Source organism: Streptomyces sp. NPDC042371, assembly GCF_056437465.1.
Genome location: NZ_JBWKAP010000007.1, coordinates 1 through 56,951 on the forward strand (window position 1 = coordinate 1; position 56,951 = coordinate 56,951).

51 protein-coding genes and 1 pseudogene (1 of these 52 running past the window's edge) are annotated in these 56,951 nt (G+C 70.7%); 20 read left to right on the plus strand and 32 right to left on the minus strand.

The genetic code is table 11. The features are described from left to right. Positions 1-273 precede the first annotated feature (273 nt). Positions 274-662 (minus strand): annotated as a pseudogene (locus AC068B_RS21620) (cupin domain-containing protein). A 410-nt stretch (positions 663-1,072) separates the two neighbouring features. Here AC068B_RS21620 and AC068B_RS21625 point away from each other — a divergent pair. Further along, complete coding sequence (locus AC068B_RS21625; protein ID WP_478673299.1) at positions 1,073-1,642, plus strand: zinc metalloprotease; 570 nt, start codon at positions 1,073-1,075, stop codon at positions 1,640-1,642. Positions 1,643-1,717: 75 nt separating this feature from the next. Further along, on the plus strand, positions 1,718-2,284 hold the full coding sequence (locus tag AC068B_RS21630) for a hypothetical protein (protein ID WP_478673300.1): 567 nt from the start codon (positions 1,718-1,720) through the stop codon (positions 2,282-2,284). Between the two features lie 126 nt (positions 2,285-2,410). Here the strand turns inward: AC068B_RS21630 and AC068B_RS21635 are convergent, their stop codons facing one another. Together AC068B_RS21635 and AC068B_RS21640 are read right to left on the minus strand one after the other, a co-directional pair. Then, positions 2,411-3,016 (minus strand): GNAT family N-acetyltransferase, encoded by a 606-nt coding sequence (locus tag AC068B_RS21635; RefSeq protein ID WP_478673301.1) that lies wholly within the window; start codon positions 3,014-3,016, stop codon positions 2,411-2,413. Between the two features lie 145 nt (positions 3,017-3,161). Next, the gene (locus AC068B_RS21640) at positions 3,162-3,737 is read right to left on the minus strand and encodes a CGNR zinc finger domain-containing protein (RefSeq protein WP_478673745.1); all 576 of its coding nucleotides are present in this window, start codon (positions 3,735-3,737) and stop codon (positions 3,162-3,164) included. 102 nt (positions 3,738-3,839) lie between these two features. On the opposite strand from AC068B_RS21640, the gene AC068B_RS21645 reads away from it, so the two are divergent. Further along, positions 3,840-5,099, plus strand: coding sequence for an MFS transporter (locus tag AC068B_RS21645; RefSeq protein ID WP_478673302.1), 1,260 nt, complete (start codon positions 3,840-3,842; stop codon positions 5,097-5,099). Here the strand turns inward: AC068B_RS21645 and AC068B_RS21650 are convergent. Next, the gene (locus tag AC068B_RS21650; RefSeq protein ID WP_478673303.1) at positions 5,096-6,016 is read right to left on the minus strand and encodes a 2-phosphosulfolactate phosphatase; all 921 of its coding nucleotides are present in this window, start codon (positions 6,014-6,016) and stop codon (positions 5,096-5,098) included. The genes AC068B_RS21645 and AC068B_RS21650 overlap by 4 nt on opposite strands. Positions 6,017-6,107: 91 nt before the next feature. Here AC068B_RS21650 and AC068B_RS21655 point away from each other — a divergent pair, with 91 nt between their 5' ends. From AC068B_RS21655 to AC068B_RS21670, 4 genes are all read left to right on the plus strand, one after another. Continuing rightward, the gene (locus AC068B_RS21655) at positions 6,108-6,524 is read left to right on the plus strand and encodes a VOC family protein (RefSeq protein WP_478673304.1); all 417 of its coding nucleotides are present in this window, start codon (positions 6,108-6,110) and stop codon (positions 6,522-6,524) included. Positions 6,525-6,714: 190 nt separating this feature from the next. Beyond that, positions 6,715-7,869, plus strand: coding sequence for a hypothetical protein (locus tag AC068B_RS21660; protein WP_478673305.1), 1,155 nt, complete (start codon positions 6,715-6,717; stop codon positions 7,867-7,869). Positions 7,870-7,876: 7 nt separating this feature from the next. Then, positions 7,877-8,644, plus strand: coding sequence for a serine/threonine-protein kinase (locus AC068B_RS21665; RefSeq protein WP_478673306.1), 768 nt, complete (start codon positions 7,877-7,879; stop codon positions 8,642-8,644). A gap of 84 nt (positions 8,645-8,728) precedes the next feature. Further along, positions 8,729-9,199, plus strand: a complete 471-nt coding sequence (locus AC068B_RS21670) for a DIP1984 family protein (RefSeq protein WP_478673307.1) — start codon at positions 8,729-8,731, stop codon at positions 9,197-9,199. A 284-nt stretch (positions 9,200-9,483) separates the two neighbouring features. Here the strand turns inward: AC068B_RS21670 and AC068B_RS21675 are convergent, their stop codons facing one another. After that, positions 9,484-10,071 (minus strand): MarR family winged helix-turn-helix transcriptional regulator, encoded by a 588-nt coding sequence (locus tag AC068B_RS21675; RefSeq protein ID WP_478673308.1) that lies wholly within the window; start codon positions 10,069-10,071, stop codon positions 9,484-9,486. Positions 10,072-10,212: 141 nt separating this feature from the next. Here AC068B_RS21675 and AC068B_RS21680 point away from each other — a divergent pair, with 141 nt between their 5' ends. From AC068B_RS21680 to AC068B_RS21690, 3 genes are all read left to right on the plus strand, one after another. Beyond that, a complete protein-coding gene (locus AC068B_RS21680; protein WP_478673309.1) occupies positions 10,213-10,962 on the plus strand; it encodes an SDR family NAD(P)-dependent oxidoreductase in 750 nt (249 codons plus the stop codon). A 24-nt stretch (positions 10,963-10,986) separates the two neighbouring features. Then, positions 10,987-11,307 (plus strand): hypothetical protein, encoded by a 321-nt coding sequence (locus AC068B_RS21685; RefSeq protein ID WP_478673310.1) that lies wholly within the window; start codon positions 10,987-10,989, stop codon positions 11,305-11,307. A gap of 67 nt (positions 11,308-11,374) precedes the next feature. Then, a complete protein-coding gene (locus AC068B_RS21690) occupies positions 11,375-12,190 on the plus strand; it encodes an SAM-dependent methyltransferase (RefSeq protein WP_356255947.1) in 816 nt (271 codons plus the stop codon). A gap of 52 nt (positions 12,191-12,242) precedes the next feature. Here the strand turns inward: AC068B_RS21690 and AC068B_RS21695 are convergent, their stop codons facing one another. Continuing rightward, complete coding sequence (locus AC068B_RS21695; RefSeq protein ID WP_478673311.1) at positions 12,243-12,668, minus strand: pyridoxamine 5'-phosphate oxidase family protein; 426 nt, start codon at positions 12,666-12,668, stop codon at positions 12,243-12,245. Between the two features lie 298 nt (positions 12,669-12,966). On the opposite strand from AC068B_RS21695, the gene AC068B_RS21700 reads away from it, so the two are divergent. Genes AC068B_RS21700 through AC068B_RS21710 form a run of 3 tightly spaced genes read left to right on the plus strand, consistent with a single transcriptional unit; the run spans position 12,967 to position 21,695 of the window. After that, on the plus strand, positions 12,967-16,686 hold the full coding sequence (locus AC068B_RS21700; protein WP_478673312.1) for a hypothetical protein: 3,720 nt from the start codon (positions 12,967-12,969) through the stop codon (positions 16,684-16,686). Positions 16,687-16,688: 2 nt separating this feature from the next. Then, entirely contained in the window at positions 16,689-20,837 is a 4,149-nt protein-coding gene (locus AC068B_RS21705; protein ID WP_478673313.1) for a hypothetical protein, read from the plus strand. A gap of 9 nt (positions 20,838-20,846) precedes the next feature. Next, the gene (locus tag AC068B_RS21710; protein WP_478673314.1) at positions 20,847-21,695 is read left to right on the plus strand and encodes a chymotrypsin family serine protease; all 849 of its coding nucleotides are present in this window, start codon (positions 20,847-20,849) and stop codon (positions 21,693-21,695) included. 35 nt (positions 21,696-21,730) lie between these two features. On the opposite strand, the gene AC068B_RS21715 is transcribed toward AC068B_RS21710, so the two are convergent. From AC068B_RS21715 to AC068B_RS21755, 9 genes are all read right to left on the minus strand, one after another. Further along, positions 21,731-22,762, minus strand: coding sequence for a hemolysin family protein (locus AC068B_RS21715; protein ID WP_478673315.1), 1,032 nt, complete (start codon positions 22,760-22,762; stop codon positions 21,731-21,733). Then, on the minus strand, positions 22,759-24,108 hold the full coding sequence (locus AC068B_RS21720) for a hemolysin family protein (RefSeq protein ID WP_478673316.1): 1,350 nt from the start codon (positions 24,106-24,108) through the stop codon (positions 22,759-22,761). Before AC068B_RS21720 ends, AC068B_RS21715 begins: the two co-directional genes overlap by 4 nt. Positions 24,109-24,181: 73 nt before the next feature. Continuing rightward, positions 24,182-24,661 carry a GNAT family N-acetyltransferase gene (locus AC068B_RS21725; protein ID WP_478673317.1) on the minus strand — a complete coding sequence of 160 codons (480 nt, stop codon included), beginning with the start codon at positions 24,659-24,661 and terminating at the stop codon, positions 24,182-24,184. Next, positions 24,658-25,821, minus strand: coding sequence for an acyltransferase family protein (locus AC068B_RS21730; protein WP_478673318.1), 1,164 nt, complete (start codon positions 25,819-25,821; stop codon positions 24,658-24,660). Before AC068B_RS21730 ends, AC068B_RS21725 begins: the two co-directional genes overlap by 4 nt. A 294-nt stretch (positions 25,822-26,115) precedes the next feature. After that, positions 26,116-27,570 carry an argininosuccinate synthase gene (argG, locus tag AC068B_RS21735; protein WP_478673319.1) on the minus strand — a complete coding sequence of 485 codons (1,455 nt, stop codon included), beginning with the start codon at positions 27,568-27,570 and terminating at the stop codon, positions 26,116-26,118. A gap of 88 nt (positions 27,571-27,658) precedes the next feature. After that, positions 27,659-28,528 (minus strand): alpha/beta fold hydrolase, encoded by an 870-nt coding sequence (locus AC068B_RS21740; RefSeq protein ID WP_478673320.1) that lies wholly within the window; start codon positions 28,526-28,528, stop codon positions 27,659-27,661. 74 nt (positions 28,529-28,602) lie between these two features. Then, on the minus strand, positions 28,603-29,010 hold the full coding sequence (locus AC068B_RS21745) for a hypothetical protein (protein ID WP_478673321.1): 408 nt from the start codon (positions 29,008-29,010) through the stop codon (positions 28,603-28,605). A gap of 105 nt (positions 29,011-29,115) precedes the next feature. Beyond that, entirely contained in the window at positions 29,116-29,715 is a 600-nt protein-coding gene (locus AC068B_RS21750) for a hypothetical protein (RefSeq protein WP_478673322.1), read from the minus strand. A gap of 192 nt (positions 29,716-29,907) precedes the next feature. Continuing rightward, entirely contained in the window at positions 29,908-30,381 is a 474-nt protein-coding gene (locus tag AC068B_RS21755) for an HAD domain-containing protein (RefSeq protein WP_478673746.1), read from the minus strand. Between the two features lie 60 nt (positions 30,382-30,441). Here AC068B_RS21755 and AC068B_RS21760 point away from each other — a divergent pair, with 60 nt between their 5' ends. After that, on the plus strand, positions 30,442-32,490 hold the full coding sequence (locus AC068B_RS21760) for a hypothetical protein (protein WP_478673323.1): 2,049 nt from the start codon (positions 30,442-30,444) through the stop codon (positions 32,488-32,490). Here the strand turns inward: AC068B_RS21760 and AC068B_RS21765 are convergent. The 4 genes from AC068B_RS21765 to AC068B_RS21780 all read right to left on the minus strand — a co-directional run bounded on the left by AC068B_RS21765 (position 32,432) and on the right by AC068B_RS21780 (position 37,021). After that, positions 32,432-33,811, minus strand: a complete 1,380-nt coding sequence (locus AC068B_RS21765; protein ID WP_478673324.1) for an MFS transporter — start codon at positions 33,809-33,811, stop codon at positions 32,432-32,434. The genes AC068B_RS21760 and AC068B_RS21765 overlap by 59 nt on opposite strands. An 81-nt stretch (positions 33,812-33,892) precedes the next feature. After that, entirely contained in the window at positions 33,893-34,252 is a 360-nt protein-coding gene (locus tag AC068B_RS21770) for an ArsR/SmtB family transcription factor (RefSeq protein WP_478673325.1), read from the minus strand. A gap of 47 nt (positions 34,253-34,299) precedes the next feature. Then, positions 34,300-35,373, minus strand: coding sequence for a methyltransferase (locus AC068B_RS21775; protein ID WP_478673326.1), 1,074 nt, complete (start codon positions 35,371-35,373; stop codon positions 34,300-34,302). 163 nt (positions 35,374-35,536) lie between these two features. Further along, on the minus strand, positions 35,537-37,021 hold the full coding sequence (locus tag AC068B_RS21780; protein ID WP_478673327.1) for an MFS transporter: 1,485 nt from the start codon (positions 37,019-37,021) through the stop codon (positions 35,537-35,539). 217 nt (positions 37,022-37,238) lie between these two features. Here AC068B_RS21780 and AC068B_RS21785 point away from each other — a divergent pair, with 217 nt between their 5' ends. Beyond that, positions 37,239-37,685 (plus strand): MarR family winged helix-turn-helix transcriptional regulator, encoded by a 447-nt coding sequence (locus tag AC068B_RS21785; RefSeq protein WP_478673328.1) that lies wholly within the window; start codon positions 37,239-37,241, stop codon positions 37,683-37,685. A gap of 62 nt (positions 37,686-37,747) precedes the next feature. Here the strand turns inward: AC068B_RS21785 and AC068B_RS21790 are convergent, their stop codons facing one another. After that, on the minus strand, positions 37,748-38,332 hold the full coding sequence (locus tag AC068B_RS21790) for a TetR/AcrR family transcriptional regulator (protein ID WP_478673329.1): 585 nt from the start codon (positions 38,330-38,332) through the stop codon (positions 37,748-37,750). Positions 38,333-38,883: 551 nt separating this feature from the next. Between AC068B_RS21790 and AC068B_RS21795 the strand changes: the two genes are divergently transcribed. Together AC068B_RS21795 and AC068B_RS21800 are read left to right on the plus strand one after the other, a co-directional pair. Continuing rightward, positions 38,884-39,930: an ATP-binding cassette domain-containing protein gene (locus tag AC068B_RS21795; RefSeq protein WP_478673330.1), complete on the plus strand. Its 1,047-nt coding sequence runs from the start codon at positions 38,884-38,886 to the stop codon at positions 39,928-39,930. Continuing rightward, positions 39,927-40,718 (plus strand): ABC transporter permease, encoded by a 792-nt coding sequence (locus AC068B_RS21800; protein ID WP_478673331.1) that lies wholly within the window; start codon positions 39,927-39,929, stop codon positions 40,716-40,718. Before AC068B_RS21795 ends, AC068B_RS21800 begins: the two co-directional genes overlap by 4 nt. Here AC068B_RS21800 and AC068B_RS21805 read toward each other — a convergent pair. Both AC068B_RS21805 and AC068B_RS21810 read right to left on the minus strand, forming a co-directional pair. Further along, positions 40,639-43,896 (minus strand): ATP-binding protein, encoded by a 3,258-nt coding sequence (locus AC068B_RS21805; RefSeq protein ID WP_478673332.1) that lies wholly within the window; start codon positions 43,894-43,896, stop codon positions 40,639-40,641. The two genes, AC068B_RS21800 and AC068B_RS21805, sit on opposite strands and share 80 nt — an antisense overlap. Continuing rightward, positions 43,893-44,483 (minus strand): CGNR zinc finger domain-containing protein, encoded by a 591-nt coding sequence (locus AC068B_RS21810; protein WP_478673333.1) that lies wholly within the window; start codon positions 44,481-44,483, stop codon positions 43,893-43,895. The genes AC068B_RS21805 and AC068B_RS21810 overlap by 4 nt, the downstream gene beginning before the upstream one ends. A gap of 69 nt (positions 44,484-44,552) precedes the next feature. On the opposite strand from AC068B_RS21810, the gene AC068B_RS21815 reads away from it, so the two are divergent. Further along, positions 44,553-45,395: an alpha/beta fold hydrolase gene (locus AC068B_RS21815; RefSeq protein ID WP_478673334.1), complete on the plus strand. Its 843-nt coding sequence runs from the start codon at positions 44,553-44,555 to the stop codon at positions 45,393-45,395. Here the strand turns inward: AC068B_RS21815 and AC068B_RS21820 are convergent, their stop codons facing one another. From AC068B_RS21820 to AC068B_RS21835, 4 genes are all read right to left on the minus strand, one after another. Beyond that, entirely contained in the window at positions 45,396-45,923 is a 528-nt protein-coding gene (locus tag AC068B_RS21820; RefSeq protein ID WP_478673335.1) for an SRPBCC family protein, read from the minus strand. It abuts the gene before it with no gap. Between the two features lie 30 nt (positions 45,924-45,953). Further along, a complete protein-coding gene (locus AC068B_RS21825; protein WP_478673336.1) occupies positions 45,954-47,183 on the minus strand; it encodes a DegT/DnrJ/EryC1/StrS family aminotransferase in 1,230 nt (409 codons plus the stop codon). Positions 47,184-47,319: 136 nt separating this feature from the next. Further along, positions 47,320-48,417, minus strand: coding sequence for a GNAT family N-acetyltransferase (locus AC068B_RS21830; protein WP_478673337.1), 1,098 nt, complete (start codon positions 48,415-48,417; stop codon positions 47,320-47,322). A gap of 268 nt (positions 48,418-48,685) precedes the next feature. Further along, the gene (locus AC068B_RS21835) at positions 48,686-49,870 is read right to left on the minus strand and encodes a 4-hydroxybenzoate 3-monooxygenase (protein ID WP_478673338.1); all 1,185 of its coding nucleotides are present in this window, start codon (positions 49,868-49,870) and stop codon (positions 48,686-48,688) included. 145 nt (positions 49,871-50,015) lie between these two features. Here AC068B_RS21835 and AC068B_RS21840 point away from each other — a divergent pair, with 145 nt between their 5' ends. Continuing rightward, a complete protein-coding gene (locus AC068B_RS21840; protein WP_478673339.1) occupies positions 50,016-50,573 on the plus strand; it encodes a TetR/AcrR family transcriptional regulator in 558 nt (185 codons plus the stop codon). Positions 50,574-50,601: 28 nt separating this feature from the next. On the opposite strand, the gene AC068B_RS21845 is transcribed toward AC068B_RS21840, so the two are convergent. Beyond that, entirely contained in the window at positions 50,602-51,192 is a 591-nt protein-coding gene (locus AC068B_RS21845) for a hypothetical protein (RefSeq protein WP_478673340.1), read from the minus strand. Positions 51,193-51,226: 34 nt separating this feature from the next. Next, complete coding sequence (locus AC068B_RS21850) at positions 51,227-51,790, minus strand: TetR/AcrR family transcriptional regulator C-terminal domain-containing protein (protein ID WP_478673747.1); 564 nt, start codon at positions 51,788-51,790, stop codon at positions 51,227-51,229. A 77-nt stretch (positions 51,791-51,867) separates the two neighbouring features. Here AC068B_RS21850 and AC068B_RS21855 point away from each other — a divergent pair, with 77 nt between their 5' ends. After that, a complete protein-coding gene (locus AC068B_RS21855; protein ID WP_478673341.1) occupies positions 51,868-53,124 on the plus strand; it encodes an FAD-dependent monooxygenase in 1,257 nt (418 codons plus the stop codon). A gap of 25 nt (positions 53,125-53,149) precedes the next feature. On the opposite strand, the gene AC068B_RS21860 is transcribed toward AC068B_RS21855, so the two are convergent. The 4 genes from AC068B_RS21860 to AC068B_RS21875 form a co-directional block, all read right to left on the minus strand. Beyond that, the gene (locus tag AC068B_RS21860; RefSeq protein ID WP_478673342.1) at positions 53,150-54,160 is read right to left on the minus strand and encodes a helix-turn-helix transcriptional regulator; all 1,011 of its coding nucleotides are present in this window, start codon (positions 54,158-54,160) and stop codon (positions 53,150-53,152) included. A 92-nt stretch (positions 54,161-54,252) separates the two neighbouring features. Beyond that, positions 54,253-55,380 carry an FAD-dependent monooxygenase gene (locus AC068B_RS21865; RefSeq protein WP_478673343.1) on the minus strand — a complete coding sequence of 376 codons (1,128 nt, stop codon included), beginning with the start codon at positions 55,378-55,380 and terminating at the stop codon, positions 54,253-54,255. 120 nt (positions 55,381-55,500) lie between these two features. Beyond that, positions 55,501-56,940, minus strand: coding sequence for a helix-turn-helix domain-containing protein (locus tag AC068B_RS21870; protein WP_478673344.1), 1,440 nt, complete (start codon positions 56,938-56,940; stop codon positions 55,501-55,503). Further along, positions 56,937-56,951: the end of a helix-turn-helix domain-containing protein gene (locus AC068B_RS21875; protein ID WP_478673345.1), read on the minus strand. The gene runs 291 nt beyond the window's last position; only the last 15 of its 306 coding nucleotides appear in the window; its start codon lies off the right edge, out of view; the stop codon is at positions 56,937-56,939. Before AC068B_RS21875 ends, AC068B_RS21870 begins: the two co-directional genes overlap by 4 nt.

Here is a 56,951-nt window from a genome sequence, read left to right on the forward strand (position 1 = left end):
GACAGAGAAGACACAACACTTCACCACCACAATTCCCCCCACCCACCCCGGCCCGGAGCAAAACATTCCGGAACCAGCCGAACACACAAACAACAACACCCCCCACCCCACACCCCGAACCCCACACCACAGAAAAAGAAAGAACACACCGACACCCCCCACCCCACCCACCAACCAAACACCCACCCCCACACACCCACCCACACCAACAATTCATTTTGCCGTCACAGAGATTTCGTGCACGCGCCCCTCTGCTGCGTCTCCCCCTCTGCTCTACTGCACTTCCTCCTCTGCGAGTTGGTACAGCTCCGGCACAGAGACCTTGATCGGCTCTTGCGTGGTCCGGGCGATGACGACCACCGCGGGTTCGTCCGGGTCGGGGTTCTCCTCCCGGTGCGGGACGAACGGAGGCACCAGGAGGAAGTCTCCGGGGCCTGCCTCGACCCGCACCTCCTTCGTGCCGTCGTGGTAGACGAACACCAGGTGGCCGCTCACCACATAGATGCCCGCCTCTGACGCGCCGTGATGATGGTTGTCGGTCGCGCTCAGCGGCGGGTTTTCCACCATGCCCATCCAGAGCCTCTTCGAGCCGACCGTTCCTCCGTGATGGCGGCGTAACCGCCCAACTCACCGGCTCGGACGTGGTGAACGCGATTACCCAGCGGCCCCTTATCGTTGACGCTTCGCGGTGTGCTGTCGCCCCATGGTCGTACTCATCATGCAACTCCCCGCCTTCCGGCTTGCTTTGACTGGGCATCAGCCCGCCTTCATGCCCTCCATTGCGGCAATCAAGCTTGCTGTAACGGCAATTTCCGCCTGGCCGATGGGGCGCTGGAATGTCTCGCATACGAGTGACGCTCCGCCTGTCCCGGCCTGACCCGAGGTCTCGGCGGGCTACGAAGACCCCATGGCGTGATCTTCGATTGGAGCCCGCATGCGTACACCCCTCACTGCCACCCACAGCACCACGTCTCGCGGAACTCACGGAACTCACGGGGCTCACGGAACTCGCAGATCCTGCAGATCCCGCACTCCTCCCCCACCGCCCTCGGGCCCGCGCCCTTCATGCGCTTTGCTGACCGCAACAGCCCTCGCCGTCGTCCTCGTCACCGCGCAGCCCGTGACCGCGCAGGCCGCGACCGTGCGGACCGCGGCGCCCGCATCGTGCATCGACGGGCTCAGGGACTCACGTGCGCGTTCGTCCGTGGACGGCGACGAGATCGCCTGGGAGGACGAGACCCGGTTCGATGACGCACGGCGGCACGCCCACCGGGCCTGGACCCGCAACGGACTCCATCGGGTGAAGTTCCCCGCCGACGACGCCAGCCGGATCGCTGACCTGGAATGGTCGGACGTCAACACCGCCCGAGCTCCGTGGAAGAACATCCTCGGACGCTGGAAGGGAATGCCGGGCACGGATGCCGTCCAGCTCAACAGGGCGTACCTGGGGGCGGGCAAGGCGTACGGGGACACCAGGTCCCGTCGGATGATCGCCGCGCACGAGCTCGGTCACGCCCTGGGGTTCTGCCACAAGAACCCGGCGGCCTACCCCTCGTTGTTGGCACCGAGCACGTTCGACATGCCGTCCGACGGCAGACCGACGCCGCGAGACCGGAAGAACTATCACGCGCTGTGGGGCTGAAGGACCGAAGTATCGATGGATCGATGGATCGATGGATCGATGGACAGTGGAGCAGATGGGTAGAGGGGGAGAGCCATGAGTGATCTTCTGCGGCGTCTGGCGGTCGCCACGGCAGGAATGACGGTGCTGGCCGCTGCCGTCTGGGGTGCGTACGGCCTCGCCGGGCTCCAGGAAGGCGGCAGTTCCGGAGAAGCCGTCACGCTCTACGATCCGCGTGACGCCCGGCAGGTGGCGGGGACCGCCGACGATGTGTTCGCAGGCACCGTCGTGCGCCGTAGCGGGGAGCGTGACGTGTACGGCGTCTTCTCCGACCTCTACGCCGTGCGCGTCGGTCACGTGTTCAAAGGGCACCTCCGCGGCACCGTCGCTGTCAGCTACGAACAGGGCCATGAACCACTGGCCGAGGGTTCCTCCTACGTCTTCGCCACCGGGCAGGTGCCGGACGGACGGAGCCACGCCGTACTCCTGGAGACGACCCTCTCCCCTATCACTGGTCTGACCGCACCCGCACACGCCCCCTCCCCCGATTCCGCACCCGCCTCCGTCCCCGCCATGTCCGCCGTCAGCGCGCCCGCGGGACGGACGGTCGCCCAGTACTGGACTTGGGCCGTGCGCCACGAAATCGACGTCTCGCCCCGCTGAGCTGGTGGGCGTCAGTTGGCCCGACTCGCTCTACCAGCATCTGGCCAGCTACGGCCGTATGGCCTGACCTGGCCTGACCTCAGCCGGTGGGCTCTACGGATCTGCACATCCGCCGCCTCAGCGCCTTCAGCTGCGGAGCAGCGCAAGCTCGTTATCGCTGCGAGCGGGATCCGCGGCAGCGGGGACTGAATGGCCGGTTCGCTTGAAGCCGACCTTGCCGTACATCGCCTCCGCCCGGGCGTTGTCCTCGTGCACGAAGAGCCGGACGCGTTCGACCGGCGGCTCGGTCAGCGACCAGGACCACTCCAGGGCCGCTTGCAGGAGGTCCTCCGCGATACCGGTGCCGCGCGCCTCGGGCCGGACGAAGACGCCCACGATGTGCGTCTGGAGAACTTCCGGGACGTCACCGAAGAAGCACTCGACGCCGGGCTGTTCGACGAGAACGGACACCGTGCCGAGCCAGCGCCCCTCCGCAGCCCCCACAGCCCCCGCAGTCCCCTCAGCCCCCTCAGCCCCCGCAGCCCCCTCAGTCTCCGCGACGAACTGCCGGACTGTCCTGCCCTCGGCAGCCCCCGCGGCACGGTCCTGCCAGAAGCCATCGGGCTGGGCAGCGGCCTGCTCACGTGTCTCGTGGAACGCGAGATGCGCGACCGGATCCCGCAGCGCGTCCAGCCGCAGCGCCTTGATCCTGGCCCAGTCTTCGTGCCGTACCGCCCTGATGACGTGCTTCATCCGCCGATCCTCGCATCTGCCCTGGCGCTCGTCGCAACTGAATTCACGTTGCCCCCTGGGCTCCGTGCCAGCTCTGGTGTCAGCACCCGAAGGGCTTCCAGCGCCGCCACTACGACTCAAGCCCAGGAGCCTCGCCGCACCCCACCTATCCGCTTGCCGCTCTCCGCGCCCGGTGGGCGGCCGCCTTGACGCGGCTCTGGCAGGCCGGGGAGCAGAACTGTTTGGCAGCGTTGCGGGAGGCGTCGACGTAGACGCGATCGCATTTCGGGGCCCGGCAGATGCCGAGGCGGCCCGCGAGGTCGCTGCCGAGGGCCAGGGCCAGAGCGGTGGCGCAGCCTGCGCTCCAGCCGATGGCCAGGGAGTCCTCGGCGCCGTGGAAGTGGACCTGCCAGGGTTCTCCGGGCACGCGGTCCAGTTGGGGGCGGGCGCCGGTGGTGCGCAGGAGGGTGTTGAGGGTGGCGGCCGCGGCATCGATGTCTCCGCTGTCTACAGCGGAGAAGACCTCACGCAGTTGCCCGGCGGTTCGGGCCAGGAACTCGGCCGGTCCCTGTCCGACCTCCTCGCGACTGAGGCTGCCGGGCGGGAGGGCCGCCAAGACGGCGTCGGGCAGGTCGGTTTCGCGCGGCGCCACGTAGGTCCTTCCGCGGCGAGCGCCGTCGGTCAGTTCGTTGACGAGTGCGACGGCCACATCCAGCAGCGTCGCGATGTGACTGTCGAACATCACTTGACCGGTCACCCCTTCGAGATCTAACGTCCGTGACTGCCATTATACAATTCGTCAGTCACGATGTCAGTCACGACCGGGGGGGGAGGGGGCGGGTCTGTGCGACGTTCTCTGGGCGCCGAGCAGGCGTTGCCGCGCACCGTGTGGTGGCTCATCGGCGCACGAGCCGTCAACCGGCTCGGAGCGTTCTCGCTCTCCTTCCTCACCGTGCTGATCACCACGCAGTACGGGGCGAGCACCGCGACCGCCGGGTTGATCTCAGCCGCCTTCGGGCTGGCGACAGTCCCCTCCCGGCTGGTCGGCGGGCACCTGGCGGACCGGCTGGGGCGGCGCCGCACCATCGTCGTCGGACTGGTCGGCTGCGCTGTCGCCCAGTTCGGCATCGCCGCGGCGGACAGTCCGGCCATGGCAGCCGCCTTCGTGGTGCTGCTGGGCCTCGTCTTCGAACTCTACGAGCCACCGAGCCAGGCAATGATCGCCGACGCGGTGGGGCCCGCGGAACGTACCCGTGCCTACAGCCTCCTCAACGCCGCCCTGGCCGCGGCGGGCATGGGCGCAGGCCTGCTCGCCGTGGGGCTGGGCCAGTGGGGCCTGCGCTGGCTGTTCGTCACCGACGCCGTGACCTGCCTGCTCTGTGCTCTCGTCGTACGCAAGGCCCTTCCCGGTGACCCGCCGCGGGCCGTCCAGGCTGCAGCCGAAGCCGAAGCCAGGGGCGGGGACGGGGGTGAAGTCGAGAGCGTGGCAGTCGCCCCGTGGCGCGACTCCACACTGCTCGCCCTCCTCGCCGCAGGCACCCTGTTCGCCCTCGTCCACCTTCAGATCATGGCCACCCTGCCCCTGGCACTGGCCCACCGCGGACTGCCACCCGCCGACGCCGGACTCCTGTTCACCACCTCGGCCCTCACCATCGTCCTGGGCCAACCCCTGCTGCGGCTCAAGCCGATCACCACGCTGTCCACACCCGTCGCCTTCGCCACCGGCTACACGTTGCTCGCCGTGGGCGTGGCCGGATACAGCACCGCACACACCCTGAGCGCCCACCTCGCGCCGACGATCGTGTGGAGCCTGGGCGACCTCGTCCTCGTGGGCCGGGCATACACACTCGTCGCGGGTCTGGCCCCGGTCCACGGCACCGGTCGCTACCTCGCCGTCTACGGAACCAGCTGGGGCATCGCAGGAATCGCCGCCCCGTTGATCGGCACCCAACTCCTCCAACGCTGGGGACCGACCGCCTTGTGGCTCACCATGTCCGCGGTCTGCCTCACTCTGGCGATCACCCAGCCCCGCCTGGCCCGCGCCGCCGCCGCGCGCACATCCCATCCGGCCGCGAGCCCGCCGACGAGAGCCTCCTCGGGCTAGCACAAAGCCCGCCGGCTCCTGGGTCCCGACCTCTCAGACTCCCCGGCTCCCCGGCTCCCAAGCCCCCCGGCCCGCCAGATCCTCAGCATCGATCGGAGAACGCCCCGTCGACCAGGACGGGTACCGCGGTCGGTGCAGGTGTCCGGTTCCGTGGCGACGGCGACGTCGTCGGCGAAGCCCCCGCCGATGAGTTCACGCCCGGAGACGCTGGCGGCCACCGCCGCGGCGACATCCGACGTCGCCCGGAACGCGGCCGCTGCCAGACTCGCTTCCGGTGAGAGCGTGAGCGTACGGGCGGGCGAGTCGGCATGTGCATGCACATGCACACGCGCCTGCGCCGCCCCGAGTTGATCCCGCAGCCCGGCGATTTGATCCTGCAGCCCGGCGATGACGGCGCCCGCGCCCAGCAGATCCTCCATGGCAGGCCGCAAGCTTCCGTCCGGCCAGCGTTCGCCGGAGGCGATCACCGCTATGGGGCGTTCCGTGGTCCCGTAGCCCTCGCGGACGAGCCAGTGGCTCACGGCCGTCGCGTTCCTGAGGGCTCCGGCGACCACGGGGAGCTCTCCGGCCGAGGCGGCGATGGCGGAGCCATTGGGTGAGGGGAGTACCAGGCGGGGCGTGAAGGGGGCGCGCCGCAGTGCGGCGGGAGAGAGGGACCAGGGTGATGCGGCCGTGGCCATCCGACGCCCCACCGCCAGGTCCGCGCCTACGTGGTCGGCGAACGTGGACGCCGTCCCGTCCCGCCAGCGGTACGGGAAGACCCGCGTTCCCGCCTCGACGGCGACCGTCACGGCCGTGGTGAACGAGAGCACGTCCACGACCACGACGCAGGCGGCATCCGCCGCCAGTCGTTCCGCCCCTGTGGGGCCCCACTCGAACCGGACCCCATGAGCCCTCTGCAGATACCAGTCATCCATGACCGACGATCGTGCCAGTCGCGCCTGTCATGCCTGTCATCCCTGTCGTGCCGCCTTGCCCCGACCCATGGGGCTGAGGCAGGCTCTGCCGATGGTCTCGATATTGCAGAATGTGGCGGTCGATTGCTCCAACGCCTATGAACTAGCACGCTTTTGGAGCGAAGTGACCGGTCGTCCGTTGCATCCGATGGACAGGCCCGGCGACAAGGAGACCCAGGTGATGCTGCCGGAGGGGCCGCTCCTGCACTTCAATCAGGTGACCGAGCCCAAGGCGTCGAAGAACAGGCTGCACCTGTGCCTGCGCCCGGAGACGACGCGCGAGGCGGAGGTCGAACGGCTGCTGAACCTCGGTGCCACCCTGGTCATCGACCGCCGGGAACCCGACGGCGCGGGGTGGGCCGTGCTTGCGGATCCCGAAGGCAACGAGTTCTGCGTCCTGCGTAGCGAGTCCGATCGGGCTGCCATGGCGGCGGCCGCGCCTCCCGTGCAGGGACACCGAGGCGAGTAGGCGCCGACTCGTTCACCACCCGCTGCGGAGCCGCGTACGTCACTCGTTATGGGGCCGCGTACGTCACTCGTTGTGGGCCGTAGAAGTCGAACGACAGCGCCCGAAACGGGACATAGCACCCAGCCCCCTCTTCCATCGACAGGTTCCCGGACCATACTGGTCGGGCCCCGATCACCTACAGAACGATTCCATGGCCAAGAACAGCACCTCCTCGACCACCGTCCCCGACACCGCGTGGCTGGGGCGCGGGCGCCACCTCGGGCCCGAGCCCGAGCAGGACGTCCGTCGCAACCTGATCGCCCTCAAGGCGGCCGGGGTGCTCGACGACTTCCTGGACCTCGACCCCAAAGAGGCGGCCCGCTCCACCGTCCTGCACCCGCGGGACGAGTCCGCCGACCCGGGCCCGTCCGCCCGGCGGCTCTTCGAGGCACGCTGGCACGTGACCGACGACATCACGGTGCGCGCCCAGCTGACCACGTACGACTCGGAGAACCGGCGCAAGGAAGGCGAGGGCGTCGCCTGGGTCCTCGCCGCCGAGGCGGAGCAGGTGTGGGACGCGCACTGGCCCTCCCCCGCCACGATGTTCTGGCCCGACAGCGACCAGGTCCCCTGGGACCACGACGCGACGTCCGACTTGCGCCTGCGGTCGACCAACCACCTGCCGAAGGACGACGACGAACTGCGGCACCTGCTGCGGGACTGCACCCGGCAGAGCTGGTACGTCCACGTCGTGGTGCACGAGGCGATGACGCCGGACGCGAAGGGGCAGCAGCCGATCTCGACGTTTCTGCCGCGCAGCCTGCGCCACCAGGTGGTCGAGCACCGGGGCACGCCGGAGCAGGCGCAGATCGCCGACTTCGCCATGAAGCGCGAACTGAGCGTGCGCATGCCCCGCGGTGGCGCCGTCGTACTGCCCATGGCGCCGCAGGGTCCGGAGTACGACGCGGAGCGTTTCACGGTGCGCTCGGTCTTCCTGGACGGCTCGGAGCCCACCGAACTCCTCGACAGGGTCAAGGAGTTCGCCGCGCTTCCCCGCCCCCTGTCGCCCGAGGCCGAGCAGGCTCTCACGCGGCTGCGCCAGGGCTGGCACCTTCTCACCCCTGAGGAGGAGCTGACGCACGCCCAGGACATGGTCACCAAGTACGCCGAGGCTCTCGACGCCATGACGACTTCGCGCGACCTGTACCGGGAGGCGGCCGATGCGGCGCAGGCCGCGTTGGCGGAGGTGTCCGGCGGAGACGGTACGTCCGTGCCGACCGCGACAGGGCAGGCCAAGACGGACGGCGGCTCGCCGCTGAACGCCTTCACCAAGGCGTTCGGCCGGTTCCGGGAACCGAAGAAGTAGGCGGCGGGTGCGAGAGCGGGGTGACAGCTCCAGCCCGAACGTGGGCTCGGACGCGGAAACGGAACCGGCCCCGCACCCGAGCGAGCGTCTCGCCGCTTACAGCGACGCTTCCACGGCCCTGAGCCTGCTCAGCGATCAGCAGCTGCACGGCCTCGTCGACTCCGCCGAACCACTCGGCGTCGGCATCGGTGGCAGCTCGGCCCTGCTGAACGTTGCCGGGACGCCGGTCTTCGCCAAGCGAGTGCCCGTCACCGCGAGGGAACTTCGGCCGGATCATGTCCGGTCCACCGCGAACGTCTTCGACCTGCCCGCCGTGTCCGCCACATCCTCCGTACCCGGCGGACCCAGCGCAGGCCAGGGCCTCCCGGACGAACTCGCCGACGTGGAGCGGGCCGTCGCTTATTGGGGAGGAGAGTCGGCGGTACGCCACCGCATCGAGGCCCTCAAGGAGGCACCGGCGAGCCTCGTGCTGTTCCTGGAGTACGTTCCCCGGACCCTGCACGAGTGGCTTGCCGAGCAGGTGCGCATCGGTGGCCGGGCCGCCGACCGGGCCTGCCGTCTGGTCGAGAAGGAGCTGGTGTCCGGCACCTCCTTCATGAACGACCGCATGCGCCGACGGAGCCCCTCCCCCGGCCGGTCCGGCGGAGGCGCGAGCGATCCTCGCCCGGTACGCGCCGCTCGCCGCGGTGGTGACGGAGTTCTACGGCAGGCTGCTGGAGGAGAGCCGGGAGATCCCGTACCCGCGCGAGGCGGTTCACCGGATCCTGGGTCCTAGAGCCTGGGGCATAAATCCGATGCGTAAGGGCCTGATCTCCCCTGATACTCGTTCGAGCCCAGAGAAGAGAACGGGGGAACCGAAGTGAAGCTTGCTGAGGCACTGGCAGAACGTGCGGAGGCGACGCGCCGCGTCGAGCAGCTGCGGGCGCGCGTCGTCAGCAGTGCGCGTTACCAGGAAGGCGAGACGCCCCCCGAGGACGCGGCCCAGCTGTTGGCCGACACCGGCGAGGTGCTCGACTCCCTGGAGTCGCTGATCCGGCGGATCAACCGCACCAACGCCACCGTGGACCTGGGCGAGGACGGCACGCTCACCGACGCGCTCGCGCGCCGGGACGTGCTGCGGCTGCGCCACTCCGTGGTCACCGCGGCCGCGGACGCTGCGGCGGGCACGGGCGACCGGGGGTACGGGCGGCAGCTGCGGTCCGAGCTGATGATGCTCTCCGCCCTGCCCGTCGCGGAGCTGCGCGGCCGGGCGGACGCGCTCGCCCGGGACATCCGCGAGATCGACGTGCGGATCCAGCGCGCGAACTGGGAGATCGACCTGCTGGACTGAGCCGGTTCGGCACGGCAGTCCCGCAGGGATGCAGGAATGTAGGGATGTAGGGATGTAGGGACGGACGATGGGGAGCAGGTAGCTGTTCCGGAGGCGTGCACACACCGCGGGTCGGCGGATTCCGGCCCACTCCTGGCGCGTGAAGAGCAACGCGGGGGTTCGACTCCCCGATGACAGTGCAGCTCAGCACCGCGTACAGGTGACAGTGCACCTTGCACAGCACATCACCACGTGCAGATCCGGGCAGTGAGGGCGGGTTCGGGGTTCCCCCCATCGTCGTAGTTTCAGATGTTGTCCGAACTCAGGCCCACCTGAGTGATCCGTTCGTCCCCGAGACTCCGCTGGACGTCCGCCAGGAGGACGCCCAGGAGTTCGGTGAGCCGGGCCTGCTGGTCGGCGGTGAGGCCGCTGATCAGGTCGGCTTCCCTGCCCAGTACTTGGTCGACCGTCGCCTCCACGAGCGCGTGGCCCGCTTCGGTCAGGGTGACCTCGACCGTACGGGGCTTGCCCTCTCCGGGGCGGCGGGTGACCAGGCCTTCGCGTTCGGCGCGGGCCACGCGCTGCGAGACGGCGCCCGCCGTGACCATGGAGAGTCGGCCGAGTTCGCGGGTGGTCAGGGTGTAGGGCTTCCCGCTGCGGCGCAACACGCTGAGCAGGTCGAGCGTCGCGGTGTCCACGCCCGCCCGGGCGAGAACCCGCCGCCGGTCGTCGCCGAAGAGCTTGGCCAGCTGCCAGATCGGCGTGACGATGCCGATCGACGTGGCGGGGGTGCCGGGGCGCTCGCGCTCCCAGGCTGTGGCGATGTCCCGTGCGGTGTACGCGGCGGTCCCGACCGCGTCAGAACCTCCCCCGCCCCGCTCAGCCTCATTCATCTCACCCACCCCTCCCGGCCCTCCCGGCTCCGTCGCCCCATCCCCCGTCGCCGCCTTGCCCATGCCGCGCCCCTCCCTCTCAGTGGTACGTTTACGTTTAGCTCTAAATTTAGACCTCAACGGAAGTTCGGAGCTCAGCTTATGACACGCACCATCCTGATCACCGGCGGCGGCACCGGCATCGGCCGCGCGACCGCCCGCCTCTTCGCCGAACAGGGCGATTCCGTGTTCGTTACCGGTCGCCGCCCCGAGCCCCTCGACCGGCTGGCCGCCGAGACCGGCGTACGTGGTGTGGTGTGCGACCACACCCGGCCCGAAGCGCTCACCGCCCTCCTCTCCGCGCTTCCGGAGCAGGTCGACGTCCTCGTCAACAACGCAGGCGGGAACACCGACTTCGACGCCGAGAGTCGGGCGCACCTCGCGGTCGGCGACAAGGCCGATCTGGTCGCGTATGCGCAGGCCTTCCGCGAGAACCTGGACGCGAACCTCGTCGGCGCCGCACTGACCACCCGGGCGCTGGACGGACGGCTCGCGGCCGGTGGGGCGGTCGTCCACATCGGGTCGATCGCCGCAGCGCAGGGGTCCGGCGCCGGAGCCTACGGCGCCGCCAAGGCCGGGCTCACCTGCTGGAACCTCGACCTGGCTCGTGCGCTCGGGCCGCGCGGCATCACCGCCAATGTCGTCGCGCCCGGCTACATCGCGGACACCGAGTTCTTCCGGGACCGGCTCGCGGACCAGCGGCGCGAGCAACTCGTGGCCGCGACCTCCACGGGCCGGGCCGGTTCATCGGCCGACATCGCGGACACGGTCGCTTTCCTCGCCTCACCCGGCGCACGCCACATCACGGGGCAGGTGCTGCACGTCAACGGGGGTGCCTACATGGCCTGTTGACCACCGGCCCCCCTCTACAGAGCCTTGAACCGGCGCCGCCGCCTGCTGAACGCGCTCGCCCTCACCACGGCGAGCGCGCCGCTCGGGGCAGGCATCGTGGCCTGGCGCACGGGCACACTGCCGTTCTTCGGCTCGCAGCCGTGCTGGGACTCCGTCGCGGATGAGGACATCGACGACCTGTTCGACGGCAAGGACACCGAGACCTCCGGAATACGCCCGGCCTGGGCGGACGACGGGGAGCTGCGGGGCAACTGCCGCATCATGCTCTCTCATGACGTGCGGCAACGCGGCGAACCGTCACGCCGAGAGACGACACGGACCGATGCCGGGAACTTAAGTGCGTAACGCAGCTGTTGCGACGTAGGTTGTGCGATGAACATTCCCCGCAACGGTTGAAAGACGGACGGTACCCATGACCGACCACGCCACCACGCCCGGTCCGGCGGCCCACCAGAAGATCGACACCTCGGTGCCGCACTCGGCCCGGATCTGGAACTACTGGCTGGGAGGGAAGGACAACTACCCCGTCGACGAGGCCGCAGGCGACGCGTACAGCGCCGTATTCCCCGGCATCGTCACCGTGGCCCGCAGCAGCCGTGCCTTCCTGCGCCGCAACATCACGCACCTGGTCACCGAGGCGGGCATCCGGCAGTTCCTGGACATCGGGACCGGTCTGCCGACGGTGGACAACACCCACGAGGTCGCCCAGCGGCTCGCCCCGCAGGCCCGGATCGTGTACGTGGACCACGATCCGATGGTGCTCACCCACGCCCGCGCCCTGCTGACCTCCACTCCGGAGGGCGCGACCGCCTACGTCGACGCCGAGCTGTCCGACCCCGACCGCATCCTGGCGGCCGCCGCGGAGACGCTGGACCTCACCCGTCCCACCGCCCTGATCCTCAGCAACATCCTGGGGCACATCGCCGACTACGACCAGGCGCGGGAGATCGTCGCCCGGCTGCTGGAAGGTCTGCCGTCCGGCAGCTACCTCTCGATCAACGACGGCTCGCGCGGCATCGACGCCACCTACGAGCAGGCTCAGGACGCCTACAACGAGACCGGTGCCGTCCCGTACTTCCTGCGTCCCGTCGACAAGATCGAGGCGTTCTTCGAGGGACTGGAGCTCCTGGAGCCCGGCGTCGTCTCCGTCCCCTTCTGGCGTCCGGACGCAGACGCTCCCGCCGCGGAGCCCATCGGTGAGCACGGCGGGCTCGCCCGCAAGCCGTAGGCCAAGCGGTCCGGGAGCCGTGAGCGAAGCGGTTCGCCAGCCGTGAGACGGGTCAGACGGAGCCGAGGTCCGCTGAGTACCAGCGCTCGGGCCGCAGGTAGTAAACGGTCTGATCGCCGTGCTCCTTGAAGGCGAACTGCACGTACGGCTCGACGTTTTCAGGCGCGAGATAGCGCGTCGAGATCTCTCGCAGCTGCTCGATGGTCGCCGCCTCGGTGCGGACCACCGGACCCTCCACGGAGACGTACCGGATGGTCGGCTCGACGCGGTCGACCATCAGCGAGATCCGCCCCGCGGCGGCGATCAGCCGCCCCTTCTTGGAGTCGCTGCCCGTCATCACCCAGAGGTCGCCGCCCGGAGCGTACTGGTACCAGATCGGCAGCGTGAGCGGTGCCCGTCCCTCCTCCGCCGTCACGGCCAGCGCTCCGATGTGCGGCTCGGACAGGAACAGTTCGCGTTCTTCGACGCTGAGGGGCATGGGGAACTCCTTCGTCGGTATCAAGCGCCTATCGAGTGGCAGTAGACCCCAACTCGCCCTCCCGTCCAGGTATTCCACCTTTTCGGACGGCGCCGCGTACCCCCCAGAGACTTTCAGCCGACCTCTTCACTCATTCGGGTGGTGGAGCGGTTCCGTCGCGCGTGGCGTCGGGTGAGTCCGAGAATCTGGGCCGGAGCCATCGTGCGGGGAGGGGACAGGGAGTACGTCCGAGGCCTGTTCCTCTGAGGATCGGCGCCACATCGTTCGGGTTTCCTGTTTCGCGTGACGGGAGAGTCACATGGCCGCGCCCCCACCGCCCGAGCCGTACCGGCTGCTACGGGCGACCGACCTGGTCGACCTGCATTTCGCGTTTCCGGGGCTGCGACTGGAGCGCCCCCTTCTAGGTCCACGACGGCTCATGCGCAAGGAGCCCGGGCAACCTGCCTTCCTGGTGGTCACGTTCGGCCCCCAGCACGTCGTCGAGCAGGCCTTCTTTGAAGTGAGCCCCGGCCTGCCGGAGACCGCCGCGGCGCCGATGGCAGGCACGGCACCGCAACCCGGCGCGGCACCGCCGCCCGGCAGCGAGCCGCACAAGCCGCCACCGGTCGCCTCCCGCATCGGCGGGCGCAGCCTTCTCGTGTTCAGCGTCGCGGCCGACGTGATCATCGAGTACACCGAAGCGGGTCTGCTCACCGCCATGCGGACCCTGCCGCTCCATGTCGTGGACGCCGCCCGGGAACCGGCCCCGGCGGCCCGCCCCGCGCACACCGCGGCCGACCGGCCCCTCGATGTGTTCCAGGCGCTGCGGCTGGCCCGGACGGCGGCGGAACTGACCGCGCGGCACGGGCCGACCGGCCCCCTCGCCGCACACCTCCTCGATGCCGAGCTCCAGGCCCAGCCATCGGCCGCATCCGGCCCGGACGCCGTCGCCGGGCCCGGCCCCGAGAACCCCCTGGCCGACCCTGCCCACCCGCGCACCGGCATCGAGCTGCCCTACCGGCTGCTCCTCTCCCCGCCCCAGACGGCGACCTGGACGCACCCGGCCTCGCTGCCCGACCCCGACGGCCGGGTCGAGCTCTGGCACACCCGGATGCCGACCGGGCACGCCCGCGCCGTGTGGACCCGTGACCCCGGCTTCGACCCGGCCGACCCGCACGCCCTGCCCGCCGGGGGCAACGAGTTCCGGATGGCGCTGGACCGCAAGGACCGGTCCTCGGTCGTGCAGCTGAGCTCCAACCGGAACCTGCCGGGCGGCTTCTCGCCCGCGCCGCTCGACGTCGACAACCTCGTGCTGTCGGCCATGGGCGGCTGGCTCGACTCCTTCGGCCGCTGGGACCGGCCCCCGACCGGGTTCGACGTCACCCAGTGGCGGCACCGCGCCGCGCTGGGCCGTGATCACTACGTACGCGTCATGTACCGCGGCCGGTTGTGGCCCTTCGGGCATCTGGCGGACCTGGTCAAGGTCACCGAGCGCAAGTTCGACCAGTCCCGACCGGACCGTGCCGCCTATCTCAACCAGCGGTTCTTCATCATGGTGCGCGAACCGGTGCGCGCCTACGGAAGCCGGGAGGACAACAGCGACCAGCAGCGGCTGCACCGGCTCTTCCCGTTCACCAGTGTCCGGCTGCTCACCCTGGTCACGCCCGACCTGCAGCAGCCGAAGACGATCCCGGGGCTCTCCTCGATCGGCGGTGACCCCGACGAGAAGCTCGCCTTCTTCCCCGTGTCCGCGACCGAGGATCCCTTCCAGTTCCAGGTGAGCATGACCGACCTGGAGGGGCGGCTCCTGGAGTTCCGTACTCCGATGGCCTTCGTCGGCAAGCTGGTGCACGAGAACAAGGCCGATGTGCAGGCGATCGTCGACCACTACCGGGGCCTGGTCACCGAACCGGCTCCGGAGCCACCGGACCTCAGCGATCCCGCGGTCCGGCGGGCCGTCGCGGACGTGCGGGGCCAGTCGATCGCGTACGCGCCCAGCCGCAAGCCCGGCGACACGACGCTGTCCACCGGGCAGCTGATCTGGGGCGCGGCGACCACGGAGTCCATCCTGGGGCTGGATCCCACCGATCACCCCCGGTTCGTGCCGACCGTGCGGTGGGCGCGGGCCGTGATCCCCGCGCTCAGTCAGTTCGGCGGCTCCGGGGCCGATGGGACGCAGTCGGTGTTCTATCCCGAGCCGTATGTGCGGGACGCCTTCACCGAGGCGAACAAGGGGCAGGTCTTCGTCGAGCTGGCCGCGCCCGTCGACCTGACGTTCCGCGGCTCCGGGCAGACCTCCGGCGCGCTCGCGCAGCCCAACTTCCCCGTCGCCGGGCTCTCCCGGCTCACTGGTCCCGTCGCCGCGACGACGCGCGCGGCAGCGGGCGCGGCGCCCGTCGACAAGTGGGCCAAGCTCGCCCAGGGCCGGTTCAATCCGCTGGACTACTTCGGCGAGCTGGCCGGGGCGAAACTGTTCGGGATGTTCCCGCTCACCGAGATGCTGAGCGAGATCGGCCTCGACAACCTGAAGGCGCCGAACTTCTTCACCGCGACGGTCGACGCGGTCACCGGCTTCCTCGGCGATCTCCGTGGGCTGCGTGATCTGCTCACGTCCGTCGAGGAGCAGTTCCCGGAGACCGTGGACCTGGTCCTTCGTACGACCGATGCCGCGGTGATCTTCGCGCAGGTCCTCGTGGACTACATCGTCAGCCAGTTGGAGGGCTCGCCGGAGCCGACCACCATCGAGGAGGTCGAGAACGCCTTCAACGCGTTCGCTGCCGCTCTCGCGGCGCTGCGCATCGGGCTGCCCGCCGGGGTCGACGCCGGGGTGCGGCAGTTGCTCGGGCGGATCGCCGACGTGGCCGCCACCTGGGACAGTGCGGTCGGTCAGGCCCTCGCCCTGAAGAAGGCGATCGAGCTGGCCGCGCTCGGCGCCAAGCTGCCGGACGTGGTCAATTCGCGGCTGCAGTGGCAGCCCGACATCAAGGCGTGGACTCCGGGCAAGCCGACGCCGACCGTGCCCGAGGATGCCGTGTTCTGGCCGACGGGGAAGCTGACACTCGTCACCGACCTGCGCGGCTCGCTCCGTCCGGACGTGCCGCAGGCCGCGGACGTCACGTGCACGCTGGGCAAGTTCGACCTGCGCATGGTGCCCGGTTTCGACGCGATCGTGCTCCACTTCGACGAGATCCGGTTCAGCATGCGCGCCGGGCAGAAGCCCGACGTCGAGGTGAAGTTCGGCGGCGTCGACTTCGTGGGCAACCTGGCCTTCGTCCAGACCTTGCGGAACATCATTCCGCTCGACGGCTTCAGCGATCCACCGGCCATCGCGGTCGACGGTTCGGGGATCCACGCGAACTACTCGATGCAGTTGCCGAACGCGGCCGTCGGCGTCTTCAGCCTGGAGAACCTCTCTCTCAACGCCGCGCTCTCGGTCCCGTTCATCGGGGACACGCCGCTGCAGGCCGGGTTCGCCTTCTGCCGCCGTGAGGCGCCGTTCCGGCTCACGGTGTCGATGCTGGGCGGCGGCGGCTACTTCGGGATCGTCCTGAATCCCAAGGAGATCGCCGTCCTCGACGCGGCCCTTGAGTTCGGGGCCGCCGTGTCGATGAACTTCGGAGTGGCCAGCGGCAGCCTGTCGGTGATGGCGGGCATCTACTTCCGGCTCGACCTGGCGCAGAACAGCGTCACCCTCGTCGGCTATCTGCGGGCGCGCGGCGAGGTGGACGTCCTCGGCATCGTCTCCGCCTCCATCGAGCTCTACATGGAGTTGGGCTACAAGGACGGGTACGCGATCGGCCGGGCCACCCTGACGATCAGCATCGAGATCGGCTTCTTCGAGACGTCGGTGACGATCAGCTGCGAGAAGAAGTTCGCGGGCAGCGGCACCGGACCCGCCGCGTTCGCCGCGGGCACGCCCTGCCCCGAGATCAGCCCGCCCACGTTCGTGGATCTGATGTCCCCGTACCCCGACCCGGTCACCGGCGCCCGGATCGACCCGGTCCTCGACTACTGCACCGCGTTCGCGGGGGTGGGCTGACCATGGACAGCATCCGATGGACCGTGCTTCCCGACGGTGTCGCCGACGCGGACACGGTACGTGTGTCCGTGCTCGTCAGCCCCAGCCTCACCGGGATCGGCACGCTCGGCCAGTCCGCGTACTTCGCGAAGTGGCCGGAGCGGCTCGCCGCGCTGCTTCCCTCGCTGTGGCTGGAGTTCGACAGCCCGGCGGGCACGCGCGTCACGACCCTGCGGCCGACGGGCCGCTATCCGGCCGCCGATCTCGCCCTGTGGCGGACCCTGTTCGACGGCTCCACCTTCGTACGGCCCCCGAAACGCCCGCCCACCGCGCTCGCCGCCGAGGAGCAGCGCACGCTGCGTTCCTATCCGGGCAAGCGGGTCCACGACGAGGTCACCGGGCTGTACGAGGCGGTCGCGGTGTACACCACGCAGAGCAGGCTGCGTACCGAATGGGCCCGGGAAGAGCGGTTGTTGTGCGAGGAGCCACCGACGGACCACCGCGGCTGGGAGCTGCCCGCGCTGTTCCGGGTGACCGACATGATCTCGGATCCGGTGCTCGAACTGGGGCGCAATCTCAAGGAGGGGTACGCGGTTCTGGAGGACGTGCTGCAGCCGCGCGGCCTCCGTGCGGCGGTGGACGACGACGGTCACGAGCCGCGCTTCATGGACCGTACGAGCGATGAGTACAACGGCGACAACAAGAGGATGCTGCCGCTGGCCGAAGCGGCCAGGTTCTACGACCGGGGCAAGGCGCCGTCTGCGCCCGGGCTCGCGGAGGAGCCTGCGCACCGGATCGACTTCCATGAGGCGTGCGGTCTGCTGGGCGACTATCCGGAGTTGCAGCGCCGGTTCGGGCTCGTGCTCGACCTGAGCTTCGCGATGCCCGCCGGGGTCGCGGACGGAGCGAAGGTCCGCGTGCACTTCGACGACCGGCTCCCCGAGTCCGGCGATCTCAACACCCCGGGCACGTGTCCTTGGACGCAGATCCGGTACACCCGGGGCAGCGTCTTCGAGGCGGCCGCCGGGGAAAGCCGGGTGATCAGCGACCGGATGCTGGACCTCGGCGACCCCGCACTCTGGCACCTCACCGAGCTCGACGTGGACGGGGCGGCCCTCAAGCACGTCGACTACGCACGTTCGATGGACGGCCTGTGGAGCGGTGGACGGCTGCCGTCGGGCACGGATTCGGTGGCCCAGCTGGTGTCGGGCACCGGCACCCCGGCGGCCCGCGGCGCCGGGATCACCCTGCTGCACACCGACCGCGACCGGCACCTCGCCGGGCTCATCGGCGCCGACGTGCGCCGCCAGGTCCACGCGGAGGAGGCCGTTCTGACCGCCGTGGACCTGCTGCGGGGCTACCGCGTCGACATCGGGGTCGTCGATCCGGCGACCGGCCGGGTCACGCAGTGGCGTTCGTTGCTGCGCCGCAAGGGCCGGTACACCATCCGCCGTCCGGGGCAGCAGCCCGTCGAGATCCAGGTGCGTCCGGACGAGGGCCTGGTGCGCGCAAGCGCGGTCACCGTCGACGCGGCGGACGACCGGCAGCTGTACGGGCACCAGGCCGTGTTCGGCTGGCACGGCTGGAGTCTGGCTGCGCCGCGGCCGGGCCGGACCATCGGCCTGGACGACCAGCCGAAGGCGCCGGATCCGCCCGTGTCGCCGGACGTGCCGCTGGACACCAAGTTCGCCCCCGAGCCCGGCTCGCTGCCCGCGCTGCGCTTCGGCCGCACGTACCGGATGCGTGCCAGGGTCGTCGACCTGGCGGGCAACGGACTCGACCACACGGCGAGCACACCGGACGCGGTCCACTCCGACGCGATCACGTACGGCCGCTGGGAGCCGGTCCCCCAGCCCGTGGTGATGCCGCTCCTGCCGTTCAACGAGGGCGAGTCCACCGAGCGCCTCGTCATCCGCAGCACCGTCACCGACGAGGGCCGCGAGGTCTCCACCGACGAGTACGCCCTGGACCGCTCGGACGTCCCCGACCATGCGGCGCATTCGGAGGTCGACGATCTGGACCGGCGGTACAAGCCGATCTCGGAGCGGCATGTGGCGCCGCCGAAAACCGCCCTGCAGATGGCCGAGGAGCACGGCGTGTTCGACGCCGCGTTCGGCCCCGACAAACCCGAGGAGGCCCGCGAGGAGTACGTCGCCGTCGCGTCCCGCGAGGCCGGGTCCTTCCTGGACACGAAAGTGCGGGACCCGGAGTGGCCCTACCGCGAGCACGATCTGCTGCGCGAGGGCGACATCCACATCGCCAAGCACAACGTGCACGACCCGCTGCCCCTCACCCCACTGCCCCTCCCCCGGCGCGGCGCCTGCCTGGCGCAGGGCGAGTTCGTGGTGCACAGTGCCGACCAGCTGTTCCTTCCGTATCTGCCGGACGTGCTTGCCGAGGGCGTCATGCTGCGCGGTCTGCCCGGTGACACGGGGAACCGCAAGATCCCGTTCCCCGGTCCGTGGCCGCAGGCCAAGCCGTTCAAGCTGCGCATCAGGGAAGGCGACAGAGAGCCCCACTGGCACGACGGCCTGAGTGAGCGGGTGCTTGAGGTGTTCCTCACCAAGGGTGAGATCGCCACGGTCCGGCTGAGTTGCTATGTCGACGCGGGGAAGCTGCCGCTGCTGCGGCAGTGGAGCCTGCTGACCGCATCGCCGTTCTGGGCGGATCTGCCCGCCGCCGACAAGGCATTCGTGACGCGGGCGAGCGCCGACGGCGAGAACTGGATGCTGACGCCCTGGGTCGAGCTGACCCTGGTCCACGCGGTGGAGAAGCCGGTGCTCCGCCCGGAGCTCGCCGACCTGGCCCCGCACCGCGCGGCCGAGCAGACCGCGGCGCAGCTGACGGGGAAGCTGACCAGCCACGCCGAGAGCAGCGGCCACGTCGAGCTGGACGCGCACTGGAGCGAGTGGCTGGACGACGTCGCCCGGCCCGAGCCGGTCCGGATCGACGGCCACACGCACCTCGAAGACATCAACCTGGCCTACACCGCGGACGAGGCACGCGTCGACCGCGCCCACGAGTTCGGCGACACCAGGCACCGCAACGTCCGCTACACCCCGACCGCCGTCACCCGCTTCCGCGAGTACTTCCACCCGAGCATCACCCAGGACCGGGCCAACGTCACCCGGGTCGGCCCGGCCGCCGCTCCCCTGCCCGTGCCCAGTTCGCGCCGCCCCGAGCCGCCTGCGGTGGCCTATGTCGTGCCGACCTTCCGCTGGCAGCGGACCGTCGACGAGGAGAGCCGCACCGTCACCCGGCACCGCCGCCCCGCAGGTCTCCGCGTCTATCTGAACCGGCCGTGGTTCTCCTCCGGGGACGACGAGATGCTGGCCGTCCTGCTCGATCCGGGCGGCACGGTCCTGCCGGACACGTTCGCCACCCGCTGGGGCGTGGACCCCGTCTGGGCCGATCCGACGGTCCTGCCAAGCCCCGCCGCCGCGCACTTCCCGAACGCGGCGAAGCGTCTGACCGGGCTGCGGCTCGCGGAGTCTCCCGACGCGGCGCCGGTGGCGGTCGACGCGGTGGCCTTCGCTCCGACGTTCCACCCGGATCGAGGGCTGTGGTACGTCGACATCGACGTGGACTTCGGCGACGCGGCCGTCACCAAGAGCACGTACTTCCCGTACGTGCGGCTCGCCCTGGCCCGCTATCAGCCGTACTCGGTCGATCCGCTGCACCTCTCGAAGGTGGAGCGCGCGGAGTTCGCGCAGCTCGTGCCGCCCCGCTCGGTCACAGGTCGCCGCGACGGCGACCGGCTCACCGTGCGGCTGGCCGGTCCGGCGACGTACAACGAACTCGGTGAGCTCAGCGGCACCGGCGTCGCCGCCGCGGCCGCGAGCCGCCGGGTCGTCGTGACCCTGCAGAGCCGGGCGACCCTGCAGACGGACGAGATGGACTGGAAGCAGGCGGGTGCTCCGGTGGAGCTGACGTGCCGGGCCGACGGCGGCTCGTTCGTGTGGGACGGGGGCATCGCCGTGCCAGGCGTGCAATTGCTGACCTCGTACCGGCTTCTCGTCCAGGAGTACGAGCTCTATCGCACCGACGCGGACACCGCCACGGACACCCTGACCGTGAACGGCGCCGCGGTGCCCGCGGCCCGGCGTCCGGTGCATGCCGACTACTTCGGTCTGAGCGTCGGCGTGCTCGGCCGGATCGACTTCGAGCTCTAGGAGGACCGGATGACAGGACGGCCTTTCGTCTACGGCCTGATGGCCCTGCTGCTGGTCCTGACGTGGTCGTCGCCCGCGTCCGGTGCCCCGGCGAGCCGGTTCAACGACCCGCAGCCGCATCGTGGCGGCGCCGAGTACCGCGTGACCTACGGCGGTCGGACGTTCGCCTGTTCCTCGGGGTTCGCCATGCGCAGGGTCGAGGGCGGCAAGCGCGCCATGGCGACCGCCGGGCACTGCGCGCCCACCGGGACGGACGCGACCTCGGGAGAGTTCCGGTTCGGCACGTTCCTCGCGTCGTTCAACAACGAGACGGTGGACGCCGCGCTGATCAGCGGCACCCGCATCAAGCCGCAGGAGTACGCGCCGACCCTCTGGACGGACGGCGGCACGCCGAGCACGCCCGTCGCGCGCCGCGTCCTCGGGAAGGCGGACGGTCCCGTGGTCGGGCAGAAGGTGTGCGTCAGCGGCAAGGTGACCTTGCTGGTCTGCGACATCGAGGTGTACCACCTCACCCGAGGCGAGTCCTGCGACGAGGAACATCCGGATGTGTGCACCGGTGGCTTGGTCCTCGCGGGCAAGGAGGGCGTGAACATCGTGCGCCAGGGCGACTCGGGAGCCCCGGTGTTCGTGCCGATCGACACGGAGATCGACGGGCACAAGGTGTACGGCGCGATGCTCGTCGGCATGCTGGTCGGGGGCGGGCCACGCGTCGAGGGAGGCCCTGAAGACCTGATCACGTTCCACACCGTCAAACAGGTCGAGTGCGCCCTGGCCGCGAGGGTGCTGACGACGTCGGAGGCGGAGTCCGGCGACACGACGCCGCCGCCTCGCCGGGAGGACTGTCCGACGGCAGGGTAGTCGGAACCTCTGGTGGCTGTAGCCGTGCGGTGTGGTCAGGCCGCTTGTGGGCGTGGTGGGTGCATCAGGCGGGCCAGCAGGTCGTCGAGGGTGACCATGCCGGTGAGGCGGCCGGTGTCGTCGCTGACGACGGCGAGGGAGGCGCGGTGTCTGCGTAGTTGTTCGATGGCATGGCCGACGGTGTCCTTCGCGGCCAGTTCCGGGACGGGGCGTGCCAGTTCGCGGGCGGTGACCTCCATGCGGCATCGGGCGCGGGCGATCAGGGCGTCGCGGGCGTGCACGGAGCCGAGGACCAGTGGGCCTTCGAACACGAGGAGGCGGCTGCGCTCGTGTGCGGCGGCCGTGGTGAGGACCTCGTCGATGCCCGCCGCGGCCGGGACCGAGATGATCTGTCCGGCCGGTGTCTGGAGGTCGCCGACCGGCGAGTGCGGTTCGGTGAGGGAGTTGGTGATCAGCTCCGAGTCGTTCTCGCTGATCAGGCCGAGGCGTGCGGACTCCTCGACGAGGTGGGTGAGCTGTTCGCGGTTGTGGACCGGGGCGAGCTCGTCGCGCGGGGTGACGCGGCAGAGCCGTACCAGGGCGTTGCTGACCCTGTTGAGGAGTCCGATAAGCGGTCGTACGACCTTGACCACCGCGCGGAAGGCGGGCGAGAGGAGCATGGCCGAGCGCTCCGGGTGGGCGATGGCCCACGATTTGGGTGCCATTTCGCCGACGACCATGTGCAGGAAGACGACGACGAGCATCGCGAAGGCGAACGAGACGCCGTAGCTGAGGCCGGTGGGCAGGCCCCACTTGTGCAGGAGCGGGTCGAGTTCGTGGGAGATCGCGGGCTTGGAGATCGAGCCGAGGCCCAGGGTGCAGACCGTGATGCCCAGTTGTGCGCCCGCGAGCATCAGGGACAGCTCGCGCATGCCCGCGAGTGCGGCCTTGGCGCCACGCTGTCCGTCGGACGCGGCCTTCTCCATGCGGTGGCGTTTGGCGGCGACGAGCGCGAACTCGGCGGCCACGAAGAAGCCGCTGCCGATGAGCAGCAGGACCGTGATGAACAGTGCCATCGGGAAGCTCATGCGTGCGGCTCCTCGTCGTTCGACCCGTTGAGGAGGGCCTCGGGGAGCCGTTCCAGACGCACCTGCTCGGCGACGTGCCGCTCCAGGGTGCGTACGTCGATCACCACGGTGTGCCCGTCGGGCAGGTGCACGGTGAGTCTGTCGCCGACGGACGGGAAGCGGCCGAGCCGGTCGACGATGAATCCGGAGACGGTGTCGTAGTCGTCCTCCTCGGGCAGCTCGATGCCGGTGGCCTCGGCGACCTCGTCGAGGCGGCGGCCCGCGTCCACGAGCCAGCCCCGTCCGTCGGGGACGGCCAGCTCGACGACGGTGTCGCTCTCGTCGGCGATGTCACCGACCAGTTCCTCGGCGATGTCCTCGTACGTCACGATGCCCGCCACGCCTCCGTGCTCGTCGAGGACGACGGCGAACTCGTCGTCGCGGTGCCGCATCTGCTCGACCGCTTCGGGCAGTTCGAGGGTGTCGGGCAGGAGCAGCGGGCGTCGGGCGACCGCGCCTGCCGTCGTGTCGGCCAGGCTTCCGGCGGGCAGCCTGGTCAGCTCGCGGATGCCGAGGACGCCGCCGATGTCGTCGGGGTGGTCGCCGAGGACGGGATAGTTCGAGTGGCCGTGCCGGGCGATCAGCTCGATGGTGTCGGCCGCGCTCGCCTCCTTGCGGACGAAGACGGCGTCGGCGCGCGGCACCATGACTTCGTCGAGGGTGCGGTCGGAGAATTCGAGCGCGTGGTCGAGGAGGGCCGCGGTGTCCTTGGGGAGCTTGCCCTGCTCGTGGGACTCGCCGATGAGGTGGCCCAGCTCCTCCAGCGTCGCGCCGTGGTGCAGCTCCTCGACGGGTTCGATCCCGATGCGGCGCAGCAGCCGGTTGGCGGCGCTGTCGAAGATCCGCACGACCGGCCCGACCACCTTGAGATACGCGAGGGTGGAGGCCGCCAGGGATGTGGCGAGGCGCTCGGGCACGGCGAGCGCGAGGTTCTTCGGTGCCAGCTCGCCGAGGACCATCTGGATGACGGTGGCAAGGACGAAGGCGAGGACAACGGAGATTCCGCCGATCGCGCCGTCGGGGATGCCGATCCCGGCCAGGGCGGGCCTGACCAGCGTGGACACGGACGGTTCCGCGATGAAGCCGACGACCAGGCCGGTGACGGTGATGCCGAGCTGCGCGCCGGACAGCATGAAGGAGAGCCGCTCGAGGACCTGCAGGGCGCGGGCCGCGCGCTTGTCGCCCGCTTCGGCCTCGCGGGTCAGGGCCAGGCGGTCCGCGGAGACGTACGCGAATTCCTGCGCCACGAAATAGCCGGTGCCGGCGGTGAGGACGAAGACGGCCAGCAGGCCGAGTGCTGCGCTCATCGGTGCGTCGGTGCGCAGGGGGGCGGGGGGGCGGGGGGTCCGTCGGTCTGGCGGACAATGCGCTGCTCCTCGTTCAGGGTGTGTCAGGACAACGGTCCTGGTCGGCCTCGGGTTCCCTGATCACTTTCCGCCGCAGGAGCGCCGCGTGCCACCCGATGCGGCGCCAGGGCTCGGTGAGGGGGCCGGGGCGCATGCGGGGGTCCATGTGCGGGCAGCGGGTCCCGCCGGAAGGGAACGCGGTCCCCGTCTCGTCCTCCATGACGGCGAAGAAGCGGCGCCCCGCGGACGACTGCCGTGACGTGGACCAGGTGTACCCCACGCATGCGGCGAGGGCGGTGTGGACGGCGTGCCGTCCGAGGCCCTGGCCCTGCCAGTGGGCGGCGACGGCGATGCTGCCGATGTACCCGAGCCGACAGGGGTGGCAGACCTGGTATTCGAGGCTGCCGACCTGCCGGTGGTCGGGGCCCAGGATGGTGACGGCCCGGCGTCCCGCAGGCAGCGTCTCGACGACGCGCTCGTAGTGGACGGCGGGAGGCCGGGCCGGCGGGGTCACTTGGTTCTTTCCACGTTTCCCTGCCCCTTGGCGAGGGCGGCCGCGTCCTGTTTGAAGGCCCAGGTCATCTTCGGCTCCATGGCGAAGCGGAACATGCGCTGCACCGGTGGGGTGCACAGGAGTGTGATCACCGTTCCGGCGAGGAGGGTCACGGTGATCTCGCCGAGCGGGCGGTGGATCCAGTCGGCGTCGTACCAGTCCCAGAAGCGGGATCCCTTGGCGAGGAAGCCGTGCAGCAGGTAGCCGTACAGCGTGCCTGCGCCCAGTGCCGTGAACCACAGCCTGCGTCCGGGCACCCAGGCGAAGAAGCAGGCGACGAGCACCAGCGAGCAGCCGAAGAGCCCGATCGTCATGACGGCGCCTGACCAGCCGGGGGCGGCCAGTTCCTGGGCGCTGTCGCGTCGGTAGAACCACGCCGCGTTCATGCGCGGGGCCGCCCAGTAGGCGAAGGCGAGGGCCATGGCGAAGACGGGCAGGGCCAGGATCCGCGCCTCCCGGCGGCGCACCATCTGGAAGTGGGCCGGTTTCAGGACGAGGCCGAGTACGAAGAAGGGCAGGAACTGCAGGACGCGCTGCAGGTCGAGGTCGTCACCGATGTCGGGTGACACGGACGCGAGGACGGCGATGGCGAGCGCGAGTGGCAGCGGCCATCGGACGATCTTCCAGAGGGGCGTCGTGAGCCGCCAGATGAACAGGGCGGCCAGGAACCAGGTCAGGTACCAGGGGTCGAGCAGGCTGATGGGGTAGTCCGGGTCGCCGCCCGCCCACCGCTTGAAGAAGGTGTACGCGACTTCGAAGACCACGTAGGGCACGGCGATTCCCGTGACCAGGCGTTTGATGCGGTTCGGGCTCGCGTCGAAGCTGCGGGAGAAGTAGCCGGAGATGACGATGAACGCCGGCATGTGGAAGGTGTAGACGGTGATGTAGAGCGCGGCGGCGGCCCTGCTGTCGCCGCGCAGCGGTTCCCATGCGTGCCCCATCGCGACGAGGACGATCGCCAGGTACTTGGCGTTGTCGAAGAACGAGTCCCGCTGCTTGCCCGGTTTCGCCGTCTCAGCGGTCTTCGGGGGCCTGCTCGCGGCAGGGGCAGGGGCGGGTGCGGGCCGTTGGGGAGGCAGCGCCAGCGCATGGCGGCCTGTCGGCCGTGAGATCTCACTCAAGATGCCTCCCACAATGAACCTGGGCCTGCGAAATCGCGTCTTGCCATGAATGCGGGTGATGCGCCGTCGCAGAACATCTCCGGCACCTTAGCCATACTTCTACAGTCGCGTAAAACCCCACTGGTCGTGGGGCTCACCACACGGGACCGGCGCCACACAGGACAGACGACACACGTCGACCGCACCCGAGTACCCACTGAGACGTCAACGAATCAGAGGCGCCGTCGAAACGGACAGGGGCCGGTTCGACACCTCCTGGTGTCGAACCGGCCCCTTGTGCCCTGGTACGTACGGTCAGTCCGTGCCGAACTCCATCGCGGCGCGGTCCAGCGCCGCGTCCTCGGTGGAGACCTGGCCGCGGGAGGCGATGGCCTCGGCGCCGCCCTCCGGCATCTCCGACATGGTGCCGATCAGGCCGGTGGCGGCGGCCTGTGCGGCGCCGATGGACGGGTTGGCGGTGCCGATCAGACCGAGGCCCGCGTACTGCTCCAGCTTGGCGCGGGAGTCGGCGATGTCGAGGTTGCGCATGGTGAGCTGGCCGATCCGGTCCACCGGGCCGAACGCCGAGTCCTCGGTGCGCTCCATGGACAGCTTGTCCGGGTGGTAGCTGAACGCCGGGCCCGTGGTGTCGAGGATCGAGTAGTCCTCGCCACGCCGCAGCCGCAGCGTCACCTCGCCGGTGATGGCCGCGCCCACCCAGCGCTGCAGCGACTCGCGCACCATCAGGGCCTGCGGGTCGAGCCAACGGCCCTCGTACATCAGCCGACCGAGGCGCCGACCCTCGTTGTGGTACTGCGCGAGGGTGTCCTCGTTGTGGATCGCGTTGACCAGGCGCTCGTACGCCGCGTGCAGCAGGGCCATGCCGGGCGCCTCATAGATGCCGCGGCTCTTGGCCTCGATGATCCGGTTCTCGATCTGGTCCGACATGCCCATGCCGTGACGGCCGCCGATGGCGTTGGCCTCCATCACCAGGTCGACGGCGGAGGCGAACTCCTTGCCGTTGATGGTCACGGGGCGGCCCTGGTCGAAGCCGATCGTCACGTCCTCGGCGGCGATCTCGACCGACGGGTCCCAGAACTTCACGCCCATGATCGGTTCCACGGTCTCGACGCCCGTGTTCAGGTGCTCGAGGATCTTGGCCTCATGCGTCGCACCCCAGATGTTGGCGTCGGTGGAGTACGCCTTCTCGGTGCTGTCCCGGTACGGCAGCTCGTGGGCCAGGAGCCACTCCGACATCTCCTTGCGGCCGCCGAGCTCGGTGACGAAGTCCGCGTCCAGCCAGGGCTTGTAGATCCGCAGCTGCGGGTTGGCCAGCAGGCCGTACCGGTAGAACCGCTCGATGTCGTTGCCCTTGAAGGTCGAGCCGTCGCCCCAGATCTGGACGTCGTCCTCGAGCATCGCCCGGACCAGGAGGGTGCCGGTGACGGCGCGGCCGAGCGGCGTGGTGTTGAAGTACGCGCGTCCGCCGGAGCGGATGTGGAACGCCCCGCAGGTCAGCGCGGCAAGGCCCTCTTCCACCAGCGCGGCGCGGCAGTCGACCAGGCGTGCGATCTCCGCGCCGTAGGCCTTGGCGCGGCCGGGCACCGAGGCGATGTCGGGCTCGTCGTACTGCCCGATGTCGGCGGTGTAGGTGCACGGGACGGCGCCCTTGTCGCGCATCCACGCGACCGCGACGGAGGTGTCGAGACCGCCCGAGAAGGCGATGCCGACGCGCTCGCCGGCGGGGAGGGAGGTGAGGACCTTAGACATAGGAAGAGTATGCATCATCTCGCATGGTCATGCAAAAACGGCGTCGCGGGACCGTTCCGGGGCACGTCTCGGCCGGCCTACGAGCGGCTTACGAGGCGCCGTCGAGAACCTGGCGCAGTCGATGCGCGAACTCGTCCGGCTTCCCCGGATATCCGAATTCCCCGTCGAGGAACCCGCCGTGATGGCTCGGGAACACGGTCACCCGCTGCCCGAGCAGTCCGGCGGTCGCGACGGCGGTGCGTCCGGTCAGCACGCCTTCGGACTCCTCGCCCACAGCGATCACGATGCGGGTCGGCGAAGCGGCGAGCGCGTCGGCGTCCGGCCGATAGCCGCCGACCGCCTCTGACCGGTCGGACAGCAGCGGATCGTCCCGTGAGCCGTCGTCGCCCGTGGGCATCCCGAGCGCGGCGGGATCGGCCTCCGGCTGTGCGAAGTACGCGTCGGTGAACTCTCCCTGCCACGAGGTCATGGCCACGAAGGCGGCCATCCCGGCCCCCCATCCCCGCTTCTCGTAGGCCTCCCGGACTCCGGTCCACGCCCGCTCGGCCGCAGGGGCGTCCGGCGTGAGGGTGATGAGCGGCGGCTCGTGCGCGACCAGAGTGGTCACGTCGGCGGGATACTTCGCCACGACCTCGAGCGCGGTCACCGCTCCGCCACTGCTGGCGAACATCTCGACCGGCCCGGCCCCGAGCGCCTCGATGACGGCGTGCACGTCGTCGGCCTGGGTCTGCGGCGTGTGGTCGACCCGCCCGTCCTTACGGGTGCTGCGACCGAGCCCGCGCGGGTCGTAGGTGGCCACGGTCCGCTCGGGGAAGCGCGCGGCGAGCGCGGCGAAGCCGGTGGCGTCCATGGGCTGCCCGATCATGAACAACGGCGGGCGTCCGTCTGTGGTCGGCAGCGGCCCACGAACGTCATAGACGAGGTCCGCGCCGACTGCCTCAAGCGTGCGAGTCTCCATACCCGTGCAGACCGGCCCCGTCACGGAAACTCATCGGCCCGGATGCAGGTACGGGTGCGGTGCGGGTGCAGAGCTCAGGCCGCCCCGTCGAACGGAGTGATGCGGCGGTAGGCGGCCCGGGCGTACCACACCCGGGCCGCCGCCGTGCCGATGAGGGCGGCGGCCAGCAGGCACGCCACCCAGCCGGGGTCCCGGTGCCCGGCCCAGGAGAGCTCCCCGGTGGGGTGGGCGGCGAACACGTTGAGCAGGGCCCAGCAGAGCAGGGCCGTGCCCGGTGCCGCGACGAACCGGCCGAGCGTGCCGACCAGGGCTGCCAGCACGGACAGCGCCGCGAGAGCGAGGCCGGTGCGGTCGAGCGCGCCGAGCAGGTCGAACGCGATGACCAGCACCAGGGAGCCCGAACAGGCCGTCGTCCAGACGAACGGCGTGGCCATGGGTTCAGGGACGGCCCTTGCGCCCTTGGCGATGTACCGCCACTCCACCACCGTCGTTCCTCCCCACCACCGGGTGCCGGGCGCCACACCGGCCCCCGGCCTTCCCCCGGTCGGCCGATTGTCCCACCCCGTGCCGGGAACGCCGAGGTCGGATCAGTAGAGCTTGTTCACTGCCGTGGCCGTCGTGGTCTTGAAGTCGGCGACCTGAGCGTTCGCGAAACTGCCCATCTGACCCCAGTGCACGAGCGTCACCGTGTTGCCGTCACGGCCCACCGAGAACATGTTGATGTCGGTGGCCCCCCACGTGGCGGTCGTGTGGACGCCGTAGACGTGGGCGCCCTCCTCGGCGTTCACCTTGCCGTAGTACTTCTGCTCCGCGGTGATGTCGGGGTTCTCCTGCATCACCTTCTTCGCGCAGCCGTCGAGGTCCTTGCGCAGCAGGGCGGCGAAGTCCTTGGCCCGCTGCTCGCTGCGCTCGACCACGGTCACCTGGAGCGCGTTGGTGTCGAGCTCGGTGCGGTAGGCGCGGTGCACCGAGATCGACGGCAGCGCTTCGCCGACGCACATCGGCAGCGGGTCCGGCTGCCCTGCCGTCACGGGCCCGGCGGTCCAGGCCGACGAGGCGTGCGGCGGCAGTTCGCTCGGCGACAGGAAGCGGGGTGTCCCGGCCGCGGCGGCCGGTACGGTTCCGGCGACGACACCGGCCGCTGCCAGCGCGGCTCCCACGGCGAGCAGTCCCTTGTTCACACGCATGTTCAACTCCATTGTTTCCCCCAACAACTCATCCGGTCGGCGTGCTTGTCCGGGACCATCCGCGCGTCAGAAACCGCTCCCCTGATCCCACGCTCCATACGACCCGCGACCCCACAGGCTCGTTGCCCTCTCCCACGTCACAGCTCCGTCTCCGGTGTCACCGAACGGCAACAGCGTGACACCCGAGGGGAGTCACCGCGCGCGCAGCCACGCGTCCAGGGCACGGAAATCCGCGTCGACGAGTCCGCGGCGCGCGTCCACCCGGTGGAGCAGGGCCCGCCCCGGGTGGTGGGCCGCCGTCCAGGCCCGGTCGGCTTCGGTGATCTCGTCGTCGACCCATGCGAAGGCTCGTCCGGCCGCGTGCGCGACGAGCGTGCGGGTCTTCCAGTGCAGCCCGCCCCGCTCGTCCGCGTCCGACGGTTCGGGCCACACCACCAGGGGCAGCGCGGGCAGACCGAGCCGCGGTGCGACGTACTCGTTGGCGTCCGACATCCACGTGGTCGCCCACACCAAGTCACAGGGCAGCGCCAGCAGTCGGGGGCCGAGCCGCGGGTCGGCCCTGGGCAGGAGCGGATTCGCCGCGGCCTCCCGCGACGCGGGCCCGACATCGTAGGTCGGATATGGGCGCCGAACCCTGCCCCGCCTCGGCTGTGACCATCGCAGGATTCACTCGTTTGACGGAGGTCAGGACGCAACGTCGTCAGCCTTCGGAAGGTCTCTCGACCGATGAGCACATCGCAACGGCGCCGGGCCTCGGCGTTCGAACCCGTGGCCCTCGACCATGCCGAGGCCGTCATCGTCGACCAGTACACGCGGCTCGTACGCCTCGCCTACCTCATACTTCCCGGCAAACTCAGCCGTCACCGGCGCGTTCTCGCCGCCCATTCCCTGGTACAGCGCGCCCTGCCCGGCTTCCGGGTGCGGCACACGAAGGCCTGGGTTCCGCTGCCGCGGAAGGGTGAGGGGGCGTCTGAGGCGCCGGAGACGGAGCCTGCCAGGACGGGCACGGCGTGGATGACCGCGCGTGTTCTGGGCTCGGCGCTGGCCCACGACCGGCGGCCGCGCGGGTGGCCGAACCGTCTGCCGCCGCCCCGCGCGCTGCGCCCGGCGCTCCCGGTGGTCTGGGGGCTGAGGCTGTTCCCCCGCGCGGGCGGCGCGGAGGAGATCGCGCTGGCGCAGGTCCTCTCGGAGCTCTCCGCGCCTGCCCGCGCGGCGTTCGTACTGTGCAGGCTGGACGGCCTGCCGCACTCCGAGGTCGTGGAACTGCTGGCCGCGGCCGACGTGTCCGATCCGGAGGCAGCGCTGCAGGCCGCCTGCCGCGTCGAGGAGTCGGTCGGGGCGGCGGCGGGAACGCTGCTGCGTTCGCAGGAGTTCGACGCCTGTTCCGTGCAGACCAGGCCCACCGACCTGCTGCGCCGCAGACGCCGGATCCGGCTCGCCTGGTGCGCGGCGGGAATCGCCTCGATCAGCTGCGCGGCGCTGCTGACGGTCGGCCCCGTTCCCCTCTCGAGCGACGAGCCGACGCGGCCTGCCGCGGGGCGCTCGGCGATCAGTGCCGACGCGTTGCTCCACACCTCGCCCGACGTATGGGCCGACACCTCGCGGGTGGACTTCAGCGCGTGGCCGGCGCGCGGTTCCCGCATCGGCGACCGCACCCTCCTCACCCGCGCGCTCGCCGCGTGGACCGAACCTCCGCCCGGCACCCACATCGGCGCTTCCCAGGCCACGACCACCGAACCGCCGCCCAGGGGAACCCAGTTGCTCTACGCCGGTGACGTGGGCGGCGAGGCGGTCGTGCTCTTCTACGACGGCAGGCGCGTGGTCCGCTACGTCGAGCCCGCCTCCCCGACGGAGCCCGCGTCCCTGGACTTCTCGCGCGCCGACGACTCCGACGTGACCACGGCCGCGGCGCTCGCCGTCAGCCGCAAGGACGGCAGGATCCGCTACCTCACCGCTCCGTGGATCGCGGAGGCCAGGACGCGCGACCTGCTGCGCCCCAACTCCCCCGGCCAACCGCTCGACGTATCCGGTCAGGGCCTCACCGCGGCCGTCGAAGCCCCCTCGGCCGCGAGTTCGTGCGACAGCATGCCCGTACTCCAACTGCGCTCGTCCAACCGCATCGTGGAGAAGCACGCCTTCATCGTCGCCGACCTGGGCGACCTCACTCCCGCGCACCTCAGCTACACCCCGCTGCCCGGCACCGGCGCACCGGCCCGCCAGCCGCGCGAGGCCACCAGCGGCACGGCACTGCAGAGCTGGGCCCGGGGCGCGTGCCGTCTCTCCGAGCTGCGCGGCAACGGCGTGCGGGCCGTCAACCATTGGGACTACGCCGCACAGGACCTGCCCGAGGACGGCGGCCGAGCCGTGTGGTCCTGCACGCGCGCCTCGACCTGGCGCGGGCCGGGGAGCGTCCTGCTCCAGTTCCGCACGTCCGCCGAGGCCGCGACGGCTCCGGCGAAGATCGTCGGGCGGGCCCGCTCGACCGCCGCCTGCAGCCGGTTCGGGCAGCACGTCGTGGCCGACACGCGGTGGACGGCGGGTTCGGGGCACCGGTACCTCCTCGCCGCGGGCAGCCGCGACATCACCCGGATCATGGTCACCGGGGACGTCGACACGGAACGGCGCGGCCGCACCCTGGCCGCCCGGGCACCCGAGGACGCACGGGTGACGGTGCGGGCCCATCTCGCGGACGGCGAGGACCTGGACGAGGTCAGCGCTAGTGCGAACCCGCGGCATGGCCCGGCGCAGGCCAGCTCGGGTGGCGGACGTCGATGACGTAGTCGTGCGCGTGTCGCCAGCCGTGGGGTCCCGCGTGCGCGTCGGCGAGGTGCGGGTCGTCGGCGGGCAGGGTGGTGTGGACGTGGGCGAGGCGGGTCGGGTCGTGGACCGGCCACAACAGCGCGGCCACGGCCGCGGCGGCGAGCGCGAGGCCGGTGAGCGTCGCCGCCGCGGTGGTCATCCCCGCGGTGGCGGCCAGCCATCCCGCGAGCGGATAGGTGAGCAGCCAGCAGCCGTGGCTCAGCGCGAACTGGGCGGCGAACGCGGCCGGCAGATCGGCGGGCGCGGCCGAGCGACGGATCAGCCCGCCGACAGGGGTCAGGACCATCGACGAGCCCGCACCGAGGGCCGCCCAGGCGGCCAGCAGCCCGCCCCAGGACCAAGTGGTGCCGTGCGCGAGGCCCGCGGTGAGCAGGGCGAGGACCGCACCGAGCGCGAACCCGGCGGGCAGCATGACCTTGCGGTCACCGAAGCGCTCGACGGCGCGCGGCAGGACCAGGGCAGCCACCATCGAACCGGCCCCGAACGCGCCCAGGGCCAGCGACACCGCGCCCGCCCCGCGATGCAGGTGTTCCCTGACGAGCACCACCGTGTTGACGATGACCATGGATCCGGCGGCGGCCGCGACGAGGTCCAGGGCGAGCAGGGCGCGCAGCCGGGGCGTGGCCAAGTGGAGCCGAGCCCCGAACGTCGCCCTGGCACGAACACTGCGGACAACACTGCCGCCGCTGAGGCCCTCGACCGGTCGAGGCGCGGGCAGCACGACCGAAAGAACCAGCGCCGCGGACGCGAGGAAGCCGAGAGCCGTCCCGGCGAACAGCCAGTTGTAGGTGACCATCGCGAGCAGCGCGGCGGCCAGCGCCGGGCTGAGCAGGCTCTCCAGTTCGTAGGCGAGCCGGGAGAGGGACAGGGCGCGCAGGTAGTCGCGCTCGTCGGGCAGGATTTCGGGGATGGTCGCCTGGAAGGTGGGCGTGAAGGCGGCGGAGGCGGCCTGCAGCAGGAAGATGAGGACGTACACCTGCCACACCTGGTTCACGAAGGGCAGGACGAGCGCGATCCCGGCCCGGACGCCGTCCATCGTCGCCAACAAGGTGCGGCGGGGCACCCGGTCGGCGAAGGCGCTGATCAACGGGGCGAGGCCCACGTAGGCGACCATCTTGATCGCCAGCGCGGTGCCAAGGACCGCGGAGGCGTCCGCCCCCGCGAGGTCGTACGCGAGGAGGCTCAGCGCCACAGTGGCCAGGCCCGTCCCCATCAGGGCGACGATCTGAGCGGTGAACAGGCGGCGATAGGTGCGGTTGTGCAGCGCTGAGCGCATGACGGCGTCCCCTGGGTCGGTGGCCCGGACACCTTCACGGTAGTTGACGTGTGCGCATCTGCGCACACGTCAACAATAAAATTACGAGTGCCAGGGCGCTCCGGTCACCTGGTGGTCCGCGTGGTTCAACGCCTCGGTGACCAACCGTCGCAGATGACCGTCCCGCAGCGAATACACCATGCGGCGCCCGTCCTTGCGGGCCTGCACCAGACCCGCGAGCCGGAGCTTGGCCAGATGCTGGCTCACCGCCGGTCGCGCCGCCTCGCTCTCCGAGGCCAGCTCGGTGACATCCGCCTCTCCCCTGGCAAGCAGCCACAGCAGGTGCAGCCGGGTGGGGTCGGCGAGCAGCGCGAACACGGTCGTGGCGGTCTCCAACTGCGCCCTGCCCGGACTCCGCTGGTGCCCATGGCGTGCAGGTGAGGTTTCCGTGCGCTCCGGCATGGGCTCATCGTAGGGCCGTACGCTCCCTCACCCAGGCGGAGAAGCCTTTAGGAGCTGGTCGCCTCGATCACGCACATGGGCCCGCCCGTCTGCACCACGCGGTCGAGGCGGAAGCCCGAACCCGACAGCAGGGACTGCCAGTCGGCACGGCTGCGTTCCCGGCCTTCCACCATGCCCATCATCGTGAGGTCGAGCAGCGTCGCGACCTCCGGGGCCGCGCCCTCGCCCAGGACGGTCTCCACCAGGAAGAGGCGGGCGCCGGTTCCGGCGGCCTCACGGATGCGGTCCAGTACGGTGGCGCACTGCTCGTCGTTCCAGTCGTGGAGGATGAAGCAGGCCAGGTACGCGTCCGCGCCCGGCGGCACGCTCTCGAAGAAGTCGCCGCCCCAGGTGCCGATCCGGTCGGACACCCCGGCATCGCGCAGCACGGGCCCGGCAGCGGTCACGACGTGCGGCAGGTCGAAGACGGTGCCCCACAGCCACTCGTGCCGCCGGGCGAGCGTGGCGAGCGCCGTGCCGTCGGCGCCGCCGATGTCGACCAGGTGGTGCACCTTGCGCAGGTCGAGGCTGTCGAGGGCGTCGCGCCGGAGCGCGAGCAGGTTGCCCATGGCGGCGTTGAAGCCGTCGACGCGGTCCTGCTCCTCCGCGAGCCAGTCGAAGAGCGGCTTGCCCAACTCGCGTTCGGCGGCGGGGACTCCGTCGTGCAGGGTGGACCAGAGGCTCGCGAAGGGTCCGTAGTGGGTGTCCATCCACATGAGGGCCACATCGCGCAGCGAATCGTCGGCGTCGCCGCACAGGGTGTGGCCCAGCGGTCCGAGGCCGACGGTGTCCTGGTCCGCGTCGAAGGCGAAGACCTGCTCGGCGGCGAGGGTGCGTACCAGTCGCCGTAACAGGTCGGGGCGGACACCGGCGGCCTCGGCCGCCTCGGCAACCGGCCTGGGGCCGTCGGCCAGTTGGTCGGCCACACCCGCGCGGGCGATGACGTACAGGGCCTGGGATACCTGGAATCCGCCGAGCAGGCGCAGCATCGCCACGGCCGGGGCGCGCCCGCCTGAGGCGGAGCCTGCGTCGGTGGTGGAACCTGCGTCGGTGGTGGAAGAGGAGGGTCCGTTCAGCAACATGACCGAGGGCCTACCCCGGGGATGATCGCGCGCCACCCTCCTCTTCCGCCTGTGGCTGAAAGGCTCTGCGCGACCGTACTGAACGGGCCACCGCCCTCCGCTATCCGGCGCGCCAGGTAAAGCTCCAGGTCAAGCCGCCGATCAGGCGCGAAGCGGGCCCGGATCAGGCCTTCGTCTCCGGCATCCCGGAGACCGTGGCGGGCGCCGGGACCGCGGCGGGTTCGCCCCGGTCGGCGTCGGCTGTCGGACGTACGGGGATGAGCGAGGCGACGACCGCGGCCGTCAGAGCCACTCCGCAGCCGATCGCCATGGCGACGCGGAAGCCGTTCTCGGAGGGCAGGGCGTAGCCCCCGAAGTCCGTGGTCATCTGGGCAAGGACAACACCGATGACGGCCGCAGAGACGGAGCTGCCGATCGAACGCATCAGGGTGTTGAAGCTGTTGGCCGACGCGGTCTCCGAAGGAGGCACGGCGCCCATGATGAGGGCGGGCATCGCACCGTAGGCGAAGCCGACTCCCGTGTTGCAGACGATCGTCACGATCAGCAGGCTCCAGGTGGAACCGGAGCTGATCAGGGGCAGGGCCAGGCCGTAGCCCACGGCGATGACGAGACTGCCCACGGCGAGGGTGACCTTGGGGCCGCGGGCGGCGGACAGCTTGGCACCCAAGGGCGACATGGCCATCATCATCAGACCGGCCGGTGCCATCCACAGGCCCATGGCGACCATCGACTGGCCCAGGCCGTAGCCGGTGGCTTCGGGGAGCTGGAGCAACTGCGGTACGACCAACGACTGGGCGTACATGGAGAATCCGACCAGGACCGAGGCCGCGTTCGTCATCAGTACCTGGGGGCGGGCGGTCACCCGCAGGTCGACCAGCGGGTCGCTCAGGCGCAGTTCCCACCAGGCCCAGGCCAGCAGCGTGACGACGGCACCGGCGAACAGGCCCAGCGTGGTGGCGCTCCCCCAGCCCCAGTCGGCCCCCTTGGAGACGCCGAGCAGCAGGCAGATCAGCCCGGCTCCCAGGCCGACGGCGCCGAGCCCGTCGAAGCCGCCGCGCGCGGTGTTCTCCCGGTCTTCGGGTACGAGGGTGAGGATCAGGGCGCCGACGGCGAGGGCCAGTGCGGCGACGACCCAGAACAGCACACGCCAGCTGGCGTTCTCGGCGATCGCGGCCGCGAGCGGGAGGCCGAGCGCGCCGCCCACGCCCATGGACGCGCTCATGATGGCGATGGCCGAGCCGAGGCGCTCCGCGGGCATGATGTCGCGCAGCAGGCTGATCCCGAGCGGTACGACGCCCATGCCCATGCCCTGCAGTCCGCGTCCGGCGACCATCGGGACGACGGACGAGGACAGGGCGCACACCACGGAGCCCACGAGCAGGGGCATCAGGGATGCGAGCAGCATGCGGCGCTTGCCGAACATGTCGCCGAGGCGCCCGGCGACGGGCGTCGCCACGGCGGCGGCCAGCAGGGTGGCCGTGATGACCCACGAGGCGTTGGACGAGGAGGTGTCGAGCAGGTCGGGGAGTTCCGCGATCAGCGGCACGACCAAGGTCTGCGTGATCGCGGCCACGATGCCGCCGAAGGCGAGGATGCCGATCACGGCACCCGGCCTGGTCGCTCTGGTCGCTGGTTGTGCACTGTCCACGGGTGCTCCCTGTTGCTGCCGTGCCGTGGCACGACACCACGGGACCGTTGTGCACCGTACACGAGATATGCATGATGCATGAGATGTGCACCATGCATTCCATGTGCAGCATGCACACAATCCGTGATATATCTACTCACGGGCGGCCGCCTGGACCGTTCCGGCCCGTTCCGACCCGACCGGGAGGCGACGGGAGGCAAGCCGAAGGGAAGCTCGCATGGACAAGCCGCTGGATCAGATCGAGTTCGAGACCATGCTCCTCGGCCGCCACATGAGCCTGCTCACTTCACGCGGCGGCGAGCGGCTCGATCGCAGCGCCTACATCCTCCTCAGCCGCATCCAGACCGAAGGCCCCATGTCCATCGGGCAGTTGAGGGATGCGTTCGGCCTGGACACCTCCACCCTGAACCGGCAGACCGCCGCCATGCTGCGCGCCGGTGTCGTCGAGCGCATCCCCGATCCCGACGGCGGCATCGCCCGCAAGTTCGCCATCACGGAGGACGGCGAGCGGCGCCTGGCCAACGACCGGTCCGAGAACCTCACGGGCCTGGGGAAGCTCCTCGCCGAGTGGACGCCGGAGGAAGCGACTCAGCTCGCGGACTGCCTCGGCCGCCTCAACCGTGACATCGAACGCCTCGACGGCCGCCCCTGGCCGCGCGACTGATCGACTCAGCGACCGTCTGCCGCCCACCGCCCGATGCCCGATGCCCTGAGCCGTCGTCGCCGTCAGCGATGCCGGTCGATCAGCATGCGCGCCATCTCCTTGGCCCGGAGGGCCGCGTCGGCGTCACCCTCCGCCGCCGAGATGATCGCCCCCTTCATCAGGATGTGCCAGGACCGGGCGAAGCCGTCGGCGTCGCGCAGCTCCGCCTCTTCGGCCATGCCGCACACGAGGGAGCGGATGTTCCCCAGGTACTCGATGCTCGCCAGCCCCAGCGGATGCTTCCAGCCCATCTCCAACAGCACGTTGACGAACGTACAGGCGTCGAAGTCGTCGCCCCGGAACCACTCGTCGAAGACGTCGAAAATGGCCAGCAGCCTACCCTCAGGAGTCCCGCCGCGACGACGAACACCCGCCACCACCCGCCCCAGCGTCCACTCCCGCTCCCTCCGGGCCAGAAACGCCAGTACGAGCCGGTCCTTCGAAGGAAAGTGCCGGTAGAGCGTCGCCTTGGCGACTCCCGAACGCGCGATGACTTCGTCGATGCCGACAGCACGGATGCCGCGCTGCGAGAAGAGCTCGTACGCGGTCCTCAATATCCGTTCGCGAGGGGCGAGTTGGTCAGCCGCCGACGGCGATTCGCTGTCCATTGCCGTCCAGAATAGCCCTGGACAGAGTCGCCGCCCGCTGCCATCGTCGAGGCAGAGACGCACGAGACAGACCGGTCTTTCTGTCCTGCCGACCATGACTCATCGTTCCGCCCCCAACCACCACCACAAGTCCCGGTGTACTCACCAACCGGCAGGCAGCCGACGCGGGAGAGATCCGGCCCACTGCCGCCACCGGGAGCCGTCCCGACGGGTGGGGCCGCGAAGCTCCCTGGCGCGCCCCTCCCGCCAGGTGAGGCCGCCCCACCCGTCGGACGCGCAACGCGCGCACCTCAGCCCGCGCCGGGGTGGTCGCCGGTGGCGCCATCGACGAGTTCGCGCACGATGTCCATCTGCCCCGCGTGCCGTGCCCAACCAGGCTCAGGAGGTTCGTCCCCGACGGGGTCATCGGCCGCCGCAACGCCTCGTCGTCCAGCCCGCGGAACCTAGCAGCCAGCTCAGACACCGCCCCTTCCGTCGCCCCTTCCATCGTTCCCCTCCCCTGAAACCACCGTGAGACCACGCTGAATGCGCCCCGCCCCACCCTCTGTCGCATGACGACAAGAGCCGTGGCGGAGACAACAGCCGCTACCACCACCGCATCCACCGGATCGCACGCGCCCTCGCTCGCCATCGCCGCTCAGGGGCTGCGCAAGACCTATGGCGACAAAGCCGTCCTCGACGGCGTCGATCTCGCCGTGCCGGGTGGGAGCGTCTTCTCTCTGCTCGGGCCCAACGGGGCCGGGAAGACCACCGCCGTCAAGATTCTCTCCACCCTTGTCTCCCCCGATCCGTCCTCCGGCGAGATTCGTGTCGGTGGGTTCGATCTCGCCGCCGAGCCGCAGGCGGTCCGTGCCGCGATCGGTGTCACCGGGCAGTTCAGTGCGATCGACGGCCTCCTCACCGGTGAGGAGAACATGCTGCTCATGGCGGATCTGCAGCACCTTCCCCGCAGCGAGGGCCGTCGGGCCGCCGCGGAGTTGCTGGAGCGCTTCGACCTGGTGGAGGCCGCCAGGAAACCCGCGCTCGGTTACTCCGGCGGCATGCGGCGTCGGCTCGACATCGCCATGACTCTGATCGGCAGGCCGCGGATCATCTTTCTCGACGAGCCGACCACCGGCCTCGATCCGCGTTCCCGCCACAACATGTGGGACGTCGTGAGGGAGTTGGTCGCCGAGGGAGTCACCGTTTTCCTCACCACTCAGTATCTGGAGGAGGCCGATCAACTGTCCGATCGCATCGCCGTGTTGAGTGGTGGAAAGGTCGCCGCCGAGGGCAGCGCCGATGAGTTGAAGCGGCTGGTGCCCGGCGGACACGTGCGGGTGCGGTTCGACGACCCCGTCGCGTACCGATCCGCCGCCGCGGCACTGCACGAGGCGGCCACCGACGACGAGGCGCTGTCACTGCGGGTCCCCGGCGGCGGAAGTCAGCGCGAGCTGCGCGCTCTTCTCGACCGGCTGGATTCGGCGGGTGTGGAGGCGGATGAGGTGACCGTGCACACCCCCGACCTGGACGACGTGTTCTTCGCCTTGACCGGCAGCGATGAAACGAAGGCGGATCAGGCAGGTCAGGCGGCCCAGTCCAAGGAGGCTCGCCGGTGAGCGCCCTCTCCCTCGCCCTGCGCGACTCGACCACGATGTTGCGCCGCAATCTCCTGCACGTGCGGCGCTATCCGTCCCTCACCCTGAACGTCCTGCTGACACCCGTCGTCCTGCTCCTCCTCTTCGTCTACATCTTCGGCGACGTGATGAGCGCGGGCATGGGTGGCGGCGGATCCGATCGCTCCGAGTACGTCGACTACCTCGTTCCCGGCATCCTGCTGATGACCATCGGCGGCACGCTGGTCGGAACCGCCGTGTCCGTCTCCATGGACATGACCGAGGGCATCATCGCCCGCTTCCGTACGATGGCGATCCACCGCGGCTCCGTGCTCGTCGGGCACGTCGTCAGCAGCGTGCTGCAGTCGGTCGCCAGTGTGGTCCTCGTCGGGGCCGTCGCCGTGGCCATCGGCTTCCGGTCCACGGATGCCACCGCTGCGGAGTGGTTGGCGGCGTTCGGGCTCCTCTCCCTGGTCGCCCTCGCGCTCACCTGGCTCGCCGTCGGCGTGGGGATGGTCAGCCAGAACCCCGAGGCGGCAGGCAACAACGCGGTGCCGCTGATCATCCTGCCGTTCCTCTCCAGCGCCTTCGTGCCGATCGAGGCGATGCCGGGCTGGTTCCAGCCGGTCGCCGAGTACCAGCCGTTCACACCCGCCATCGAGACGCTGCGTGGCCTGCTGCTCGGGAGCGGGATCGGCAACAACGGCTGGCTCAGCGTGGTTTGGTGTCTGGGGCTGGCCCTGTTCGGGTACTTCTGGTCGGCGTCCCTGTTCCATCGCGTCCCGAGATAAGCACGAGCGCGCGGGCTGCCGCGCGCAGTTCGTCCCGTCCCAGGGCGGCGTACGCCGACACCGCGTCGGCGTACGCCGCCCTGTCGGTGTCCTCGGCCGCCCGCCGGGCACGGTCCGCCGACATCGTCGGCTGGAACTCGCGCAGTACCCGCATCCGTTCGGCCAGCGCGATCATCCGTACGGCCGACGGGTCACCACCGGACGCGAGCCCCGCCAGGCCCAGCGCGTGCAGCACCGTCCCTGAGACGGGGAGTTCCGCGGCCGGGGCTGACGGGCCGGACAGCAGTACGCGCAGTCGCTGCCGCAGCCGGTCGACCGGCTGCGCGACGATGTCGAGGCGGCCTGCGTGTGCGTGCGCCGTCACCGCCGCAGACTGGATCTCCAGCGCCCATGGGTCGGCCCAGGGGTCGCCGCCGTAGAGCGGGCTCGTCTCGGGCAGCCGGTCCACGGCGCTGCGCCACAGGCCGAGGCCCGTCTCCGTCAGCCCGCGGGCGAGCGCGATCTCCGCGCGCGTACCGAGGTCGGGGCTGTAGAAGGCGTCCTGCGGCGGCAAGTTGTCGCCCTCCGCCCGGTGCAGCCAGTACTCGGCCTCGTCGGGGTCGCCACGTTGCAGACAGGCGAGGGCGAGTCCCTGACGGATGCCGACGTAGTCGTGCTCGGCGCCGAGCCGCGGCAGCACTTCGAGTACCGCCTTCAGGTTTTCGTACGCGTCCTCGCCCCGCGCCATCTGCAGGCACAGCTCGCTCAGCCGGGCGTGGCCCACGACCCGCAGGGTCGGGCTGTCGACCGGCCCCAGCGCGGCGATCATCCGGTGTGCCGAGCCGAGCGCACGGTCGAAGTCGTGCTCGTACTTCCATACGTAGGTGGCGACGCACTCGGCGACGGCCGCGACCAGCGGCTGTTCGCTCGCGCAGAGCTCGTGCAGCACCGCGTAGTCGGGGGACCGCATCGCGGGGATCGCGCCCAGCACCACCGCGGTGGCGCGCAGCAGCGTGTCCGGCGGGGCCGGGGGCAGCCGCCGCAAGGTGGCCAACTGGCGTACCGCGTGCGGGCCGCAGTCCATGAACAGGCTCGCCGTGCACAACACCGCTGCCGCGCGGGCGACTTCGACGTATTCGGGTTCGGGGCGGTAGCGCGACAGCGGTGGACCGGTCTCGGCGGCGAGCGCGACGAGGCGGGAGTAGTTCAGGTCGGTCGACCACAGGGCGGCGAGGACGGCGGTGAGGGCCGCGGTCGCGGGACCGTCCGCGCGGGCCAGCGCGTACCGCAGGGCCAGGACGAGATTGTCCTGCTCGGGCCTGATCCGCTCCCTGGCGGCGTGGGGGCTTTCAGCACCTTTGACTCGACGAGGGCCTTCAGCAGATGCGGGCCTTCCGGCGTCGACCAGCACGTCGTGGTTCGCGATGCCGAAGTCCCGTGCCCAGGACAGGAACTGGTCGACTGCCACCTCCTCCTCGCCCGCCTCCGCGCGCCGGGCCGCGCTGAACTCCCGTACCGTCTCCAGCATCCGGAACCGCACACCGGCAGGCGTGTCGGCGACAGTGAGCAGCGACTGATCGACCACCTGCTCCAACACGGCCAGCGCGTCCGCGCCGAGCACCCGCTCCGCCGCTTCGGCGGAGAAGCCGCCGGGGAAGACGGACAGCGTGCGCAGCGCGGCCGCGGCCTCCGCCGTGAGCAGGTTCCAGCTCCACTCCACGACCGCGTGCAGCGTGCGGTGCCGCTCCGGTACGTCCCGCGCGCCGCCCCGCAGCAGCGCGAAGCGGTCGCCGAGACGCTGGGCGATCTGCGGCACCGAGAGGACCCTGACCCGGGCGGCGGCCAACTCCACGGCGAGGGGCAGCCCGTCGAGGTGGCGGCAGAGCTCGGCCACCGCGTCCGGCGGCAGCTCGACGCCGGGGCGGGCGGCGCGGGCCCGCTGGGCGAACAGTTCGGCCGCGGTGTCGGGGCCCAGCTCCGGCAGCGCGTACAGCGTCTCCGACGTGAGGTCCAGCGGGGCGCGGCTGGTGGCGAGCACCCGGAGGTCCTTCGAGGTCGACACCAGGGTTCGTACGAGGTCGGCGGCGCCCCGGACGACCTGCTCGCAGTTGTCGAGGACCAGCAGGGCGGGCCCGGCCCCGAGCACGGCACGGATGCCGGTCACCGGGTCGGCCGGGACGTGACCGACGAGGGCGCCGTGCCGCCCCTCCCCCGCACCGAGCGCGGAGGCCACTTCCGCGGCCACGTCGTCGTCCGCGGTGACGCCCGCGAGCGGCACGAAATGTACCGCGCGCTGTTCGGCCCGGCGGCTGACGGCGTGGGCGAGCCGGGTCTTGCCGAGGCCTCCGGTGCCGACGACGGTGACGGCGCGTGAGGTGCGCAGCAGCCGCAGTACCGCCGCGATGTCCTCGTCCCGGCCGAGGAGTTGGTTCGGCTCGTGCGGCACGCCGTGTCCGACGGCGGGCGTCCCGCCGCGCAGCAGCTCCTGCTGTACGGCCCTGAGCCCGGCGCCCGGCTCCGTGCCGAGGCCGTCGCGCAGTTCGCGCCGGTACGCCTCGTACCGCGTCAGTGCGGCGGACGGGCCTGCCGTCGCCGCCTCGCCGCGCAGGACTTCGGCGAGCACTTCCTCGTCGCGCGGGTGCTCCGCGACGACGACGGCGAGCGGGGCGGCCGCCTCCGCGTGGCGTCCGAGGCGGGCGAGCGCGAGTGCCCGCGCGCGTACGAGGGTGTCGCGGACGACGGCGCGGTCGGTACGCAGTGCGGCCACGAGGTCGTCGGTGGTGCCCGCGGCGCCGGGGGCGGTCTCGGGGACGCCCTCCCACAGGGCGAGTCCGGCGTCGGCCGCCGCCAGCGACCCCGCGTGGTCCCCCGCCCTGGCCCGGTCCGCGCTCGCGGCGGCGTGCAGGAGGAGGGCGGAGGTGTCGACCTGCTCCTCGGCGAGTGCGAGCCGGTACCCGGCGGGCGTGTTGGCGATGACGTCGGCGCCCAGCTGCGCCCGCGCCCTGGACACGAGGACCTGCAGCGCCTTTCCCGGCCGGTCGGGCAGCCGGTCCGGCCACAGCCCCGCCACGAGCCGCTCGACGCTGCAGCCCGTGCGCAGGTCGCCCGCGAGCAGCGCGAGGAGGCCGCGGAGCCGGGGCGCGGTGACCTCCTGGCCGCGGTAAGCGACACGTGGGAGCAGCGTCAGGTCGGTGGTCACCCGGTTCCCTCCGGAAGTTGCCGGGCCCGGTGCCTTGCGACGTTCATGCGGTTGCCGCAGAGCCCCGGCGTGCAGTAGCGGCGGCGGCCCGCCTTGCTGGTGTCCACGAACATGCCGTCGCAGACGGGTGAGGCGCAGTGCCGGATGCGCTCGCCGCTGAGGGCGTGCAGGACGCCGAGCAGACCGGTGCCGATCAGCGCGGCCAGTTCGTCGGCGAGCCCGGCCGCGGGTCCGGCGGCCACGAACCACTGCCAGTGGCCGTCGGCGTCCCGCTCAAGCATGGGGCGTGTGCCCGCGCGTTCGACCAGTGCGTTGGCGCGGTCTGCGAGCACGTTCTCGTCCGCGGACTCCAGCAGGGAACGGACTTCCTGGCGGAGGGCGAGTACCTGTCCCAGGTCCCTGTCCGTCGGGCCGCGACCCGATTGCGGCAGCGCCGCCGGTGCCAGGTGGTGTTCGGCGAGGAAGTGCCCGAGGGCAGCCGCGTCCACGAGTACCTCGCCGGTACTCCTGCGCACCAGGGCGGACGTATTGACGAGGTCGGTCGCCAGCCCGGCCCCGAGCGTGTAATCGGAAAAAGGAGACTTCAAGCCTTACCCCTGCTAGCGTAATCGGAGAAAGAAAATTATACCGCTTACCTCTTACACCGGGAGAGTTACGTGAGCACGTGCACCAAATCTGCGCCGTGGAAGCTGCGTCAGCGGGTCCAGGTCACCGCGGGCGAGGTCGCGGCCGACGTCTTCGGCGACGGCCCTCCCCTCGTCCTGGTCCACGGCACACCCGCCTCCTCCTACCTCTGGCGCAACACCGTGCCGGAACTGGCCCGCCACCACACTGTCCACGTGTGGGACCTGCTCGGGTTCGGCGAGTCCCGCCTCGCTCCCGACGCCACGCCTTCCATCGCCCAGCAGGCCCGCACGCTGGCCGAACTGGTCGAGCACTGGGGGCTGACGGCGCCGCGCCTCGTGGGGCACGACATCGGCGGCGGGGTCGTGATGCGCGCCCACCTGATCGAACGGGTTCCGGCAGCCGGACTCGCCCTGCTCGACGCCGCCGTCATCGGCCCGTGGAACACTCCGTTCACCGATCATCAGCAGCGCCACGCGGAGGCGTACCGCACGATGCCGACGCACGTGTTCGCCGATATCGTCGGCGCGCGGCTGCGGACCGCGACCCACCTTCCGATGACCGATGCCGATGCCGCCGCCTACCTCGCCCCCTGGCACGGGGCCGAGGGCCGACGGCGGTGGATGGAGCAGGTCTGCGCCGTCAGCTTCGAGGACACGCGGGGCGTCGTGGACCGGCTCGACCGGGTGACCGCGCCGACCCTCGTACTGTGGGGCCAGGAGGACGAGTGGCTCGCGCCCGCCGCCGGTGAACGTCTGGCGGCGGCCATCCCCGGCGCGCGGCTCGCCACCATCGCCGCCGCCGGTCACTTCATCGCCGAGGACCAGCCCCGCGAGACGGCCGCGGCTCTCGTGGACTTCTTCGGCAGCCGCTGATCAGCGACTGCGTACGCCTTCGCCCTCCAGCTCCCGCTTGAGGTTGCGGAGGGTCCGGTCGATGTTTCCCACCTGGAAGGCCGCGAAGGTCTTGCCCCGCGTGGCGATCCGGTCGAAGGCACCGGCCACGAAGTCGGGCCAGGAGCGCCGGTCGTCCGTCCAGGTCTCGGTCACCCGCGTCACCGCTCCCGCCGCACCGGCTTCTTCCTCGAAGCGGTACTCCCAGGTGGCGATGGGGGCGCGCAGGCGGGGACGCTTCAGGCCGATCGCGTGCACCCGGAAGGCGAAGCGGCTGCCCGGGTCCGCGGCGGTGACCGTGCAGCGGGTGGTCCAGCGGAACGCCCCGCGCTTGTTGTGACCGTCGAAGACCAGCCCCACCGCGGCCGGTTCGTCCGGTTCCGGTACGGTCGCGCCGAGGTTCTCCGGGCTCCAACGGCCCATCTGCGCGGGCCTGCTGACCTGCGCGTACACCTCCGACGGGGACGCCTGGACCACGATGCTGCGGGACACGGTGAACGTGCGGGCCATGGGGAATGCTCCGTTCCTCGGCCCACGACCTTACCCGCCAGTAGGTCCCACGGGAAGCGCCAGATCATCGCGGGAACCGAGGGGCGGATGCGCCTGTGCCGCCCGTTCCTTCGTCAGCGCCTTGGTGATCTTCCGGGCCAGGAGCGGGTCGGCGGGCAGCGTGTGCGCGGCGAACCACCGGGCGGCCGTGGGGTCCGGGGACGGTTCGACGAACTCCGCGCCCGCGTAGTCGTCGAGCGGCGGATCGTAGATGTATCCGGCGACCACTCCGTGCCGCACCAGACGGTCCACCAGCGTGTCGCGGTCCTGGACCAGGAGCGGCACGCGGAAGAGCGGTGGCGGACCGTCGTCCGCGGGCCGGTCGCGGAGCGCCCGGGTGGCCCAGCCGGTGCCCGCAAGCAGCGACGAGCCCGCCTTGCGCCGGGCGAGGTCGTCGTCGAGCCGGGCGATGCGCAGCTTCAACTGCCCGCGGACCAGAGCCCCGTGGCGGGCACGGTAGCCGTGGAGGTCGACGCGGATCCACGGTTCGTACGCGGCGAGGCTCGGCACCCCGGACGCGCAGCGCGTGAGGCGGGGGGCGTGCAGGTCCATCCGGAACGCGTCACGTTCGAGCATCCCGAGTCGCTGCATGGTGCGCCACACGGGGCGTACGAGATGCAGGCCGCGCACGGTCGAGCGGACCAGGGGACGCAGTGTGGTGGACAGGTCGGCGCGGAGGCTTCGCGGCAGCATGAGTTCGTCGCGCAGCAGCTCCAGCTTGCGGCGGGTGGGCTCGTCCTCGACGGCGAGGAAGCCGCCCGCCATCGCCGCCACGTGCTTGGAGAGGCTGAACGCCGCGGCCGTCCCGAACGTCCCGATCGGCTGCCCGTCCACCTGCGTGCCGATCGCGTGGGCGGCGTCCTCGAAGAGCGGGATGCCCAACTGGTCGCAGCGGCGGCGCAGTTCGACGACGCGGTCGGGTATTCCGTACAGGTTCGTGGTCAGGACGGCGTCCACGTTCCGCCAGGTCTCCTCCGGCACGGCGGCCGGGTCGATGTTGCCGTCCCAGACGGAGACCGGGGCCTGCACCGGGCGCAGTCCCGCCGCGAGGACCACGAAGAGGATCACGTCGTCGTTCACCGGTGACATCAGGACGCGCGCGCCGGGCCTGCACCAGTGCCGCAGCGCCAGGTACAGCGCGAGCCGCGCCGATGGCGTGTAGACGCACTCGCGTCCCAGTCGCCGCGTCATGGCCGCGGCGAGCCCCGATCCGTACGGCATCCTCACCTCTTCCGTCAAAGGAAAGCGGACAGCCGTCGGACAGCCACGTGGAGTGGAGTGGACCGGACAGCCCGGGAAGGTCGAAGGGACGAAAGTCGAGGGTCGAAGGTCGAAGAGCAGCGGGCGGAGGTGGCGCTCAGCGCCCGCCCCCGTGGCGCGACGTGCGCATCGAGCCGACGGTCTTCAGCAGCCGGTCGGCCGGTTCTCTGAGCCGGGGGTGGGCCAGGACCGTGTTGCGCAGGCCGCGCACCGGTCTGCGCCACAGGCGGTGCGCCGCCGCCACCGGGTGGGGACGGGTCGCGAAGCCTTCTCCCACGCGCAGTTCGCGGGTCTTGAGCCAGTCCTTGTACTCCTTGTCGCCCCGGCCCATGTCCATGACCCGTACGCCGTCCCGGCCCGCCGCCTCCGCCATCCGCAGATGCATCATCAGGCCGGGCGAGTAGTAGCTGAGCTCGGGGTCGTACGCGGTGAACCAGGCGGCGAACACGGTGCTCGACGTCGGCCCGAAGTGCGCGGCCACCGGCCGGTCGCCCGCGTACACCACGGACAGCACGCCGGTGAAGTGGTCCTCGCGGACCTCGAAGAAGTCGTGCACCAGGTCGACGATCCAGGGCTTCGCGAAGCGGTCCATGCGGCCCGTCCTGCGGTACTGGGCGGACTTCCAGCGCATGAGGGTGTGCAGCAGCCGAGGGTCGCGCTCGTCGTAGACGAACCGCGTCTCGCCGATGTCGCGGCTCAGCCGGCGCTCCTTCTTCAGCATCGTCTTGGCCTGGCCCGGATAGGCGCTGCGCAACCACTCCGCGTAGGTCTCCTCCTCGCCGACCTTGAGGTCGAGGACCGGGGAGGCGAACGTGCCCGTGACGTACGCGCCGAACGGCCTCTGGTCCTCGACCAGATGGTCGAACTCGAAGACGGAGAGGCCGCAGGCCCGCAGCAGCGCGTGGGGGTCCCAGGTGATCCCGGGCCGGTGCACGAGGGCCTGGCAGTCGGAGAGACCGAGTCCGATGGCCCGGCCCACCCCGAAGGCGTTGCGCTCGAAGGGGAGGAAGCCGACGGCCTCCCCCTTCTCGCGCAACACCGCCACGCGCGTTCCGCCGCGGTGCCGGGCGATGCCCATGGCGAACTCCGGTGCCAGGAAGGGGTTCGCGAACCTGGGCGACTCATCCATGGCTCGGTGCCAGGCAGCGCGGAGCGAGGGGCTCAGCCCGTCGAGCCGGTGGATCGTGATGTCCATCTCAGACCGACCGTCCTTCCGCGGGCTCCGCGCGGGGGATGCATCTGGTGCTGGTCCTGGGTCTGCTGCTGGTTCTGGTACCGGATCTGGTGCTGGTGTTGAACCCGGTGCCGGTGCTGGATCTCGTTGTGGATCTGACGGAACTCATGGCTGACCGCTCCCCCGTTCCCGTCCCCCTGTCCTGCGAGGCTCAAAGGTCGCGAAACCGTACGCATGTGTCAAGACCGCCGACCGCAAGCGGCGTCAACCCGGCCAGTTCGGCGGCGAGTTACTCGTTCAAGCCGACGAGGAACTCGCCGAACAGCCGGTTCGCCGTGGTCGACGCGTAGAGGCGCTCCAGTTCGGCGCGCGCGATCCGCTGCTGGAACACACCCCGGTAGGAGGCGTCGCCACTGTCGTGCATCAGGTCCGTGAACCACGCCGCGAAGGCCTGGTAGTTCCACACGTGCCGCAGACACGTGACGGAGTACTCATTGAGCGCCATCGGGTCGTTGTCCTTGACCTTGCTGAGCACGGCCCTGGCCAGGACGTCGGCGTCGTGCAGGGCCAGGTTCATGCCCTTGGCGCTCATGGGCGGAACGATGTGGGCGGCATCGCCCAGCAGATAGAGGTTTCCGTAGCTCATCGGGTCGAAGACCACGCTGCGCAACGGGACCATCTGCTTGCTGACGATCGGCCCTCGGGCCGCGACCGGCTCCCCGAAACGGGCCTCGAGCTCGTCCCAGACCCGCTCGTCGGGCCAGTCCTGTGTGCTGCCTTCGAGCGGGCACTGCAGGTAGAAGCGGCTGGCGTGCGGGCCGCGCGCGAACTGACCTGCGAACCCGCGGGAGTGGATCGCCATCATGGACTGGTGGTTGGGCGCGACCTCTGCCAGCACGGTCAGCCAGGCGTAGCCGTACTCGCGGCTGTAGCGCGTGATGCTGTCGGCGGGAATGGACGCCCGGCTCACGCCGCGGTCGCCGTCGCAGCCCGCGACCACTTCGCAGGTGAGCGCCCTCGTGGTGCCGGTGGTGTCGCGGTAGCGCACGAGAGGCCGCTCGCCGCCCAGGTTCTCCAGCGTGACGTCGTCGGCTTCGAAGCGCAGGTCCCCGCCGTCGCCCACGAAGGCGTCGATGAGGTTGCGCACCAGGACCTGCTGCGGGCAGAAACGGCCGTCGCCGTTGTCGTCGGCCAGGAACCGGAAAGGCCGCGTCCGGCCGTCGATGCGGAAGTTCATGACCGGCTCGAAGGGCTCGCCGCCCACGACCCGCTCCGTCAGGCCCCACTCGCGGAACATGCGTGCCGCACGAGTGTCGATGACCCCCGCCCGCTGCCGCCGCTCCACGTACGCACGGCCGCGCCGCTCCAGGATGACGCAGTCGATCCCGCTGCGCAGCAGGAAGTTGCCCAGCGCGAGACCGGCGACGCCCGATCCCACGATCACGACGGTGGTGTTCTCGTCCGGTAAGGACATAGCTGAAACTCCTTGATCTCCTGAGGAGGCCGGAAGGGCGCACTGCGGCGCGACGAGCCGCGCCCGCTATACCCTTATGGCCTTAAGCGAAGTCACTACTACGCATCATACGTAGTCGCCACTACGGATAACAAGGAGAGTCGTCATGCGCCGAGACGGAGCCGCCAACCGGGAGAGCGTTCTGCTTGCGGCCGAGCAGGTCTTCGGCGAGAAGGGAGCCTCTGCCTCCACGGAGGAGATCGCCCGCCGGGCACAGGTCAGCATCGCGACCGTGTTCCGCAATTTCCCCACCAAACACGACCTCATCGAGGCCACGGCCGCCCGCTACCTCGACGGTCTCGCCGACCAGGCGCGCGAGTTGGCCGACGACATCGACGACCCGGCCGAGGCGTTCGTCGCGCTCCTGCGCACGCTGGTGTCGGTCGGTGCCGTGAAGACGGCGCTCATGGACCTGCTGCCGCCGCACAGGGACGACTGGCAGGACCTGTCTCCCCAGGTCGTCTCCTCGGCCGACGCACTCCTGGGCGCGGTCGAGCGCGCCCTGGGCCGTGCGCAGGCGGTCGGCGCGGCCCGAAAGGACGTCGCCGTCGACGACGTCTCCCTGCTCCTGCGAGCCCTGTCCCACGTCACCACCCCCGGCGCGGAGGAGGCCGTCGAACGCGCGCTGGGCATCGTGATGGACGGCCTCGGAGTTCCACACTGATCCGGAACGGGAGGACGGGGGCCAGGGGTTATGACGCCGGGCGTGCTGGATCGTCGAAGGTCGGCAGGACCCCGGTCCACGTCAGGTGACTCGGTGCTCCGTCGGGAGCCTGAAGCGAATCACGGGCGTACTTCTCGGTTCGCTTGAGCTGCTCCCGCATCTGTTCCTCGAACCGGGCCAAGTGAGGATCCAACGTGTCAGTGCCCTCCCCTTGCCCGACGAAGTAGCCGCTGAACATGCCAAAGGTCAGCAGGGTTTCGCTGATGAGATCCGCGACGGTCTCGTCAGCCTCCAGGCGTGCCGTCATCATTGCCGTGTCGAGCTCTTCGAGAGTCTCCGTGAAGCGTCGTGTTTCCGCTTCCCGCTCCTCCCGGTTCATGAACCGGCGGTTGTACATGGCGATCGTCATGTCACGGTGCAGCCCTCGGCACGTGCCGAGCAACTGCACGTACGCCTCACGTCGAAGCTGACGAAGCCACTGCGCATGAGCGGCTTCTGCCGTCCTGTCAGCTTGATACTTGGCCCCCTGCAGGGCGATCTTCGCGGCGCCCCAGGCTCCGCCTGCGCCGAGAGCAGCACCGCCGAGAGCGCCGATCAACCCCGCTATCGCTGCGTCCATGCCTCTCCTTCCCCTCCCCCTGCGGGGCAGCGTCTCAGTTCTCGGTCGGAGCGGTGTGCCGCGTCAGGCCGCCGAGGATCAGGCCGAGGCCCGCCTCGAACGCCGCTTCGTGGTCGAGGACCGGAACGTCGGGTGGCAGGTCGGCCGCCGGGCCCGCATCCGCCTGCTCCTCAAGCACACAGCCGACCGTGTAGCGGCCGACAGCCAGCATCGCCATCTGGGCGTCCTTCTCGGGCACGCCGGAGGTGACGAGGAAGGCCATCTTGCGGCGGATCCGGTCGAGGTCGCCGGTCGGGGTGCTGCCCGCGTGGAGGCGTGCGCCGTCGCGGCGCTGCAGCAGCGTGCGCCGGAAGCTGCGTGCGTTCTCCAGGAACCACTCGCGCCAGTCGTCCTCGGGCGCCGGGAGCGGTGCGGTCGCGTGCGGGGCCATGGCGGCCGCCGCCATGGCCGCCAGGAGGTCCTTCTTGGTGCGGAAGTGGTAGTAGAGCGACGGCTGCTCGACGCCGAGCCGTTTGGCCAGCCGTCTGGTGCTCACGGTTTCCAGGCCCACGTCGTCGAGCAGATCCAGCGCCTCGGTGACGACGGTCTCACGGTTCATCTTGGTCACGTTGACAATCTATCGCTGATAGAAGACTCTCGAAAGAAATCAATCACCGATAGATTTTGGGTGCCGTCATGACGGACAAGACCACCAAACGCTCCGTGCGCTCCCTGCGGGTTCTGATCGCCGGTGGCGGGGTCGCCGGGCAGGCGCTGGCCTTCTGGCTCACCCGCGGCGGTCACCGGGTGACGGTCGTCGAGCGTTCCCCGGCGCTGCGCGCCTCGGGGGCGCAGGTCGATCTGCGCGGCCAGGGCATCGAGGCGGTCGAACGCATGGGGCTGCTCGAGACCGTGCGCAGTCGGCTGGTGGACGAGGCGGGCGTGGCCTTCGTCGATTCCCGCGGAAGGCCGCGAGCGACGATCATGGCCAACACCTCCGGCAAGGGCCGGCAGACCCTCACCTCGGAGTACGAGATCATGCGCGGCGACCTGGTCCGCATCCTCAATGACGCGACCAAGGGCGACACCGAGTACGTCTTCGGCAAGAGCGTCGACGGCTTCGACCAGGACGAGCACCACGTCACCGCGCACTTCTCGGACGGCACCTCCGGCGACCACGACCTGCTGATCGGAGCCGACGGCCAAGGCTCACGCATCCGGCGAGCGCTCCTGCCGGACGGCTTCGATCCGTACTGGCGCGTCGGCATCCACATGGCCTACTGGTTCGTCCCGCGCATCGCCTCCGACACCAACATCCGCGACACCTACATGGTCCCGGGCGGCCGCCAGATCATGCGGCGCAGCCACAACGCGACCGAGACGCAGGTGTACTTCGTGCTGCGCGAGGATTCGGCGGAAGCCTCCGCGATCCACCGCGCGCCCGCCGAGCAGCAGCAGAAGTTCTGGGCCGACCGGTTCCACGACGCGGGCTGGCAGACCGATCGCTTCGTCGAGGGCATGAAGGACAGCCCGTTCTTCTACTCCCAGGAGATCGCCCAAGTCCGCACCGACACCTGGTCCAAGGGCCGCGTGGCCCTGGTCGGCGACGCCGCACACTGCGCCTCCCCCTACAGCGGCATGGGCATCTCCGGCGGTCTGGTCGGGGCCTACGTCCTGGCCGGTGAGATCAACCGGCACGCCGACGACCTGCCCACCGCCCTGGCGGACTACGACCGCGTCCTGCGGCCCTTCGCCGACCAGATCCAGGCCGAGGTCAACCCCCGCATCCTGCGCGTGGGCATGCCCATGAACAAGCACGCCATCAGCGCCTTCCAGCACGTCACCGCGCTGGCCTGCTTCTTCCACGTTCCCGACCTGGTCGCGCGGTTCTCCAAGGAGGACCGCGGGGGCGACTGGAAGCTCCCGGCCTACGCGGACACGCGCACCGCGTGACCCGTCGCGGCGCGGACGGGGCGGGTCATCCGCGGTTTGCGGTGTCGGAGGGCAGTTCGGCGAAGCGGGCGCGGTACTCGCCTGCGAAGCGGCCGAGGTGCGAGACGCCCCAGCGGTAGGCGACCGTGCCGACGGGGTCGCCGGAGGCGAGGAGGTCCTCGCGAATCCTGTCGAGCCGGAGGTTCCGGACGTAGGACATGGGCGAGATCCCGAGCCCGCCGCGGAATGCGGAGGTGAGGGTCCGCGGGCTGCAGCCCGCGGCCCCGGCGACGTCGTCGAGGCTGATGCGCTCCGCAAGATTCGCTTCGATGAAGGCGAGGGCTGCCCGCAGGGAGCGCGGGTGGCCGGGTTGCGGACCGTCGTGGAGCTCGCCGGTGTGCGAGTGGGGCTGGGCCAGCAGCAGGGCGGTCACGAGGCAACGCAGTTGGCTGCGCTGCAGTTCCGCGCGCTGGAACAGCGGGTCGCCCGAGTCCAGCTGTTCGAGGAGGGAACGGACCAGCAGCTGTACCGCCCGCCCCTTGGACTTGGCCAGGTCGAGGGCGAAAGTGAACCGCACGGTGGACACCGGCGGATGCCCGGTCAGCACCGCGAATTCCTGGTCGACGAGGGCGGCGTCGATCCGCAGGCCCAGGAACCGGGTCCTCCGGCTGCGCAGGGGCCGCAGTTCCTGGGTGTCTCCTGGGCTGACGACTCCCGCCGTCGCCTCGTCGAGGGTCGTCTGCAGGCCGCCGCGCGATGCGGCGACGGCACCGGAGACACCGATGTTGATGAAGTAGGAGCCGCGGCTTCGGCCGCGGTCACGATGGCGATCGTGGTCACGGCCCTCGGCCGGGGTGACCCGCACCCCGAGGGGCGAGGCGAAGCACCCGACCGCGAAGTCGTGCGCCGCGACGCCGCGCAGTTCGTGATCGCCGCCGCACAGCTCGCCCAGGGGCGATGTGGCGATCGCGCCACCGAACAGGCGAGTGGCGGCGTTGAGCAGGTCGGCGGGGTTCTGTGACCTGGTGATGAGGTGGTTGCGCAGCGGCGTCGGCATGATGGTGGGTGCACCTCCCTGGGGCCCATTGTCGGAGCTCACTATCGGAGCTCGTTGTCGGAGCTCGTTGTCGGAGCCCACTGACTGATGCTCTACGCGGGCTCGGCCATCAGCCGGTGGCAGGAGTCAGCCAGCAGATACGCCTCGGGGTGGCGCTGCGCCTGCTCCAGACCGGCGATCGCCACCGAGGTCTCCACGAGCGTTCGGCACCGCCGCGCGCGCCGCCCGACGAACGCCCGGAGCCCCACGTCGACGGACTCGTGCCGTCCGAGTTCCCGGGCCAGGACGAGCCCGTCCTCGACGGCAAGGGCGGCGCCACTGGCCATCTGCGGCGCGGGCGCGTGCGCGGCGTCCCCGATGACCACGCAGGCTCCCCGGCTCCAGGCGCCGTCGAGGAGGGCCGTCAGCACCGGGCGGCGCACCACCGATCCCGAACCGGATACCTGCGAACGGAGCTCCGCCACCCGGCCCGGGAAGGCAGCCAGCAACTGCTTCAGGCGTGGGGCGAGTTCGGCGTCGGGCAGAACGCTCCGCTCCACTCCGTTCTCCGTCAGGAACACGTACGCCTGCCGGTCCGAGAGGGGTACGAGCCCGGCCGTGCCGGTCTCCCCGGCGAACTGATGGATGCCGGTGGCCCATTGCGGACGGGGGACCAGGGCCCGCCAGACCATCTGCCCGTGAAAGTCGACCGATGCGTCGAGCCGCAACAGGCCCCGTACCGACGAGCGGATCCCGTCCGCTCCCACGAGCAGGGCGACCCCGCGGACCGTCCCGTCCGACAACCGCACGCGGACCAGCTCGCCCTCCTGGTCCACCGCGACAACGGTCACCCCATGGCGCACCACTACGCCTCGCCTCTCGGCTTCCGCGTGCAGGATGCGATGCAACAGGGGACGCGCGATACCGGCCATCGCCGACCGTCGCCCGCCCACGAGGCGCGGCAGCCGGACCTCGCCCGCGGGCTCGCCGTCGACGTCCGCGTGCGTGATCGTGCTCATGCCGTAGCCCTCGGCCAGACATGCGTCCGCAAGGCCCAACTCGTCCAGCGCGCGCAGCGAAGGCCCGGTCAGGCACAGCCCCCATCCAGACGTCGCCCCCGGCGGCTCCGCCTCGGCGATCTCCACCTGCCATCCGCCGCGCGCCAGGGCGGTGGCCGCTGTCAGACCGGCCACGCCCGCCCCCACGATCACGGCCGTCCGCACACCGCGATAGCTGTCCATGTACGCCTCCAGGGCTCCGGTTTCCTCGAAACCGTAGGGCGCGCCGGAGCTCTGCCTTATCCGAATCGGGCGGCGGCCATCCGCTGTCGGCAAGCTGGTTGACTGCTGAGCCTATGCGTCTCAGTTGAGGGTGTACCGGTCCTTGACCTTCACCTCGGAGACCGAGCGGCCCTCAGGGAAGATGCTCTGCCAGTCGCCGATCACATGGAGCTCGTCGGTGCCCATCGCCCGTACGACGGTGAGGCCCTCGTCGTACGCCTTGTACGCCTTCATCCAGAGGTTGGCGAACGCCTGCGAGCGGATCAGGTGCATCCAGTCCGGGCGGTACAGCTCGCGGTTGTAGTTCGACTCCCCCATGGTGGCGACGAACTTGGAGTACATCGCCTTCACGTACTCCAGCGTCACCTCGTCGTCCTCGCTGATCGCCCGGTCGCGGGCGTCCTTGAGGGCGACGCGGAACTTCTCGAGGAGCCCCTCGGTCGCGCCCGAGGTGTACGACTCGTGGATCGTCGGCGGTTCGCACAGCCCGTACTTCGGCGACGACAGGCGCAGGAGCAGGCGCAGCGTGGGCTCGGTGATCCAGAGCGGTCCCGGCTCGTCGCGGTTGCCGATCGGGTTCGGCAGCACGCCCTCGTGGTCCCAGTGGGGCGGGGTGACGAGGTGGACTCCCGCGCGGCGCCGGTCGTGGTCGAAGCCGGTGGAGTGCTCGAGCTGGCCGAGCGGGAGGTGCGTCTTGAGCGCGGAGAGATAGGCGCCGTTGATGTCGAGCGCGGTCACCTCGTGTGCGCCCGGCGGGAGTTCGGGGCGGGTCCACTTGGGGCGGGCCTCCCAGATCTGGTCCGCGCCGCGCGAGGTCTGCTTGCGGAGGATGTCGGGGATCCAGGGGTGCGCCACGACGTCGTAGCGGCCGCCCTTGCGGGTCTCGTCCAGCAGGGCCATCGCGTCCGGGATGGCGCGCCGCACCAGCGCGGCGGTGGCGGCCTCCACATCACCCTCGTGCGCGGCGAGCGCCTCCTTCACGGCTCGGCCGATGGCGTCGGGGGCCTCGGCGGCGGCCTTGGCGCGGCGGCCTGCCGGGACGAGCTTCATGGGGGTGGCGGGGCGGGTGGGGGCGGCGGGGGCGTCTTTGGCACTGTCTCCGCGCGTACCGCACTCGGCGTGGTCCAAGTGCTGCGGGAAGCCCTCGACCTGGTCGGTCGCGGGCTGACCGCACAGGACGCACGGCTTGGGCTCGGGGAGGATCTCGGGGTCCGGATCCGGAGAGGGCTCAGGCTCCGGAGAGGGCTCGGGATCGGGATCCGGCTGGGTCTCCGGCTGCGGAGTGAGCCTCGTGCGTGCGGCCTCCAGGAAGTACGCGTACTTCTCCCGGATCCCGCCCGTCGGTTCACGGCCGGATTCCCAGCCGCCGACCGTGGCCGGACTCACGCCGATGGCGCGCGCCACCTGCGCCTGGGAGAGGCTGAGGGCTTCACGCAGCGCGCGGCGCTCCTCGGCGGGCGGCAGCTCCACCTCGGGCCCGGAGGCGGCCAGCAGCGCGTCGATCGCGTCGAAGTCGCTCACCGCCGGGCCTC

Coding starts and splice junctions, on each gene's coding strand:
- AC068B_RS21630 (WP_478673300.1), top strand. CDS start 1,718: ATGAGTGATCTTCTGCGGCGTCTGGCGGTCGCCACGGCAGGAATGACG.
- AC068B_RS21635 (WP_478673301.1), bottom strand. CDS start 3,016: ATGAAGCACGTCATCAGGGCGGTACGGCACGAAGACTGGGCCAGGATC.
- AC068B_RS21640 (WP_478673745.1), bottom strand. CDS start 3,737: ATGTTCGACAGTCACATCGCGACGCTGCTGGATGTGGCCGTCGCACTC.
- AC068B_RS21650 (WP_478673303.1), bottom strand. CDS start 6,016: ATGGATGACTGGTATCTGCAGAGGGCTCATGGGGTCCGGTTCGAGTGG.
- AC068B_RS21655 (WP_478673304.1), top strand. CDS start 6,108: ATGGTCTCGATATTGCAGAATGTGGCGGTCGATTGCTCCAACGCCTAT.
- AC068B_RS21660 (WP_478673305.1), top strand. CDS start 6,715: ATGGCCAAGAACAGCACCTCCTCGACCACCGTCCCCGACACCGCGTGG.
- AC068B_RS21675 (WP_478673308.1), bottom strand. CDS start 10,071: ATGAATGAGGCTGAGCGGGGCGGGGGAGGTTCTGACGCGGTCGGGACC.
- AC068B_RS21680 (WP_478673309.1), top strand. CDS start 10,213: ATGACACGCACCATCCTGATCACCGGCGGCGGCACCGGCATCGGCCGC.
- AC068B_RS21690 (WP_356255947.1), top strand. CDS start 11,375: ATGACCGACCACGCCACCACGCCCGGTCCGGCGGCCCACCAGAAGATC.
- AC068B_RS21695 (WP_478673311.1), bottom strand. CDS start 12,668: ATGCCCCTCAGCGTCGAAGAACGCGAACTGTTCCTGTCCGAGCCGCAC.
- AC068B_RS21700 (WP_478673312.1), top strand. CDS start 12,967: ATGGCCGCGCCCCCACCGCCCGAGCCGTACCGGCTGCTACGGGCGACC.
- AC068B_RS21705 (WP_478673313.1), top strand. CDS start 16,689: ATGGACAGCATCCGATGGACCGTGCTTCCCGACGGTGTCGCCGACGCG.
- AC068B_RS21710 (WP_478673314.1), top strand. CDS start 20,847: ATGACAGGACGGCCTTTCGTCTACGGCCTGATGGCCCTGCTGCTGGTC.
- AC068B_RS21715 (WP_478673315.1), bottom strand. CDS start 22,762: ATGAGCTTCCCGATGGCACTGTTCATCACGGTCCTGCTGCTCATCGGC.
- AC068B_RS21720 (WP_478673316.1), bottom strand. CDS start 24,108: ATGAGCGCAGCACTCGGCCTGCTGGCCGTCTTCGTCCTCACCGCCGGC.
- argG (WP_478673319.1), bottom strand. CDS start 27,570: ATGTCTAAGGTCCTCACCTCCCTCCCCGCCGGCGAGCGCGTCGGCATC.
- AC068B_RS21740 (WP_478673320.1), bottom strand. CDS start 28,528: ATGGAGACTCGCACGCTTGAGGCAGTCGGCGCGGACCTCGTCTATGAC.
- AC068B_RS21750 (WP_478673322.1), bottom strand. CDS start 29,715: ATGCGTGTGAACAAGGGACTGCTCGCCGTGGGAGCCGCGCTGGCAGCG.
- AC068B_RS21760 (WP_478673323.1), top strand. CDS start 30,442: ATGAGCACATCGCAACGGCGCCGGGCCTCGGCGTTCGAACCCGTGGCC.
- AC068B_RS21765 (WP_478673324.1), bottom strand. CDS start 33,811: ATGCGCTCAGCGCTGCACAACCGCACCTATCGCCGCCTGTTCACCGCT.
- AC068B_RS21770 (WP_478673325.1), bottom strand. CDS start 34,252: ATGCCGGAGCGCACGGAAACCTCACCTGCACGCCATGGGCACCAGCGG.
- AC068B_RS21775 (WP_478673326.1), bottom strand. CDS start 35,373: ATGTTGCTGAACGGACCCTCCTCTTCCACCACCGACGCAGGTTCCACC.
- AC068B_RS21785 (WP_478673328.1), top strand. CDS start 37,239: ATGGACAAGCCGCTGGATCAGATCGAGTTCGAGACCATGCTCCTCGGC.
- AC068B_RS21790 (WP_478673329.1), bottom strand. CDS start 38,332: ATGGACAGCGAATCGCCGTCGGCGGCTGACCAACTCGCCCCTCGCGAA.
- AC068B_RS21795 (WP_478673330.1), top strand. CDS start 38,884: ATGACGACAAGAGCCGTGGCGGAGACAACAGCCGCTACCACCACCGCA.
- AC068B_RS21820 (WP_478673335.1), bottom strand. CDS start 45,923: ATGGCCCGCACGTTCACCGTGTCCCGCAGCATCGTGGTCCAGGCGTCC.
- AC068B_RS21825 (WP_478673336.1), bottom strand. CDS start 47,183: ATGCCGTACGGATCGGGGCTCGCCGCGGCCATGACGCGGCGACTGGGA.
- AC068B_RS21830 (WP_478673337.1), bottom strand. CDS start 48,417: ATGGACATCACGATCCACCGGCTCGACGGGCTGAGCCCCTCGCTCCGC.
- AC068B_RS21835 (WP_478673338.1), bottom strand. CDS start 49,870: ATGTCCTTACCGGACGAGAACACCACCGTCGTGATCGTGGGATCGGGC.
- AC068B_RS21840 (WP_478673339.1), top strand. CDS start 50,016: ATGCGCCGAGACGGAGCCGCCAACCGGGAGAGCGTTCTGCTTGCGGCC.
- AC068B_RS21845 (WP_478673340.1), bottom strand. CDS start 51,192: ATGGACGCAGCGATAGCGGGGTTGATCGGCGCTCTCGGCGGTGCTGCT.
- AC068B_RS21850 (WP_478673747.1), bottom strand. CDS start 51,790: ATGAACCGTGAGACCGTCGTCACCGAGGCGCTGGATCTGCTCGACGAC.
- AC068B_RS21855 (WP_478673341.1), top strand. CDS start 51,868: ATGACGGACAAGACCACCAAACGCTCCGTGCGCTCCCTGCGGGTTCTG.
- AC068B_RS21860 (WP_478673342.1), bottom strand. CDS start 54,160: ATGCCGACGCCGCTGCGCAACCACCTCATCACCAGGTCACAGAACCCC.
- AC068B_RS21865 (WP_478673343.1), bottom strand. CDS start 55,380: ATGGACAGCTATCGCGGTGTGCGGACGGCCGTGATCGTGGGGGCGGGC.